57 protein-coding genes (1 of these 57 running past the window's edge) are annotated in these 54,413 nt (G+C 61.1%); 24 read left to right on the top strand and 33 right to left on the bottom strand.

The window, feature by feature from the left end:
* Window positions 1-128, bottom strand: partial view of a GAF domain-containing protein gene (locus QMX97_RS11355; RefSeq protein WP_201143812.1) — the 5' end (the start) only. 355 nt of this gene lie to the left of the window's left edge; 128 of the gene's 483 nt are visible here — the first part of the coding sequence; it begins with the start codon at window positions 126-128; the stop codon falls past the left edge of the window.
* Window positions 125-1,015, bottom strand: coding sequence for an ATP-binding protein (locus QMX97_RS11350; protein ID WP_065901679.1), 891 nt, complete (start codon window positions 1,013-1,015; stop codon window positions 125-127). The genes QMX97_RS11355 and QMX97_RS11350 overlap by 4 nt, the downstream gene beginning before the upstream one ends.
* 162 nt (window positions 1,016-1,177) lie before the next feature.
* Between QMX97_RS11350 and QMX97_RS11345 the strand changes: the two genes are divergently transcribed.
* Entirely contained in the window at window positions 1,178-3,487 is a 2,310-nt protein-coding gene (locus tag QMX97_RS11345; protein WP_065901680.1) for a response regulator, read from the top strand.
* Here the strand turns inward: QMX97_RS11345 and QMX97_RS11340 are convergent.
* From QMX97_RS11340 to msrB, 3 genes are all read right to left on the bottom strand, one after another.
* Window positions 3,441-3,932, bottom strand: coding sequence for a MarR family transcriptional regulator (locus QMX97_RS11340; RefSeq protein ID WP_106804731.1), 492 nt, complete (start codon window positions 3,930-3,932; stop codon window positions 3,441-3,443). The genes QMX97_RS11345 and QMX97_RS11340 overlap by 47 nt on opposite strands.
* Window positions 3,929-4,414 (bottom strand): glutathione peroxidase, encoded by a 486-nt coding sequence (locus QMX97_RS11335; protein WP_282396943.1) that lies wholly within the window; start codon window positions 4,412-4,414, stop codon window positions 3,929-3,931. Before QMX97_RS11335 ends, QMX97_RS11340 begins: the two co-directional genes overlap by 4 nt.
* Window positions 4,415-4,605: 191 nt before the next feature.
* Window positions 4,606-4,998, bottom strand: a complete 393-nt coding sequence (gene msrB / locus QMX97_RS11330) for a peptide-methionine (R)-S-oxide reductase MsrB (protein ID WP_065901686.1) — start codon at window positions 4,996-4,998, stop codon at window positions 4,606-4,608.
* A 202-nt stretch (window positions 4,999-5,200) separates the two neighbouring features.
* Between msrB and QMX97_RS11325 the strand changes: the two genes are divergently transcribed.
* Entirely contained in the window at window positions 5,201-6,412 is a 1,212-nt protein-coding gene (locus QMX97_RS11325; protein ID WP_025857865.1) for a pyridoxal phosphate-dependent aminotransferase, read from the top strand.
* 304 nt (window positions 6,413-6,716) lie between these two features.
* Complete coding sequence (htpX, locus tag QMX97_RS11320; protein WP_034102803.1) at window positions 6,717-7,604, top strand: protease HtpX; 888 nt, start codon at window positions 6,717-6,719, stop codon at window positions 7,602-7,604.
* Window positions 7,605-7,794: 190 nt separating this feature from the next.
* Here the strand turns inward: htpX and QMX97_RS11315 are convergent, their stop codons facing one another.
* Window positions 7,795-8,451, bottom strand: a complete 657-nt coding sequence (locus QMX97_RS11315; RefSeq protein WP_282396942.1) for a thiopurine S-methyltransferase — start codon at window positions 8,449-8,451, stop codon at window positions 7,795-7,797.
* 103 nt (window positions 8,452-8,554) lie between these two features.
* On the opposite strand from QMX97_RS11315, the gene QMX97_RS11310 reads away from it, so the two are divergent.
* Window positions 8,555-9,322, top strand: coding sequence for a class III extradiol ring-cleavage dioxygenase (locus QMX97_RS11310; protein ID WP_106804735.1), 768 nt, complete (start codon window positions 8,555-8,557; stop codon window positions 9,320-9,322).
* Between the two features lie 10 nt (window positions 9,323-9,332).
* Here the strand turns inward: QMX97_RS11310 and QMX97_RS11305 are convergent, their stop codons facing one another.
* Window positions 9,333-10,223, bottom strand: coding sequence for a hypothetical protein (locus tag QMX97_RS11305; protein WP_240435287.1), 891 nt, complete (start codon window positions 10,221-10,223; stop codon window positions 9,333-9,335).
* Window positions 10,224-10,652: 429 nt separating this feature from the next.
* Window positions 10,653-12,326 (bottom strand): DEAD/DEAH box helicase, encoded by a 1,674-nt coding sequence (locus QMX97_RS11300; protein WP_065901692.1) that lies wholly within the window; start codon window positions 12,324-12,326, stop codon window positions 10,653-10,655.
* Between the two features lie 422 nt (window positions 12,327-12,748).
* Here QMX97_RS11300 and QMX97_RS11295 point away from each other — a divergent pair, with 422 nt between their 5' ends.
* Window positions 12,749-13,540 carry a crotonase/enoyl-CoA hydratase family protein gene (locus tag QMX97_RS11295; protein ID WP_065901693.1) on the top strand — a complete coding sequence of 264 codons (792 nt, stop codon included), beginning with the start codon at window positions 12,749-12,751 and terminating at the stop codon, window positions 13,538-13,540.
* A 99-nt stretch (window positions 13,541-13,639) separates the two neighbouring features.
* On the opposite strand, the gene QMX97_RS11290 is transcribed toward QMX97_RS11295, so the two are convergent.
* Complete coding sequence (locus tag QMX97_RS11290) at window positions 13,640-14,395, bottom strand: spermidine synthase (RefSeq protein WP_065901696.1); 756 nt, start codon at window positions 14,393-14,395, stop codon at window positions 13,640-13,642.
* A gap of 124 nt (window positions 14,396-14,519) precedes the next feature.
* On the opposite strand from QMX97_RS11290, the gene QMX97_RS11285 reads away from it, so the two are divergent.
* A complete protein-coding gene (locus QMX97_RS11285) occupies window positions 14,520-15,866 on the top strand; it encodes a 3-deoxy-7-phosphoheptulonate synthase class II (RefSeq protein WP_106804736.1) in 1,347 nt (448 codons plus the stop codon).
* A 69-nt stretch (window positions 15,867-15,935) separates the two neighbouring features.
* Here the strand turns inward: QMX97_RS11285 and QMX97_RS11280 are convergent, their stop codons facing one another.
* The gene (locus tag QMX97_RS11280; protein ID WP_282396941.1) at window positions 15,936-17,165 is read right to left on the bottom strand and encodes a winged helix-turn-helix domain-containing protein; all 1,230 of its coding nucleotides are present in this window, start codon (window positions 17,163-17,165) and stop codon (window positions 15,936-15,938) included.
* 45 nt (window positions 17,166-17,210) lie between these two features.
* A complete protein-coding gene (locus QMX97_RS11275; RefSeq protein WP_065901701.1) occupies window positions 17,211-17,417 on the bottom strand; it encodes a DUF1127 domain-containing protein in 207 nt (68 codons plus the stop codon).
* A gap of 70 nt (window positions 17,418-17,487) precedes the next feature.
* Here QMX97_RS11275 and QMX97_RS11270 point away from each other — a divergent pair, with 70 nt between their 5' ends.
* The gene (locus QMX97_RS11270; RefSeq protein WP_120447963.1) at window positions 17,488-18,369 is read left to right on the top strand and encodes a LysR family transcriptional regulator; all 882 of its coding nucleotides are present in this window, start codon (window positions 17,488-17,490) and stop codon (window positions 18,367-18,369) included.
* On the opposite strand, the gene QMX97_RS11265 is transcribed toward QMX97_RS11270, so the two are convergent.
* Window positions 18,359-19,108, bottom strand: a complete 750-nt coding sequence (locus QMX97_RS11265; RefSeq protein ID WP_065901703.1) for a sulfite exporter TauE/SafE family protein — start codon at window positions 19,106-19,108, stop codon at window positions 18,359-18,361. The genes QMX97_RS11270 and QMX97_RS11265 overlap by 11 nt on opposite strands.
* A gap of 108 nt (window positions 19,109-19,216) precedes the next feature.
* Between QMX97_RS11265 and QMX97_RS11260 the strand changes: the two genes are divergently transcribed.
* The 3 genes from QMX97_RS11260 (at window position 19,217) to QMX97_RS11250 (ending at window position 21,294) form a co-directional block, all read left to right on the top strand.
* Window positions 19,217-20,167, top strand: a complete 951-nt coding sequence (locus tag QMX97_RS11260; RefSeq protein ID WP_106804740.1) for a LysR family transcriptional regulator — start codon at window positions 19,217-19,219, stop codon at window positions 20,165-20,167.
* Between the two features lie 80 nt (window positions 20,168-20,247).
* Complete coding sequence (locus QMX97_RS11255) at window positions 20,248-20,700, top strand: MarR family transcriptional regulator (RefSeq protein WP_213550980.1); 453 nt, start codon at window positions 20,248-20,250, stop codon at window positions 20,698-20,700.
* A 174-nt stretch (window positions 20,701-20,874) separates the two neighbouring features.
* Window positions 20,875-21,294, top strand: a complete 420-nt coding sequence (locus tag QMX97_RS11250; protein WP_106804741.1) for an organic hydroperoxide resistance protein — start codon at window positions 20,875-20,877, stop codon at window positions 21,292-21,294.
* Between the two features lie 60 nt (window positions 21,295-21,354).
* Here QMX97_RS11250 and QMX97_RS11245 read toward each other — a convergent pair whose 3' ends face one another.
* Both QMX97_RS11245 and earP read right to left on the bottom strand, forming a co-directional pair.
* A complete protein-coding gene (locus QMX97_RS11245) occupies window positions 21,355-21,927 on the bottom strand; it encodes an elongation factor P (RefSeq protein WP_003172723.1) in 573 nt (190 codons plus the stop codon).
* Between the two features lie 49 nt (window positions 21,928-21,976).
* Window positions 21,977-23,110: an elongation factor P maturation arginine rhamnosyltransferase EarP gene (earP, locus tag QMX97_RS11240; RefSeq protein WP_282396940.1), complete on the bottom strand. Its 1,134-nt coding sequence runs from the start codon at window positions 23,108-23,110 to the stop codon at window positions 21,977-21,979.
* Window positions 23,111-23,242: 132 nt separating this feature from the next.
* Between earP and QMX97_RS11235 the strand changes: the two genes are divergently transcribed.
* Entirely contained in the window at window positions 23,243-23,611 is a 369-nt protein-coding gene (locus tag QMX97_RS11235; protein ID WP_282396939.1) for a hypothetical protein, read from the top strand.
* 12 nt (window positions 23,612-23,623) lie between these two features.
* Window positions 23,624-24,106 carry a GreA/GreB family elongation factor gene (locus QMX97_RS11230; RefSeq protein WP_065901715.1) on the top strand — a complete coding sequence of 161 codons (483 nt, stop codon included), beginning with the start codon at window positions 23,624-23,626 and terminating at the stop codon, window positions 24,104-24,106.
* A gap of 71 nt (window positions 24,107-24,177) precedes the next feature.
* Here QMX97_RS11230 and cysB read toward each other — a convergent pair whose 3' ends face one another.
* The 5 genes from cysB to QMX97_RS11205 form a co-directional block, all read right to left on the bottom strand.
* On the bottom strand, window positions 24,178-25,152 hold the full coding sequence (gene cysB / locus QMX97_RS11225; protein ID WP_003189876.1) for an HTH-type transcriptional regulator CysB: 975 nt from the start codon (window positions 25,150-25,152) through the stop codon (window positions 24,178-24,180).
* Between the two features lie 104 nt (window positions 25,153-25,256).
* Complete coding sequence (locus QMX97_RS11220; RefSeq protein WP_065901717.1) at window positions 25,257-25,757, bottom strand: universal stress protein; 501 nt, start codon at window positions 25,755-25,757, stop codon at window positions 25,257-25,259.
* A 70-nt stretch (window positions 25,758-25,827) separates the two neighbouring features.
* Entirely contained in the window at window positions 25,828-26,733 is a 906-nt protein-coding gene (locus QMX97_RS11215) for a 5'-nucleotidase (RefSeq protein ID WP_201143802.1), read from the bottom strand.
* A gap of 15 nt (window positions 26,734-26,748) precedes the next feature.
* Window positions 26,749-27,702, bottom strand: coding sequence for a putative 2-dehydropantoate 2-reductase (locus QMX97_RS11210; RefSeq protein WP_120447959.1), 954 nt, complete (start codon window positions 27,700-27,702; stop codon window positions 26,749-26,751).
* Window positions 27,699-28,085, bottom strand: a complete 387-nt coding sequence (locus QMX97_RS11205) for a thioredoxin (protein WP_065901722.1) — start codon at window positions 28,083-28,085, stop codon at window positions 27,699-27,701. The genes QMX97_RS11210 and QMX97_RS11205 overlap by 4 nt, the downstream gene beginning before the upstream one ends.
* Here QMX97_RS11205 and QMX97_RS11200 point away from each other — a divergent pair.
* Both QMX97_RS11200 and QMX97_RS11195 read left to right on the top strand, forming a co-directional pair.
* Window positions 28,084-28,518, top strand: coding sequence for a PilZ domain-containing protein (locus tag QMX97_RS11200; protein ID WP_106804747.1), 435 nt, complete (start codon window positions 28,084-28,086; stop codon window positions 28,516-28,518). The two genes, QMX97_RS11205 and QMX97_RS11200, sit on opposite strands and share 2 nt — an antisense overlap.
* Window positions 28,519-28,649: 131 nt before the next feature.
* Window positions 28,650-29,726, top strand: coding sequence for a 3-deoxy-7-phosphoheptulonate synthase (locus tag QMX97_RS11195; RefSeq protein ID WP_016975370.1), 1,077 nt, complete (start codon window positions 28,650-28,652; stop codon window positions 29,724-29,726).
* 72 nt (window positions 29,727-29,798) lie between these two features.
* Here QMX97_RS11195 and QMX97_RS11190 read toward each other — a convergent pair whose 3' ends face one another.
* Window positions 29,799-30,080, bottom strand: a complete 282-nt coding sequence (locus QMX97_RS11190; RefSeq protein ID WP_003189869.1) for a GNAT family N-acetyltransferase — start codon at window positions 30,078-30,080, stop codon at window positions 29,799-29,801.
* Window positions 30,081-30,691: 611 nt separating this feature from the next.
* Between QMX97_RS11190 and oprI the strand changes: the two genes are divergently transcribed.
* Entirely contained in the window at window positions 30,692-30,943 is a 252-nt protein-coding gene (oprI, locus tag QMX97_RS11185) for an outer membrane lipoprotei OprI (protein ID WP_003172710.1), read from the top strand.
* 136 nt (window positions 30,944-31,079) lie between these two features.
* Here the strand turns inward: oprI and QMX97_RS11180 are convergent, their stop codons facing one another.
* The 3 genes from QMX97_RS11180 to QMX97_RS11170 all read right to left on the bottom strand — a co-directional run bounded on the left by QMX97_RS11180 (window position 31,080) and on the right by QMX97_RS11170 (window position 33,117).
* A complete protein-coding gene (locus QMX97_RS11180; RefSeq protein WP_065901724.1) occupies window positions 31,080-32,048 on the bottom strand; it encodes a L,D-transpeptidase family protein in 969 nt (322 codons plus the stop codon).
* 111 nt (window positions 32,049-32,159) lie between these two features.
* Window positions 32,160-32,453, bottom strand: coding sequence for a hypothetical protein (locus tag QMX97_RS11175; protein WP_003172705.1), 294 nt, complete (start codon window positions 32,451-32,453; stop codon window positions 32,160-32,162).
* Window positions 32,454-32,511: 58 nt separating this feature from the next.
* On the bottom strand, window positions 32,512-33,117 hold the full coding sequence (locus tag QMX97_RS11170) for an arylesterase (protein ID WP_065901725.1): 606 nt from the start codon (window positions 33,115-33,117) through the stop codon (window positions 32,512-32,514).
* Window positions 33,118-33,127: 10 nt separating this feature from the next.
* Between QMX97_RS11170 and QMX97_RS11165 the strand changes: the two genes are divergently transcribed.
* Both QMX97_RS11165 and QMX97_RS11160 read left to right on the top strand, forming a co-directional pair.
* Window positions 33,128-33,811, top strand: a complete 684-nt coding sequence (locus QMX97_RS11165; protein ID WP_065901727.1) for an ABC transporter ATP-binding protein — start codon at window positions 33,128-33,130, stop codon at window positions 33,809-33,811.
* Window positions 33,811-36,321, top strand: coding sequence for an ABC transporter permease (locus tag QMX97_RS11160; protein WP_282396938.1), 2,511 nt, complete (start codon window positions 33,811-33,813; stop codon window positions 36,319-36,321). The genes QMX97_RS11165 and QMX97_RS11160 overlap by 1 nt, the downstream gene beginning before the upstream one ends.
* A 45-nt stretch (window positions 36,322-36,366) precedes the next feature.
* On the opposite strand, the gene greB is transcribed toward QMX97_RS11160, so the two are convergent.
* On the bottom strand, window positions 36,367-36,840 hold the full coding sequence (greB, locus tag QMX97_RS11155) for a transcription elongation factor GreB (RefSeq protein WP_016972352.1): 474 nt from the start codon (window positions 36,838-36,840) through the stop codon (window positions 36,367-36,369).
* A 113-nt stretch (window positions 36,841-36,953) separates the two neighbouring features.
* Complete coding sequence (locus tag QMX97_RS11150) at window positions 36,954-37,940, bottom strand: hypothetical protein (protein WP_282396937.1); 987 nt, start codon at window positions 37,938-37,940, stop codon at window positions 36,954-36,956.
* Between the two features lie 222 nt (window positions 37,941-38,162).
* On the opposite strand from QMX97_RS11150, the gene QMX97_RS11145 reads away from it, so the two are divergent.
* From QMX97_RS11145 to QMX97_RS11135, 3 genes are read left to right on the top strand one after another with little or no spacing between them, the layout of a single operon-like run.
* Window positions 38,163-39,083, top strand: coding sequence for an ABC transporter ATP-binding protein (locus QMX97_RS11145; RefSeq protein WP_282396936.1), 921 nt, complete (start codon window positions 38,163-38,165; stop codon window positions 39,081-39,083).
* Complete coding sequence (locus QMX97_RS11140; RefSeq protein WP_201143796.1) at window positions 39,080-39,805, top strand: ABC transporter permease; 726 nt, start codon at window positions 39,080-39,082, stop codon at window positions 39,803-39,805. Before QMX97_RS11145 ends, QMX97_RS11140 begins: the two co-directional genes overlap by 4 nt.
* Before the next feature lie 13 nt (window positions 39,806-39,818).
* Window positions 39,819-41,564 (top strand): Gldg family protein, encoded by a 1,746-nt coding sequence (locus QMX97_RS11135; protein ID WP_282396935.1) that lies wholly within the window; start codon window positions 39,819-39,821, stop codon window positions 41,562-41,564.
* A gap of 3 nt (window positions 41,565-41,567) precedes the next feature.
* Here QMX97_RS11135 and QMX97_RS11130 read toward each other — a convergent pair whose 3' ends face one another.
* The 3 genes from QMX97_RS11130 to QMX97_RS11120 all read right to left on the bottom strand — a co-directional run bounded on the left by QMX97_RS11130 (window position 41,568) and on the right by QMX97_RS11120 (window position 44,097).
* On the bottom strand, window positions 41,568-41,876 hold the full coding sequence (locus QMX97_RS11130) for a hypothetical protein (RefSeq protein WP_065901740.1): 309 nt from the start codon (window positions 41,874-41,876) through the stop codon (window positions 41,568-41,570).
* Window positions 41,877-42,137: 261 nt separating this feature from the next.
* Complete coding sequence (locus tag QMX97_RS11125) at window positions 42,138-42,572, bottom strand: DoxX family protein (protein ID WP_065901747.1); 435 nt, start codon at window positions 42,570-42,572, stop codon at window positions 42,138-42,140.
* A gap of 103 nt (window positions 42,573-42,675) precedes the next feature.
* Window positions 42,676-44,097: a transglycosylase SLT domain-containing protein gene (locus QMX97_RS11120; RefSeq protein WP_065901750.1), complete on the bottom strand. Its 1,422-nt coding sequence runs from the start codon at window positions 44,095-44,097 to the stop codon at window positions 42,676-42,678.
* Window positions 44,098-44,333: 236 nt separating this feature from the next.
* On the opposite strand from QMX97_RS11120, the gene QMX97_RS11115 reads away from it, so the two are divergent.
* The 3 genes from QMX97_RS11115 (at window position 44,334) to QMX97_RS11105 (ending at window position 47,352) form a co-directional block, all read left to right on the top strand.
* Window positions 44,334-45,140: a TatD family hydrolase gene (locus tag QMX97_RS11115; RefSeq protein ID WP_282396934.1), complete on the top strand. Its 807-nt coding sequence runs from the start codon at window positions 44,334-44,336 to the stop codon at window positions 45,138-45,140.
* Between the two features lie 96 nt (window positions 45,141-45,236).
* Window positions 45,237-46,718: a methyl-accepting chemotaxis protein gene (locus QMX97_RS11110; protein WP_120447952.1), complete on the top strand. Its 1,482-nt coding sequence runs from the start codon at window positions 45,237-45,239 to the stop codon at window positions 46,716-46,718.
* A gap of 271 nt (window positions 46,719-46,989) precedes the next feature.
* On the top strand, window positions 46,990-47,352 hold the full coding sequence (locus tag QMX97_RS11105) for an Mpo1-like protein (RefSeq protein WP_065901754.1): 363 nt from the start codon (window positions 46,990-46,992) through the stop codon (window positions 47,350-47,352).
* A gap of 2 nt (window positions 47,353-47,354) precedes the next feature.
* On the opposite strand, the gene QMX97_RS11100 is transcribed toward QMX97_RS11105, so the two are convergent.
* The 3 genes from QMX97_RS11100 to QMX97_RS11090 form a co-directional block, all read right to left on the bottom strand.
* On the bottom strand, window positions 47,355-48,152 hold the full coding sequence (locus QMX97_RS11100; RefSeq protein ID WP_106804757.1) for a thioesterase family protein: 798 nt from the start codon (window positions 48,150-48,152) through the stop codon (window positions 47,355-47,357).
* Between the two features lie 90 nt (window positions 48,153-48,242).
* The gene (locus QMX97_RS11095) at window positions 48,243-49,004 is read right to left on the bottom strand and encodes a CHAD domain-containing protein (RefSeq protein WP_282396933.1); all 762 of its coding nucleotides are present in this window, start codon (window positions 49,002-49,004) and stop codon (window positions 48,243-48,245) included.
* A gap of 53 nt (window positions 49,005-49,057) precedes the next feature.
* Window positions 49,058-49,336 (bottom strand): hypothetical protein, encoded by a 279-nt coding sequence (locus tag QMX97_RS11090; protein WP_010176194.1) that lies wholly within the window; start codon window positions 49,334-49,336, stop codon window positions 49,058-49,060.
* 217 nt (window positions 49,337-49,553) lie between these two features.
* On the opposite strand from QMX97_RS11090, the gene QMX97_RS11085 reads away from it, so the two are divergent.
* On the top strand, window positions 49,554-50,591 hold the full coding sequence (locus QMX97_RS11085; RefSeq protein WP_065901760.1) for a patatin-like phospholipase family protein: 1,038 nt from the start codon (window positions 49,554-49,556) through the stop codon (window positions 50,589-50,591).
* Window positions 50,592-50,923: 332 nt separating this feature from the next.
* Here QMX97_RS11085 and QMX97_RS11080 read toward each other — a convergent pair whose 3' ends face one another.
* Entirely contained in the window at window positions 50,924-51,613 is a 690-nt protein-coding gene (locus QMX97_RS11080) for a response regulator (RefSeq protein ID WP_106805704.1), read from the bottom strand.
* Window positions 51,614-51,650: 37 nt separating this feature from the next.
* Window positions 51,651-54,302, bottom strand: coding sequence for a sensor histidine kinase KdpD (locus QMX97_RS11075; protein WP_065901761.1), 2,652 nt, complete (start codon window positions 54,300-54,302; stop codon window positions 51,651-51,653).
* Window positions 54,303-54,413: the final 111 nt, after the last annotated feature.

Genomic DNA, 54,413 nt, shown 5'->3' with positions numbered 1-54,413 from the left:
AACAGAAACGCCGAAAACTGCGCACTGTTGGCGATGAAATCGCGCTCATCGGCCAGCAGCGATTCCAGCTGCGCACACAGCATCGCGTAGCCGTCGAGGCCGGTGCCGGCGTGTTGTAGATCGATCATGGCTGACGCTCCAGCAGTTTGAGGCCTACCCAGTAACGGGCAAATTGGTACGCGCAGCGGCCATTGCGGTTGCCGCGCCCGGTCGCCCAGCGAACGGCGAGTATGTCGAGCGCCTCATCGCGCTGCCACTGCAAACCGGCTTTATTCGCCAGCTCGCCGATCCAGTGCTCGACCACGTCCAGGAAATGCTCTTGCGTGAACGGGTAGAACGACAGCCACAGGCCAAAACGGTCGGACAAGGCAATCTTGTCTTCCACCGCCTCGCTCGGATGCAGCTCACCGTCCACGCGTTTCCAGTTGTCGTTGTCACTCTGGTTTTCCGGTACCAGGTGGCGACGGTTGGACGTGGCGTACAGCAGCACGTTTTCCGGAGCCTGTTCCAGCGAACCATCCAGCACACTCTTGAGTACGCGATAATCGCCCTCGCCGGCCTCGAACGACAGGTCGTCGCAGAACAGGATAAAGCGCTGCGGCAGCTTGACCAGTTGCTCGACCACCCGTGGCAGGTCGGCCAGGTGATCGCGCTCGATTTCGATCAGGCGCAGGCCGGCCTTGGCATGCTGGGCCAGCAAGGCACGCACCATCGACGATTTGCCGGTGCCGCGCGAACCCCACAGCAGCGCGTGGTTGGCTGGCAGGCCGTCGATGAATTGCTGGGTGTTGCGGGCCAGTTGTTCGCGTTGCTTGTCCACGCCGATCAGGTCGGACAGGCGCATGTCCAGGCTCACCTCCAGTGGCAACAGGAAGCCGGTGCGACCTTCGCGCTGCCAACGGGCGGCAAGGCACTGGTTCCAGTCGATGGCTTGGCGTGGCGCGGGCAACAAGGGTTCAAGGCGGGCGAGTACTGCGTCGGCCCGCTCAAGAAAAGCATTCAGTCGAGAATCCACGATTATTCCTCTGGCAAGTTCTTGCAAAAGATGGCGTATTGGCAACCCTGCGGCGGATCGCACGAGGCCGCGTAAAAAACGATTCATGCCGGCAAGCCAGAGCCTGTGGATGTTCAGCTATGCTTGCCGGGCGAAGGGAAACGTGAAGTGGTTCAACACTCGATGGATATCAAGTTCGCCCACCGCTTGTCTTATAAACAAGCCAGATTGACTGTGCTGGTCGGTTTCGTCTTGGGAACCTTGCTCAGCCTGATCCAAATCGGCATTGATTATGCCAGCGAAGACGCATCCATCAACCGTGAAATACGCTCGCTGATCGAAATCAGCCATAATCCTACGTCGCGTATTGCCTATAACATTGACGCCGAATTGGCCCAGGAATTGACCCTGGGCCTGCTGCACTCCCCCGCGATCATTCACGCGCAGTTGATCGACAACAACGGCGTGGTACTGGCCGATGTCGAGCGGCCGCGCATGGAAAGCCCCTACCGCCCCATCAGCGATTTCCTGTTTGGCGCCAACCGTCAGTTCGAAGACCGGCTGTACCTGAGCCATATGCCCAACGAATCCCTCGGCGTGCTGCGTCTGGACGTGGACACCTACGCTTTCGGCAGCCGTTTCCTGCACCGTGCCGAGATCACCCTGCTCAACGGGTTTGCCCGTAGCCTGCTGCTGACCGGCATTCTCCTGGCCCTCTTCTACGTGATGCTGACCCAGCCACTGGTACGCGTCATTCGCGAGCTGAGCAACCGCCGGCACGCCCGCCTGGACTGCCCAGCCGGGCATGAACACGACGAGATCGGTGTGCTGGTCAGCGTGGCCAACCAGCAATTTGAAAACATGGAGACGGAGATCCAGCAACGCCGGCATGCCGAAGACCGACTGACCGAATACTTGGGGCAACTGGAAAACATCGTCTCCGCGCGCACCCTTGAACTCAAGGCGAGCAACCAGCGCCTGAGCCAGTCCAACGAAGAATTGGAAGCGGCGAAGATGACCGCCCTGGGCATGGCCCAGGCCCGCGCGGCGTTTCTGGCGAACATGAGCCATGAAATCCGCACCCCGCTCAATGGGCTGCTGGGAATGATCGCGCTGTCACTGGACAGCTCGCTGAACGCCGAGCAGCGCCAGCAACTGTCGATCGCCCATGACTCGGGCAAGGTGCTGGTGGAGTTGCTCAACGATATCCTCGACCTGTCCAAGTTCGACGCCGGCCAGTTGGAGCTGGAGGTGATCCCGTTCGACCTGGGCTCGCTGGTCGAAGACACCGCCAACCTGCTGTCGCAGAATGCGGCGCCCAGCGTCGAGCTGACCTGTCTGATCGACCCGCAGTTTCCCGCCCAGGTGCTGGGCGACCCGACGCGCGTGCGGCAGATCGTCAGCAACTTGCTGTCGAATGCGTTGAAGTTCACCCGTTTCGGTCGCGTGGATGTGCGCCTCAGCGCCCTGAATGGCCGGGTGCGCATCGAAGTGTGTGATACCGGTATCGGCATTGCGCAGGAAGCCCAGGTGAAAATCTTCCAGCCCTTCACCCAAGCCGGCGCGGGCATCACCCGCCAGTTTGGCGGCACGGGGCTGGGCCTGGCGTTGACGCACAACCTGTGCGAAGCCATGAAAGGCCGTCTGAGCATCAGTTCGGAGGTCGGCTTTGGTAGCCAGTTCTGCGCCGAGCTGCCCCTGCCCCTGCATTTGCCCGCCGTGCAACAGGCGCCGCTGGCGGGTGAGGTCATCGCCATAACCAGCGCCGGCAGTGGCCTGACGGAACTGCTCAGCACCTTGCTGCCGCATTGGGGGCTGACACCCCGCTGCTACTCGCAGGACGAGGATTTGAGTGGCCTGGCCCCGGACCTGCTGATCACCGATTGTCCGGAATGCCTGTTCCGCCTGCGGCCTGCCATTACCGCACCGATCCTGCTGGTGACCGCCTATGGCAATTTCATGCCCAGCGAAGAAGTGGCGGCGCTGGCGCCCTTGCAGCAACAGGCGCGCCCCTTGAGCCGCAATGCGTTGTACCAGATCCTGCAGCGCAATTTACGCAGCGACCCGCAACTGATCCTCGACCCCCTCCAGTTGGAGGCCGCGCCCCTGGCACACCGGGCGCGCATCCTGCTGGTGGAGGACAATCCGGTCAACCAATTGGTCGCCAAGGGCATGTTGAGCAAGCTGGGGTGCGAAGTGGTCGTGGCCGCCCATGGTGGCGAAGCGCTCAAGTTCCTCGAGGACCAACGCTTTGACCTGGTGCTGATGGACTGCAACATGCCGGTGATGGATGGCTATGAGGCCAGCCGGCAGATCCGCCAAAGCGGACGCTGGCCGGACCTGCCGATTGTCGCGCTGACCGCCAACGCCCTCTCCGAAGAGCGCGAGCGTTGCCGGGCAGCGGGCATGAATGACTACCTGGCCAAGCCGTTTCGCCGCGAAGAACTCAAGGGCCTGCTGGACCTGTGGGTGCCGACGACGACAAGTCTCTGATCTGCCCAAGCAACTGGTCCAGGCCGTGGCGCAAGGCGTCGGCCTGGTTCAGGTCGATGCCGCTGTCACATAACAATCGGGTCTTGAGGCCATGGGCCTGGTCGCGCAGGTGCACACCGGCATCACTGAGACTGAGGTGCACTTCGCGCTCGTCCCTGGCGCTGCGCTGGCGCCTGACCCACTTGAGCTGCTCAAGGCGCTTGAGCAGCGGCGTCAGCGTGCCCGAGTCGAGCATCAGGCGCTCACCCAGGGCCTTGACCGTCGGTTGTGCCGGAGCCACTTCGTACCACTCCCACAGCACCAGCATCACCACATATTGCGGGTAGGTCAGGCCAAGCTGATCCAGCATCGGCTTATAAGCGCGGGTCACGGCCCGGGAGGCGGCATACAGTTTGAAACACAACTGATCGTCCAGGGCCAGGGACACGGTAGGCAGGTCGGTCATTTGATCAGGGCTTCAATCTCTTGGGTGAGGTCCTGGGGCTTGGTCGTCGGGGCAAAGCGCTTGACCACCTGGCCGTCGCGGCCAATCAGGAACTTGGTGAAGTTCCACTTGATCCCCTTGGACCCCAGCAGGCCCGGCGCCTGTTTTTTCAGTTGCACGAACAGGGGATGGGCCTCAGTACCGTTCACGTCGATTTTCTTGAACAGCGGGAAACTGACGCCGTAGTTCAGCTCGCAGAATTCGGAAATCGCGCCATCGTTGCCCGGCTCCTGCTTGCCGAACTGGTTGCAGGGAAAGCCCAGTACCACCAGACCCTGGTCCTTGTACTGCTGCCAGAGCTGCTCCAGGCCCTTGTACTGCGGGGTGAAGCCACACTTGCTGGCGGTGTTGACCACCAGGATGGCCTTGCCGGCGAAATCGGCCAAGGTCTTTTGCTCACCCTTGATGGTGGTGCACGGGATGCTCAGCAGGTTGTCGCTCATGGCAGTGCCTCGATAGGGAGAAAAGAAGGTAAACATAGTAGGCAATTAAATTGCGTGCAATCTAATTGGCGGCACTGATACCCCACTATCACCTTTTCCCTGTAGCAGCCCGGCTTGCGGCGATAGCGATCTGACGGACGCCATCGCCGGCAAGCCGGGCTGCTACAGGGGTTTACGTTGGCCTATATCGCTCAGCGCGGGACCAGGTCCAGGCACACCGAGTTGATGCAGTAACGCAAGCCGGTCGGCGGCGGGCCGTCCGGGAACACGTGGCCCAGGTGCGCATCGCACTTGGCGCAGGTGACTTCCGTGCGGATCATGCCGTGGCTGACATCGCGAATCTCGACCATCGCGCTCTCGGCGATCGGCGCGTAGAAGCTCGGCCAGCCGCAGCCGGAATCGAACTTGGTAGTGGAATCGAACAGGGGCTCGTTGCAGCAGATACAGTGGTACACGCCATCTGTCTTGGTTTCGTTGTACTTGCCGCTGAAAGGACGCTCGGTACCCTTGAGACGGCAAACCTGGTACTGCGCGGGATCGAGCATGTCCCGCCACTCTTCAAGGGTTTTCTGCAACTTATCCATCGGTACACCTCGGCAACTGAAAAAGCCTGATCTGTGTCTTTTCCATGGATCAGGCGGCACGTATGATTGCGCCTCTTCAAAACGCCAGTCTGGCACCCGCGCAACCGGCATTCAAACGTATTTATGGGTGCGGGCCCCGCAGGATTCGCAGTACGGTAGTGTCCACACCGTCTGGATCGTTCATTTTCAGGATCACATCGCCATGCAGGTCAGCAAATCGAACAAGCTCGCCAACGTCTGCTACGACATTCGCGGCCCAGTGCTCAAGCACGCCAAACGCCTGGAAGAGGAAGGCCATCGCATCCTCAAGCTAAACATTGGCAACCCGGCGCCGTTTGGTTTCGAAGCGCCGGACGAAATCCTCCAGGACGTGATCCGCAATCTGCCCACCGCCCAGGGCTACAGCGACTCCAAGGGCTTGTTCAGCGCGCGCAAGGCGGTGATGCAGTACTACCAGCAGAAGCAGGTCGAAGGCGTCGGTATTGAAGACATCTACCTGGGCAATGGCGTGTCCGAGCTGATCGTGATGTCCATGCAGGCGCTGCTCAACAACGGTGACGAAGTGCTGGTGCCGGCACCCGACTACCCGCTGTGGACGGCAGCGGTGACCCTGGCCGGCGGCCACCCGGTGCATTACCTGTGCGATGAGGGCGCCGACTGGTTCCCGGACCTGGCCGACATCAAGGCCAAGATCACCCCCAACACCAAGGCCCTGGTGATCATCAACCCGAACAACCCCACCGGCGCCGTGTACTCCAGGGAAGTGCTGCTGGGCATGCTCGAGTTGGCGCGCCAGCACAACCTGGTGGTGTTCTCCGACGAGATCTACGACAAGATCCTCTACGATGACGCCGTCCATGTGTGCACCGCGTCGCTGGCACCTGACCTGCTGTGCCTGACCTTCAACGGCCTGTCCAAGTCGTATCGCGTGGCGGGCTTCCGTTCTGGCTGGATCGCCATTTCCGGGCCCAAGCACAACGCCCAGAGCTATATCGAAGGCATCGACATGCTGGCCAACATGCGCCTGTGTGCCAACGTGCCGAGCCAGCACGCCATCCAGACCGCCCTCGGCGGCTACCAGAGCATCAACGACCTGGTACTGCCCCAGGGCCGCCTGCTGGAACAGCGCAACCGCACCTGGGAACTGCTCAACGCGATCCCGGGCGTGAGCTGCGTGAAGCCCATGGGGGCGCTGTACGCTTTCCCACGCATCGACCCGAAGGTCTGCCCGATCCTCAACGACGAGAAATTCGTACTCGACCTGCTGTTGTCGGAAAAGCTGCTGGTGGTGCAAGGCACGGCGTTCAATTGGCCGTGGCCGGATCACTTCCGTGTGGTGACCCTGCCGCGTGTGGATGACCTGGACATGGCCATTGGTCGCATCGGCAACTTCCTCAAGTCCTATCGCCAGTAGGGTAGATGTCGCCGTACGACCGACATGCGGTCGTACGGCGAGTATCTGGCAACACTTCTCCACCCGCGCCCTAAGCCTTGGCACCTGTGGCGCCCGTTCTCGCACTTGCACCCTATAATTACAGGGCTGCAAGGCAACGGCGAAGTGATCCAACCGCGGCTAGCGAGCCGGAAAATCCCTTCAAGACTCTACATTCAGGCTGTAGGACACAGTTTGAAATAGTCGCTCGGTTGAATCACCCCATGCCGCACCTTATATACCCCGCAGTACGCGACATATTAAGCATGAGGAGAACTCTACAACCATGATGCGCATCCTGCTGTTCTTGGCCACTAACCTGGCGGTCGTGCTGATTGCCAGCATCACCCTGAGCCTTTTCGGCTTCAACGGGTTCATGGCGGCCAACGGGGTTGACCTGAACCTCAATCAGCTGCTGGTTTTCTGTGCCGTCTTTGGTTTTGCCGGCTCGCTGTTCTCGCTGTTCATCTCCAAGTGGATGGCGAAAATGAGCACCAGCACCCAGGTCATCACCCAGCCACGCACCCGGCATGAGCAATGGTTGCTGCAAACCGTGGAGCAGCTGTCCCGCGAGGCGGGGATCAAGATGCCCGAGGTCGGGATTTTCCCGGCATATGAAGCCAACGCCTTTGCCACCGGCTGGAACAAGAACGACGCACTCGTTGCGGTGAGCCAGGGCATGCTTGAACGCTTCTCCTACGATGAAGTGAAAGCCGTGCTGGCCCACGAGATCGGCCACGTCGCCAACGGTGACATGGTCACCCTGGCGCTGGTTCAGGGCGTGGTGAACACCTTCGTGATGTTCTTCGCGCGGATCATCGGCAACTTTGTCGACAAGGTGATCTTCAAGAACGAAGAAGGCCGCGGTATTGCCTACTTCGTGGCGACGATCTTCGCTGAAGTGGTGCTGGGCTTCCTGGCCAGCGCGATCACCATGTGGTTCTCGCGCAAACGCGAGTTCCGTGCAGACGAAGCCGGTGCACGCCTGGCCGGTACCGGGGCGATGATTGCAGCACTGCAACACCTGCGCTCCGAACAAGGCCTGCCGGTGCATATGCCGGACAGCCTGACTGCCTTCGGCATCAACGGTGGCATCAAACAGGGCATGGCCCGCCTGTTCATGAGCCACCCACCGCTGGAAGAGCGTATCGACGCACTGCGTCGTCGCGGCTGACCGCCGGCGCAAGACAAGAAGGGGCGATCTGATCGCCCCTTTTTTGTGGGCGCTTATATCGTCATCGCGGGCAAGCCCGGCTCCCACATTTGGATCGCGTAGCGGCCAGATGCCAGGCCGCCTGCGGGAGCAATCTCCCCCGCCACAGGTCTGGCAGCGTACCCGAAGCGGTGTAAATACCCAGGCCTGGTCAACGCATCGTCATCTGATAGACACGCTCATCCAGCTGCGTAACGCCGTCCTGAACGAACTTCCAGCTCTCGCCGAGGATGTCCTGCTCTTCCAGCACGCGCAGCGTCCATTGCGAGCCGAACAGCACCTTGACCTCGTCATCCGTCACCGCAAACGGCGGGCCGGCCTTTTGCGTCTGATCGTAATCGAGGGTGATCAGCAGCCCCTGGCAACCTGGACACAGCAACTGGTGCAGATGCTCGGCATACTGCGCGCGCATCAACGGCGGCAAGGCGATCAGTGCGGCGCGGTCATAAAGCGCGGTGCAATCGGCCACGGCCTCGGCGTCCAGGGCGAAGAAATCGCCGCACCACACCTCGATCAGATCAGCCTGGTACACGCTGAAGACGCCGCGCCGTGTGATGCGCGGCACCAGGTTCTGCTCGCTGAAAAACGCCTTCACCGCCTGTTCCGACAGCTCCACGCCGAGTACCCGCAGCCCATGGCTGGCCAGCCACATCAAGTCCAGGCTCTTGCCACACAAGGGGACCAGCACCTGGGCGCCCTGCGCGAGGGCCAACTGCGGCCAGTGCCGTTGCAGGTAAGGGTTGACCTCAGGCAAGTGAAAACCGATCTGATTGCGCGCCCAGCGCTCCTGCCAAAACTTAGGCTCCATGGATCACCCCGAAAATTCGATCAAATGGTGCTAAAACTTATATTAGATTTAGATCAATGATCTGATTGAAGATGGGCCCATGTTAACGCTCAGGACCCTCCCCATGCTCCCCAGCCTGTTTATTTCCCACGGTTCGCCCATGCTCGCCCTGCAACCCGGTGCCAGCGGCCCAGCCCTCCAGCGTCTGGCTGCCGAACTGCCACGACCGCGGGCGATTGTGGTGGTGTCGGCGCACTGGGAAAGCCAGGAGCTGCTGGTCACCGGCAGCCCCGCACCCGAAACCTGGCACGACTTTGGCGGCTTTCCCCCCGAGCTGTTTGCCGTGCAGTACCCGGCGCCGGGCAACCCGCAATTGGCCGGCGAAATTGTCGAACTGCTGCATGCCGACGGCCTGAACGCACGCATTGATGAGCGCCGGCCCTTTGACCACGGCACCTGGGTGCCGTTGTCGCTGATGTACCCGGCGGCAGATATCCCGGTGGTGCAGGTGTCCCTGCCCAGCCGCATGGGCCCTGCCCTGCAGACCCGCGTCGGGCACGCCCTCGCCAGCTTGCGCGAGCAAGGCGTGTTATTGATCGGCTCGGGCAGCATCACCCATAACCTCGGTGAGCTTGACTGGCGCGCCGGGCCCGAGACCATCACGCCATGGGCGTTGGAGTTTCGCGACTGGGTCGTCGACAAGCTGGCAGCCAACGATGAAAACGCCTTGCACGACTATCGCCGCCAGGCACCGAATGCCGTGCGCAGCCATCCCAGCGATGAGCATCTGCTACCGCTGTATTTTGCGCGCGGCGCCGGTGGCGCTTTCAGCGTGGCGCATCAGGGTTTCACCCTGGGGGCGCTGGGCATGGACATCTACCGCTTCGGCTGACGCGGTTTTGTCAGCCTTTCTTCTCATAACCAACGCCGTGAAAAGAGAACTTCAACTCCTTCCTTTGGCCAGCCTCTTTGGTAACTTGTTGATTACCTGTCATCGAGTTCTTATACCTACCATATAACCCTATGCTATTGATTTCACCCACTTTGACACTGCCTTTTTCGTCTCGAGTAAAGGGCGCAAAAAAACTGCCGCCAGTCGTAGCAATTTGCGAGCTTCGATTTATTCTTGCGCCGTACTGCTCGACAAACCCTGTATCTCTACCGGATAACGCAACCGCCTGATCGACATAAATATCTTTGACATGTTGCTTGGGCCTGGGCCTATGAGGATCCGTGACATCCTGAATAAACCCTTTCAACTTTCGAGGGTTTTCAGGATCCACTTCCACTGTAAGGTTATATTTATTCCCAAATTTGAAATCCACCAGGGTGCTATTACTGGCGCCCTTCATCCCATCAAACTCGGGGCGGCCTTGCGGCGCCTTGAAATGCGAGCCATATCCAGAAAATACAATCAGAGCCTTGCCATCCTCGCGTGGCTGCATTCCGATATAGCCGCGCCCCAGAGCTTTACCTTCCGCGGAATTAACACCAAACATCATCGCGTAATAAATCCCCGCATCCTTGCCACTTTTTCTTTGAAGACCTTCGTCGATACTCATCGGAAACGTGATGTTGCTCAAACCAGGTCCTGGCGCGGAAAGTGAGTAACTCACGCCATACAGGCCGTTGGGCGAGGTAGCTTCTTTCTTGATTTCGAGCCTTGGATCGCTGACTTTATCAAGCCTCGAAGTTTCGATAATCTTCATAGTCGAAACAGGCCCTGCAGGAAGACTTCTTCCTGAGCGCATTACCTCGACCTTCGAAGCAATATCGCGCTCCGTCAGTTGCAAGCTACTTTCATCACGCCGGCCGCCTCCTCGCTCAACCATCGAATTGACTGACGGTAACGTAGAAGAATAGACATTAGACGCAGGTATTATGTGTGGAAAACCCAGGGAATAATTAGTACTCATAGCAGCCACGGACTCTTTCTGAAGAGCAATCAATAGATGTCACATCATTCAAGGGTAGATGCTGTACAGCGAGGCGAGCAGTCAGAAAGGCCGCCTGGACGCGCGGACTTTTCCCAAAGTCGATAAGTTCTGCAGCTTGGCAGCTACAGCTGATAGCGAGCCACCGCGCCCATCTCGTTCGATGGTTTTGCGCTCTGGACCCGCGCATGCACTGGCGCGGCGCGTTTCATACCTAAGCGCACGACAAAAAAAATCCCCGAACCAGTCGGGGATTTTTTATGTGCGATCAATCAGCCCAAGGGCGGATCAATCTTCGCGGTAGCGACGCAGCTTCAGCTGCTTACCGGCAACGCGTGTGTCTTTCAGCTTGGCCAGCAGTTTCTCCAGACCATCTTCCGGCAGCTCCACCAGGGAGAAGCTGTCACGGACCTGGATGCGACCGATAGCTTCACGTGCCAGGCCACCCTCGTTGAGGATAGCGCCCAGCAGGTTCTTGGCCGCGATACCATCACGCGCGCCCAGCGCGGTACGGCAACGGGCACGACCTTCAGCCAATGGAACCGGAGCACGACGCTCACGATCACCACGCTCTGGACGGTCGCCGGAACGCTCTGGACGATCACCGCGTGGTGCGCTGTTCGGCACCAGTGGACGTTCTTTCTCGATCGCTGCCAGGGTCAGGGCCTGACCGTTGGTAGCCTTGCGCAGCAGCGCTGCAGCCAGGGCACGCGGGGTGCAACCGATATCGGCGGTCAGGCGGTCCAGCAGGTCGCCGTGGGTCGATTCAGCATCAGCCACCAGCGGCGACAGGCTGTTGGTCAGTTTCTTGATGCGGGCATCGAGAACGGCCTGGGCATCCGGCAGGCGGACTTCGGCGACTTTCTGACCGGTTACACGCTCGATCACTTGCAGCATGCGGCGCTCACGTGGAGTCACCAGCAGCAGTGCACGGCCTTCGCGACCAGCACGGCCGGTACGGCCGATACGGTGAACGTAGGACTCTGGATCGTATGGCATGTCCACGTTGAACACGTGGGTGATACGTGGAACGTCGAGACCACGAGCGGCTACGTCGGTTGCCACAACGATGTCCAGGCGGCCATCCTTGAGGGAGTCGATTACGCGCTCACGCTGGTTCTGGGCGATGTCACCGTTCAGCGCAGCGGCCTTGTAGCCTTTGGCTTCCAGGGCACTGGCCAGGTCCAGGGTCGCTTGCTTGGTGCGCACGAACATGATCAGGGCGTCGAAGTCTTCGACTTCCAGCAGGCTCAATACAGCCGAGGTCTTCTGGTCAGCGTGAACCAACAGGTGAGCCTGTTCGATCGCGGTAACGGTCTGAGTCTTGGTCTGGATCTTCACGTGTTGCGGATCGCGCAGATGGCGCTCGGCAATGGCGCGGATCGACTGTGGCAGGGTGGCCGAGAACAGTACGGTTTGACGGGTCGGTGGCAGTGCCTTGAAGATGACTTCCAGGTCATCCATGAAGCCCAGCTTCAACATTTCGTCGGCTTCGTCCAGAACCAGGTGGTTCACGGTCGACAGGACTTTCTCGTCACGACGCAAGTGGTCGCACAGACGGCCCGGGGTGGCAACGACGATCTGTGCGCCGTTACGGATAGCTTTCAGTTGCGGGCCCATCGGCGCGCCGCCGTAGACAGCCACAACGGTAACGCCTGGCATTTGCTTGGCGTAGGTTTCAAAAGCGGTTGCTACTTGCAGCGCCAACTCACGAGTTGGCGCGAGGATCAGGGCTTGCGGTTCGCGCTTGGCAGGATCGATGCAGTGCAGGATAGGCAGGGCGAACGCGGCGGTTTTACCGGTACCGGTTTGCGCCTGGCCAATCATGTCCTGGCCGGCCATGATGATCGGGATCGATTGCTGCTGAATCGCCGAAGGCTCTTCGTAGCCGGTCGCTGCGACGGCTGCAAGAATATTCGGGTTAAGATTAAAAGCGGCGAAGCCGCCGGTTTCCTGGGTCATGGGTCTGCCTCTAAGTGCATCCGCAAAGACCCATGCTCCAAAGCTGCGCATGCCGTGTTGAGACTCAAGAGTCGCCCTGGCTGCTTTGTCGGCGGGGATTTGCGAAAACGAATGAATGAAAAAGATTCGTCAAGGGAGAGTCCGCTGTGCGGACGTGCAGCCGAAGCTGACTTCGGGGAATTGCGCTACCTAAACGCGGCCCGGTTAAAGGCCGGCGCGCACTATACCGGAAATAGCTGAAAAAGGGAGCTTTTTTTATCGCAAAGTGCCGATAAACCGCGCTGCGTCACAGTCTTTGCGCGGCGGCCCGCAAGGGTCTATTTTTCAAAGGCCCGGCCCCGTTGGTCGTAACGCTTAAACGGTTCACCTGGCGATCAACACCTTTGGTCCGAAACCTTCCATTGCGCCCGAGGGCACCCCCGATGAATCAACCCAGCAGCAGCCGCGTCAGCCGTGAACTCCAGGGTCATGTCCTGCTGTTGGGCCTGGATCGAGTCGCCAAGCGCAACGCGTTCGACCTGGATCTGCTCAATGAGCTGAGCCTGGCGTATGGCGAATTTGATCGAAATGCAGACGCGCGCGTGGCGGTGGTATTCGCCCACGGCGACCACTTCACCGCCGGGCTGGACCTGGCCAACGTCAGCGGCGTGATGGCGGGAGGCTGGCAACCGCCGCTGGGCGGCTGCGATCCGTGGGGCGTGTTCGCCGGTCCCAGGGTGAGCAAACCGGTGATCGTGGCGGCCCAGGGTTACTGCCTGACCATCGGCATCGAGTTGATGCTGGCGGCGGATATCAACCTGTGCGCGAGCAATACCCGCTTCGCGCAGATGGAAGTGCAACGTGGGATCTTTCCTTTTGGCGGTGCGACATTGCGCTTTCATCAGGTCGCCGGCTGGGGCAACGCCATGCGCTGGTTGCTCACCGGCGATGAGTTCGACGCCCATGACGCCCTGCGCCTGGGCCTGGTGCAGGAGGTGATGGCGAGTGAAGACCTGCTGCCGCGCGCCATCGAACTCGCCAGCCGCATCGCCCGCCAGGCACCGCTTGGGGTGCAGGCGACCTTGATGTCGGCACGCCTGGCACGCATCGAAGGCGAAACCGTCGCGGCCGCCGCCTTGCCGCCGATGGTGGATAAGTTGCTCAACAGCGAGGATGCCAAGGAAGGCGTGCGGGCAATGATCGAGAAGCGTCCCGGGGTGTTCAAGGGTATCTGAACCGGCTGATGGCGCTATCGCGGGCAAGCCCGCTTCCGCAGGGTGCGCATTTCAGCCTGTGGGAGCCGGGCTTGCCCGCGATAGCGTCGACACTGGCGACTAAGTTGCCGGCCGAATCGCCTTGATCAACGGCTGCAACGAATAACCCAATCGCGGTGCCAGCGCCTCGGCACGCGCCGACAGCGCATCCAGGTCCAGCGCCTGATCGAGTTCCGAAGGCACCAGCAGAATCACATTGCCCTCCTTCACCGGCAGTTCCCAGTAATGCCGGTGGTACAACCCGCGCAACAACGCCGCCCCCAGGGGTTTGCCGTCGTCGGTGGCCCACTGGTTGATCACCAGCCAGCCGCCGGGGTTGAGTTTTTTCTGGCAGTTTTCCAGGAAGGTCCAGGCCAGGTGCCCGACGCCTGGGCCGACATCGGTATAAAGGTCGACGAAAATCAGGTCGGCCGACTCGGCTGTATCGAGCAATTGCAGGGCGTCGCCGATGCGGATGTACAGGCGCGGATCGTCGTCCAGCCCCAGGTACTCGATGGCGAGACGCGGCACATCGGGGCGCAGTTCGATGGCTTCGACGTCTTCCAGCGGCAAAAACTTGAGGCACGCCTGGGTCAGTGTGCCAGCGCCCAGGCCGAGGAACAGCGCGCTCTCCGGCAGCTCATGGCACAACGCGCCGATCAGCATCGCGCGGGTGTAATCGTACTCCAGCCAGCTGGGGTCGGCGGTGAACACGCAGCTTTGCTCGATGGCGTCGCCAAATTCGAGAAAGCGGTAATCGGCCACTTCGAGCACACGGATCATGCCGAAATCATCATGGACTTCGGCCAGCAGGCGCTCGACACGCTCCTCGGTCATCACTACTCCTAAAGGGTATACCGCACGGCAAAGGCGCGATTGTCGGCCAACCGGCGGCAACAGGTCACGCACTAATTGCTGATAACATTGACGCCCGACCGTCAACCACCCTATCGAGTTCATGATGAGCCAACCCTGGAGCCCCGACAGCTGGCGCGCCCTGCCGATCCAGCAACAACCCCAGTACCCGGACGCTGCGCACTTGCTGCAAGTGGAGCAGAACCTGGCCAGCTACCCGCCGCTGGTATTTGCCGGGGAAGCCCGTGAGTTGCGCCGTCAGTTTGCCGAAGTGACCCAGGGTCGGGCGTTCCTGCTGCAAGGCGGTGACTGCGCCGAGAGCTTTGCCGAGTTCTCCGCCGCGAAGATCCGCGACACCTTCAAGGTGCTCTTGCAGATGGCCATTGTGATGACCTTCGCCGCCGGCTGCCCGGTGGTCAAAGTCGGACGCATGGCCGGTCAGTTCGCCAAGCCACGCTCGGCCAATGACGAGACCATCGACGGCATCACCCTGCCCGCCTACCGCGGCGATATCGTCAACGGGATCGGCTTCGACGAAAAAAGCCGGGTGCCGGACCCGGAGCGCCTGCTGCAGTCCTATCACCAGTCCACCGCGACCCTCAATCTGCTGCGCGCCTTTGCCCAGGGTGGCTTTGCCGACCTGCACCAGGTTCACAAGTGGAACCTGGACTTCATCGCCAACTCCGCGCTGGCGGAAAAATACAGCCAACTGGCCGACCGCATCGATGAAACCCTGGCGTTCATGCGCGCCTGCGGCATGGACAGCTCACCGCAACTGCGCGAAACCAGCTTCTTCACCGCCCACGAAGCGCTGCTGCTCAACTACGAGCAAGCCTTCGTGCGCCGGGACAGCCTGACCAACGACTACTACGACTGCTCGGCGCACATGCTCTGGATCGGCGACCGCACCCGCCAACTGGACGGCGCCCACGTCGAGTTCCTGCGTGGGGTGAACAACCCGATCGGGGTCAAGGTCGGCCCGAGCATGAACCCCGACGACCTGATCCGCCTGATCGACATCCTCAACCCGGACAACGACCCCGGCCGCCTGAACCTTATCGCGCGCATGGGCGCAGGCAAGGTCGGCGAGCATCTGCCCAAGCTGATTCGCGCCGTGCAGCGCGAAGGCAAGCAGGTGCTGTGGAGCTCGGACCCGATGCACGGCAACACCATCAAGGCCAGCAGCGGCTACAAGACCCGCGACTTCGCGCAGATCCTCGGCGAAGTGAAGGAGTTCTTCCAGGTGCACCAGGCCGAGGGCAGCTATGCCGGCGGGATTCATATCGAGATGACCGGGCAGAACGTCACCGAGTGCATCGGCGGCGCGCGACCGATCACCGAGGATGGCTTGTCGGATCGTTACCACACCCACTGCGACCCACGGATGAATGCCGATCAGTCGCTGGAACTGGCGTTCCTGATTGCGGAGACGCTCAAACAGGTCAAGCGTTGAGAGGTTGAATCGCCGGGGCTGACGCCATCGCGCGCAAGCCCGGCTCCCACAAGTGCCCGCGATGGGGCTCTAAACAAGCCTGTCCCGACTGATCATCGCCGCCCGCAACCTGTCGGCACTTGGCCGCTGGCAATTGAGCTGGATCTGTTCCAGCCCCAGCCAGTCGGCCATCTGTCGAAGGTTCACGGCCAGCGCCAGCATCCCCTCTTCATCCAGCCCCGGTTCTTCTTCGTGCACCGCATGTACAGCCAGCCGCCCGTTGGCACGTTCGGCGCGCAAGTCGATGCGCGCGGCGATGCGTTCGTTGTGCAGGAACGGCAGCACGTAGTAGCCATAGACCCGCTTGTCTTGCGGGGTATAGATCTCCAGCCGATAGCGAAAATCGAACAGGCGCTCGGTACGCGCGCGCTCCCAGACCAGCGAATCAAACGGCGACAGCAATGCGCTGGCCGGCACCTTGCGTGGCACTTTCGGCGCGGGCAGACAGTACGCCGGTTGCTTCCAACCTTGCACCTGGCACACCTGCAACTGCCCGTCCTCCACGAGTTCGGCCAGGCGATTGCGACTGTCGGCAGGGTCGAGGCGGAAGTAATCGCGCAGGTCTTTTTCGGTAGCGACGCCAAGTGCAGTCGCGCTGTGCAACAACAAGCCGCGCTGGGCCTCGGCTTCGCCCACCGTTGTCAGCAGGATCTCGCCGGGGATCACCCGTTCCGGCAAATCGTAGAGCCGCTCGAACCCACGTCGCCCGGCCACGGTGACCAGCCCCGCAGCAAACAGCCATTCGAGCGCGTGTTTTTCCTCGCTCCAGTCCCACCAGGGGCCGGCGCGCTCCTCGCGAGTCGACAGACTCCCCGCGCCCAGCGCACCCTGCTGCTCCACGGTCTTCAGTACGCGTTGAATGACCGCCTGCTGCTCACGGCCAAAACGCGCCATTTGCGAATAAATGCCCTGCCCTTGCTGCGCCCGCTGCATGCGCCAGCGCATCAACGGGTACAACGCCATCGGCAGCAGCGAGGCCTCATGCCCCCAATATTCGAACAGCGAACGCCGGCGCCCCTGGCTCCAGGCCGCCTGTTCGAGGATCAACGGGGAGTAAGTGCCCAAGCGGGAAAACAGTGGCAGGTAGTGAGAACGCACCACGGCATTCACCGAATCGATCTGCAACACACCCAGGCGTTCGACCAGGCGGTTGATGTGAGCGGCCTTGATCAGTGCAGGCGCCTGGCGCCCGGAAAAACCTTGGGCGGCCAGCGCCAGGCGTCGAGCTTGCTTGAGTGAAAAAGACAGGTCGGCGGGCATGCGAATCTCCATATGGGCGCGCCGACTACCCTACTGCATCCCGCATCATTTTCGCAGCGGGTCTTGCCAGAAATGCAGGTGGCGATCCTGCTCGACGTCGCCGCGGTTAAGCCCGATATCCTTGAGCGCATCATCACTCAAGGCTGCCAGTGTCTGGCGCTCCGCATGCAGCGCCTGCCACCGCACAACCTTATGGAACAGCCCGGAAAACGGACGTTTCGCCAGTAACACAAAGCCTCTTTGACCTTTCATCTTCTCGCCCTCCAGTGGGGATGACGCGAGTGTGTGCTTGGCCTTATGATCAATCCAACGAATGTTTCTTATGCAATACATCTCAGAGATTGATCAATTGTCCGGCTACCCGAGCATCGACACCGAAGTGCTGCGTACCTTCGTCGCCATTGCCGACCAGGGCGGTTTTACCCGCGCCGGCGAATTGGTCAACCGCACCCAATCAGCGGTGAGCATGCAGATGAAACGCCTGGAAGAAGACGTACTGCAACGCAAGCTGTTCGAGCGCGACGGGCGTCAGGTCCGGCTGACGCCCGAGGGTCAGGTACTGTTGGGCTACGCGCGACGCATCCTCAAGCTGCACAGCGAGGTGTTCAATACCTTGCGCGAGCCCCACATGGTCGGCTTGGTGCGCATCGGCACGCCGGATGACTACGTGATGCGCTTCCTGCCGGGCATTCTCAAACAGTTTTCCAAGGCCTACCCGCTGATCCAGATCGAGATGCACTGCGAGGGATCAAGCGTGTTGATGCAGCGACGGGACCTGGCGCTGACCGTTATCAGCCGCGAGCCGGGCAATGATGTCGGTGAGCTGTTGCGCACTGAACGCATGGTGTGGGCGGCGGCGCCGTGCTTTTGCGTGGACGAGCACGATGCCCTGCCCCTGGCGATTCCCGGTGGCGACTGCCTCTACACGCAATGGGCCCTGGCGGCACTCGATTCGGCCGAGCGCAATTATCGCCTGGCCTACCACAGCTCCAACGGGGCGGCGATCCAGGCCGTTGTCAGCGCGGGCCTGGCGGCCATGGTCAGCATGGAAAGCCTGGTGACCCCGGACCTGTGCATACTCGGCAGCGAGGACGGCTTCCCCCCATTGCCCTCGATGAATCTGCGCCTGCTGCGCAACCCATTGCTGGCCTCGCCGATTACCGATTGCCTGGCCGACTACATCATCGAAGGTTTCAAACTTTAAACGTCAGCATCACCGCGCAGACCACCAGGAAGCCGCAAAACAGGCCGCGCAGTACACGCTCCGGCAGCGCATGGGCCACTTTCACGCCCCAACTGATACTGAGCATTCCGCCAACGGCCAGCGGCACGCCGATCATCCAGTCCACTTCGTGGTGCCAGGCGTAGGTGACCAGCGTCACGCTGGTGCTGGGCAGCGCCAGGGCCAGGGACAGGCCTTGGGCGACCACTTGGGTAGTGCCGAACAGGCTGGTCAGCACCGGGGTAGCAACCACCGCGCCCCCGACGCCAAACAGCCCGCCCATGGAGCCGGAAGCTGCGCCCAAGACGCCAAGCCACGGCCAGGAATAACGCATTTGCGCGGTGGGCGGCGCGTTGCGTGTGAACATGCGCAGCAGGTTGTAGGCCGACAGCGTCAGCAGGAATGCGATAAAGCCGATGCGCATGGCGCCTGCGTCCAGCCCCACCGCCCAGATCGAGCCGAGCCAGGCGAAGCTGAAGCCCATCACGCCCAAGGGCAGCGCATGCCTCAATTCGATACGGTTGCGCTGGTGATAACGCCACAGCGCCAGCATCACGTTGGGCACCACCATCACCAGCGCCGTGCCCTGGGCAAGTTGCTGATCGAGGCCGAACAACACGCCAAGTACCGGGATAGCGATCAAGCCACCCCCAATCCCGAACAGGCCGCCCACCGTGCCGAGGGCCGCGCCCAATATCAGGTACATCGCTAGATCCAACACCGTTCGCTACTCCCCCATTCCAAGCCGTGCATGCTACGCAGTCGCCCCTGGCACGGAAACGCACAGCAACGCACAATGGCTGTGCCAATTTCGCATAAGCGTACGCCTATGAACCCCAACACTCTTACCGATCAGCTCGGCCTGTTTCTGGATGTCCTGGAAACCGGCAGCTTCTCCGCCGCCGCCCGCCGTCATCCGCTGACACCCTCGGCGGTGGCTCGGCGCATCGACAGCCTGGAAAGCTCGGTGGGCAGTCGCCTGTTCCAGCGCAGCACCCACGCCGTGGTGCCGACGCCCGCCGGCCTGGCGTTTGCCGAGCGGGCGCGGCGGATTGTCAGCGAGTTGCAACTGGCGCGCGCCGAGGCGGTGTCCCTGAGCCATGCGCCAGAAGGCCTGATTCGCGTGGATGCGCCCGCAGCATTTGGCCGACGGCACCTGGCGCCGGTGATTGCGGATTTCCTCAACGTGTACCCGGGGCTCGATGTGCACCTGCATTTGATCGACAGCTTTGTCGACATGCAGGGTGCCCACTTGGGCAAGGTCGACCTGGTATTGCGCGCCGGGCATATCGTCGATACCCGCCTGATCGCCACGCCGCTGGCCAGCATCGTGCGCATTGCCTGTGCCAGCCCGGCCTACCTGAAGAGCCGTGGCACGCCCACTCATCCGCGCGAACTGAGCGAGCATGACGGCCTGGATTGGGACGGCCTGGCCCCCATGTTCGCATGGCGCTTCGAGCTGGATGGGCGCCGCGCCACCTATCGTCCGCAGCGCATCCGCATGAGCGCCAACAACGCCGAAGCGCTGCTGTCCGGCGCCCTCGCCGGGCTGGGGATCGCTCACTTGCCGACCTGGCTGGCCAGTGAATACCTGGTACGCGGCGAACTGTTGCCACTGTTTTGCGAGGATGGCCTGCCCAGCCCGGAAACCACCGGGATTTACGCCTTGCGCCTGGAACAGCAGGCGAATGCCCGCAGCCGGTTGTTGCTGGAATACCTGAAATCGCGCTTCAGCCCGGTGCCGCCCTGGGATCTGGCGCTGCAGAGCGGGCTTGTCTGACCACCCGGACAGAATTATCTGGCGCATTAAAGATTTGCCCGCTAGATTCCAGGCCAGATACGCTTTTTTGAGGCACCGCCATGAGCAAAAACCCTGATCCCTGCGAGTCCCTGATGCTGGATAACCAGCTGTGCTTCGCCCTGCACTCGACCTCGCTGCTGATGACCAAGGTCTACAAACCCCTGCTGCAAGCCCTCGGCCTGACCTACCCGCAGTACCTGGCCATGATGGTGCTGTGGGAAGAAGATGGCTTGACCGTCGGCGAAATCAGCAGCCGCCTGCTGACTGATCCAGGCTCGCTCACGCCCCTGCTCAAGCGCCTGGAGGCTGAAGGCCTGCTCAGCCGGACCCGTAGCCGCGAAGATGAACGGGTCGTCGTCGTCGAGTTGACCCCCGCCGGCCGCGCCCTGCAGGACAAGGCCATGGGCATTCCGCAGTGCATCCTGGGCGCCAGCGGACTGGAGCTGGAACAGTTGCTCAAGCTGCAGGCTGACCTGATTGCCTTGCGCAGTCATTTGCAAGCCAGCGTCTAACCCCACTTCCCCCTTGTAGGAGCCGGCTTGCCGGCAAGCCGGCTCCTACCGTTTGTGCATCGAGGCGAAAATTTTTAAAATTTATCTTGCGCGCTAAACATTAGCGCTATACATTCGCTTCACCAACTACTTAGCGCGCAAACATTTAGCGCTAAAAACCAAGAGGACGACACCATGCAAACGCTCTATACCGCAGTAGCCACCGCCACCGGCGGCCGTGATGGTCGCGCTGTCTCCAGCGACAACATCCTCGACGTCAAACTCTCCACCCCCAAGGAATTGGGCGGTGCCGGTGGCCAGGCCACCAACCCTGAGCAACTGTTCGCCGCCGGCTATTCGGCCTGCTTCATCGGCGCACTGAAATTCGTCGCCAGCCAGACTAAACGCAAAATCCCGGATGACGCCTCGATCACTGCCCACGTCGGCATCGGCCAGATCCCCGGTGGTTTCGGCCTGGATATCGACCTGCATATCAGCCTGCCGGGCCTGGCCCAGGACGAGGCGCAAAGCCTGGTCGATGCCGCCCACCAGGTGTGCCCGTACTCCAACGCCACCCGTGGCAATGTCGAAGTACGCCTGCACGTTGCCGTCTGATAAACAGCCGCGCATAAAAAAACCCGACGCTAAGTCGGGTTTTTTGTTGGCGAGCCAGAATTACTTCTTGGCGCGGCCTTTGTACGAACCACCTTCGCGGGTGTCGATCTCGATCAGGTCGTCGATTTCGATGAAATCGGCTACTTGCAGTTCGGTACCGTTGCTCAGCTTGGCTGGCTTCATTACCTTGCCCGAAGTGTCGCCGCGAGCAGAACCTTCGGTGTAGGCAACCTTACGCACGATAGTGGTCGGCAGCTCTACGGAAACCAGGCGCTCTTCGAAGAAAATAGCTTCGCAGACGTCTTCCATGCCTTCTTCGATGAACGGCAGAACGGCTTCGATATCTTCAGCGTTCAGCTCGTACATGGTGTAGTCGGTGGTGTCCATGAACGTGTAGGTGTCGCCGCTGATGAAGGACAGGGTCGCTTCTTTGCGGTCGAGGATCACGTCGTCCAGTTTGTCATCGGCGCTGTAGACGATCTCGGTCTTGTAACCGGTCAGCAGGTTCTTCAGCTTGGTCTTCATGATTGCGCTGTTACGACCAGACTTGGTGAACTCAGCTTTCTGAACCAGCCAAGGGTCGTTTTCGAGACGGATCACTGTACCGGGTTTCAGTTCTTTACCAGTTTTCATTGCGTATATCCGAAATTTGGATGGGATTTACAAAAATCAAGGTCGCGTATCATATCCAACTTTCATAAAACTGTACCAGCGCCGTCGCAAGATCGGCCTGCAAGCCTTGTTCCAGACACCACGTCTGCGCATGCTGGTTCACCTCCGGCCAGTGCTCCAGCAGCATTTTCCACGCTTGTGCCATATCGCCATCAGTGTTCCAGGCCTGCCAGAGGGCGATCAATGCAGCGCTGGCAGCCGGTGATAAAGCCGCGGTGTACAGCGCGAGGAAGGCATCGAGCTTGTCGAGGTGGATGTCTTCGTCCTGCCGATAGATGTGCCACAACAGCGGCCGCCCGGCCCACTGGGCACGCACGAACGAGTCTTCGCCGCGCACCGCATTGAAGTCGCAGCACCAGAGCAGGCGGTCATATTGCTCCTGGCGCACGAACGGCAGCACCTGCACGGTCAGGGCGTCGCGCTGATGCACGTCCCCCGCCACCAGGCCCTCCACGCCAAGCCAGCGCTGCACATCACCGAGGATGCGCCCTTCCGGGACCAACAGGTGCGTGGGCCGCACGTCGCTCGACAACACATCCAGCCAACGGCCCAGCCCGGCATTTTCGTAGGCGAACAATGAAATCAGGCGTGCTCCCTCTGTCGCAAATACGCCCAGGGCCTGCAGGAACTGGCGCTGTGCAGCTGCGTCCTGCTGAAACGCCTGGCGCTGCTCCAGCAATCCAGCCTCGCGCAGCAGCCCACCGGTGCCCGGTCGGAAGCCCGGGAAAAAGAAGTACTTCTGCACCCCCTTGAACTTCACTGACGGCAGGCGATGACAACCCACCACCCACTCTTCGGCGCTGAGGTAGTCCAGGTTCATCCACAAGGGCGCACGCGCGCTTGCGGCCATGGCTTCCATGTACTCGGGCGGCAACTGGCAGGCGAACGCGGCGATGACTACATCGGCGGAGGCCGTGTCCCGCCATTCGGTCGGCCAGAAGCGCACTTCCACGCCCTCTTGCCATTGCTCGTCCAGGTGCACATCGATTTCCGGGCACATGCGCTCGAAGGCCCGCAGGTCGTCGACCCACAAACGCACGTTACAGGCGTGCTCCACCACCAATTGCCGGGCCAGGCGCCAGGTCACGCCGATGTCGCCGTAATTGTCGACGACGCTGCAAAAAATATCCCAGCGGGCTTTCATTCCGGGCTCCTACGATCAAAGGCCCGATTGTCCGCATAAATGCCCTGATGCAGAAGGCTTGATCGCGATTATTCTGCACAGCGGCTGTGCGACAATCGCCGCCACGCCGCAATTGCCTGCCAGGAGGCCATCATGTCGGATCAATCGTTGTCGCTGCCCAAGCTTACGTTCGCCATCGCCCTGGGGGTGTGGCTGGGGTTTATCGCCATTGTGCTGACCAGTTGGCTGGCATCGCGCTACCTCTTCCCGCAAACCCTGGCGCCCGTGGCCCAAGCCGTCCAGCAACTGGGTAAACCGGCAGTGGCTGCGCCGGAGCCGCCGAACCGAATGTTCGAGCAGTATCAACAGAACCTGCAGAAGCAAGAGCAACAGCAAAGCCTGGATCAGGCCCGCACCAACGCGCGCAACCTGTCCAACCCCAAGTGCCAGTTCTGGCTGCAACAGGACCAGAACGCGCCCAATGAAAAGAGCCGGGCAAATGTCCTGCAGTTTTGCGAATGATCAAGCACAGCCATGAATAAACACGCCGTCCACCAGCTTGTGCTGGAGAAGCTCAGCGTCGATCTCGACATTGCCCAACGCGCCGCGCAGACCGCCTACGAAACCGCGACCCACGAAGAAAACATCGCCGAAAACAAATACGACACCCTGGGCCTCGAGGCGTCCTACCTCGCGGCGGGCCAAGCCAAACGGGTCGAGGAAATCAAGCAGGCGCTGGCGCTGTGCCAGAGCATGCCGTTGCGTGCTTATGATGATCAGCGCGGTATAGAAATCGGCGCGCTACTCGGGTTGGAAGACGAGCACGGTCGCCAGCAGTGGCTGTTCCTGGCGCCGGACGCGGCGGGTTTGAAAGTGGATGTGGTCGGGCAACCGGTGACCGTCATCACCCCGCGCTCGCCGCTGGGCAAGAGCCTGCTGCACAAATTCGAAGGGGATGAGGTGGAGATTCTGGTGGCGGGCGCCCGGCAGCACTTTACGGTGACCGAGGCCAAATAAACGCCTGCAGGAGCGAGCTGATAGTGGCGAAGGAGCACGCTCCCTCACCACGGCAAGCCAGCCCTGCAATGTCAGTGAACCGGCAATTCGACGCCGTCGAACAGTTCTTCCAGTTCCTGCTTGTTGTGGCACTGGATCGCCTTGGCCATGACTTCACGGGTCAGGTGTGGCGCGAATTTTTCGATGAAGTCGCACATGAAGCCGCGCAGGAACGTGCCGCGACGGAAGCCGATCTTGGTCACGCTGGACTCGAACAACTCGCTGGCATCGAGCACCACCAGGTCTTTGTCGAGGTTGGTATCGACGGCCATCTTGGCCACGATGCCCACGCCCAGGCCCAGGCGCACGTAAGTCTTGATCACGTCGGCGTCGGCGGCGGTGAACACCACTTTCGGCGTGAGGCCGCGATGGCTGAAAGCCTCGTCGAGCTTGGAACGGCCGGTGAAACCAAACACGTAGGTCACGATCGGGTATTCGGCCAGGGCTTCCAGCGTCAGCTTCGGCAGCTTGGCCAACGGGTGACCTTGAGGCACGACCACGCAACGGTTCCAGCGGTAGCACGGCATCATCACCAGGTCACCGAACAGCTCCAGGGCTTCAGTGGCGATGGCGAAATCGACGGTGCCGTCAGCTGCCATTTCGGCGATCTGCATCGGCGAGCCCTGGTGCATGTGCAGCGCGACGTCAGGGTATTGCTTGATGAAATCGCGGATCACCGGCGGCAAGGCATAACGCGCCTGGGTGTGGGTGGTAGCGATGGACAGGGTGCCCTTCTTCTCGTTGGAGAATTCCTGGGCGATCTGCTTGATGCTTTCGACTTTGCGCAGGATCTCGCCGGCGGTGGTGATGATGCGCTCACCCGCCGGGGTGACACGGGTCAGGTGCTTGCCGCTGCGCGCGAACACTTCGACGCCCAGCTCGTCTTCGAGCAGGCGGATCTGCTTGCTGATACCGGGTTGCGAGGTGTAGAGGCTTTGAGCGGTAGCGGAAACGTTGAGGTCGTGGTGCGCCACTTCCCAGATGTAGCGCAGTTGTTGAAGCTTCATATGTGTCCCTCAAAGCAAATAGACGCCACGGGTATCAGCGACGGTATATAACTATATTAAAGGTTTGACGGATAAATCTAGAACTTTTTATCGTTATTTACCCATCACACGTCATCACTGCGTCGACGTTGTAACGAAGGCACCAGGTAAACCGGCACGGTAGACAGCTGCAACACCCGAGCTGCGGTACGCCCCAGCGGAGTGGCAGCCGAAGTCGCGTGGCTGTGGCTGCCGACGATCAGCAGGTCTACGGAGAGTTTGCGCAATTGATCGAGTATGACCTCGCACGGATCCCCCTGGATCACCCGTACCGAGCGAATCACTTTCAGGTCCTGCTCCCCTTCCCCCAACTCCTCGCGAAAACTGTCCAGCACCCGCTGCTCGATCGTCGCCATCACCGTGGTCAGCCCCTGGCTCTGCCATTCACTCAGGGCCTTCTCATCAAGGTAGCTCTGCAACACCGATTCGGCGAACAACCCGATCGGCTCGACCACGTGGATCACGTACAGATCTGCCTTGAACGTCCGCGCCAGCGCCAACGCATGCTGCATCACATAAGGCGCGTACAGACCAAGGTCCGTGGCAAAGAGCATCGAGCGAATCATAGAACCTCCTGGACTGCCAGGACGGCGGAGATTGAATCAGCTTAGCAGCGCCCGGACGACTTGGATTGACTTAGCTCTTCACTTCATTACTGATGCCATGGGGCACATGCCCGGTGGCCACCACCTCCCTCGCTTTCTCGCAATGACCGGCCTGGTCATCGAAAAAAACATCGGCGGCGAACGCTTCCAGGAACGCGGATTTCTCCAGCCCACCCAGGAACAGCGACTCGTCCAGGCGAATATCCCACTCGCGCAAGGTACGGATCACCCGCTCATGGGACGGCGCCGAACGCGCAGTGACCAACGCCGTGCGAATCGGGCAGTCCTCGTCCGCAAACTCGCGCTGCAACAGGTTCAGCGCGGCCAGGAACCCCTTGAACGGACCGCCATGTAACGGCTGGCGCGCCGACTCGCGTTCGCTGGCCTGGAACGCTTCCAACCCGCCGGACTGGTACACGCGCTCCGACTCATCGGAGAACAACACCGCGTCGCCGTCAAAGGCAATCCGCAATTCCTCACTGGAGGCACGGCGTGGACCGCCGGACAAAATCGTCGCTGCCGCAAACCCCGCATCGAGGGCACTGCGCACATCCTCAGCATGGGTGGAAAGAAACAGATGGCAACCGAACGCTGCCAAATAAGGATAAGGACTACGCCCTCCGACGAAAGCGGCGCGGGAAATATCCAGGCCGTAATGCTGGATGGAGTTGAACACACGCAAGCCGGTGTCGGCACTGTTGCGCGACACCAGCACCACCTCGACCCGGGCACGGCCAAGGCTGGCATTCAGGCTCAGCAGCTTCTTGACCAGCGGGAAGGCATCGCCGGGCTCGAGGATTTCTTCCTCGTGTTCGATCTGGTACTGACGGTAGGTCTCGACCCCCTCGGCCAGATAGACCTTGTGGCTTTCACTCAAGTCGAAGAGTGCCCGCGAGGAAATCGCCAGCACCAACTTGTCACCCAAACCCTTGGCCATGGTGTGTTTCCTCACTCAGCGGTTATGCCGATCAATAAAACTCAAGGCCTGATACAGCGCCTGCATCCGTGGCAATTCGCAACCAGCGGCTTTGGCCGCGGCGAGTGGCCGCGCATAGATCGCCGCCAGTTCCAGCGGGCGTTTATGCACGTGGTCGTGATACATGCTCGGCAGGTAGTCGTCCATGGTTTCAGTCATGGCGAACATCTGCTCGGCGTAACTGGCGGGGATTTCATGCCCGCAAGCGTGGGCGCCCTGCACCACTTCGGCCATCAATGCCTGGATCAACTCGCGGCTGGATTCGTCCGCCATCATCGCCGTGGTGCCGGTCCCCAGAAGGACGGACAGGCCGTTGTAAGGCACGTTCCACACCAACTTGTGCCAGCGCGCCTGATGCACATTGGCCATGGCCTGGGAGTCGATGCCGGCCTGGTGGAACAACGCGGCGCCGGCTTCGACAATCGCCTGCCGACGGGCATCGTCGTTGGCCGCGGTGCCACTGTGATACCCGAGGTTGACCCGCCCCAGCGCCTGATGCTCGACCACGCCAGGCGCGGAGCGGTGTACGCCGATGTAGCAGAGCCCACCCAGCAGATGCAGCGACGCCGGCAAGTGTTCACGCAGGCTATCTTCCACATCCAGGCCGTTCTGCAGCAACACCACCTTGGCATCCGGCGCCGCGACCTGGGCGATAGTCGGGGCCAGCTCAACGTTACCCGTGGACTTGGTGCCCACCAGCAGCCAGTCGCACGGCGGCATGTCGGCGGCCCGTGCGTAGGCCTGCACCGGATGCAGGTGCAAGTGGCCATGCACGCTGCTGTTCAGGCGCAAGCCATGCTCACTGACCGCCGCGTATTCGCTGCGCAACAGGAAGTGCACATCGAAACCGGCGCGCGCCAGCATCAGGCCATAGAAACCACCGATGGCGCCGGTGCCGATAATGCCAATGCGGGGCGACTGTGCTGTCATGGCAGATCCTCTGGAGTACGGGTAAGCGCTTGATTGATCGCGTCGGTAAGGTCAGTGAGTGTAAGACGTGTCTGTAACTGCCCGAGGAATTGACCCTCGCACACCACGAACAACGCGGGCAAATGAAAGATCTGGTAGCGTTCGACCGCGCCGCCGTTGTGGCCGGCATCCACCCAGCACACGCGGTCAATCGGCAGGGACCAGCCCGGTAGCTGCTGGCGCGCCCAACGGCAACTGGAACACCCGACGCTGGTGAACACCACCAGCGAAATACCTGGCAATCCCAGCAATTGCTGGTCAATATCCAGGTCGGTCAATTCCAGTTCCTTCACTATACTGCTGCCACCGCCGTCAACTGGACGGTGCTCGGAGTCCGTGTACATGGGTCGTTTTTTACCTCACCCTGATGATGTCGCTGTCGAGTTAATCCAACGTCCCTCTCCTGCCCTCCCCCGCCAGCGCCTGCACACGGTCGGCCTGGGCGGCATCGCCTGCCATTGGCCACGCGCCTGGCGCCAGGGCACAGCCGTTGACCTGCACATCCCGTCCCTGGGCGCCAACGCCCGGTATCCGGGGTATGTAGCCTGGTGCCGCAAGGTCGAAAACGGCTATCGCATCGGCATCTCGTTTACCGATGAGCATGCGTTGTTTGGCGCGCGCATGGGCGAACAAGCATGCCGGATGGAACGCTACTGCCGCCAGCACGAAGATGCCGAACCGACACCTGCACAACTCGAAGCCCTGGCCCGCGAGTGGGTGGCGCGCCATGCCAGCGAGTTCTCCCATGAAGCATTTGTGCGGCCTGCACGGGATTAAAGCGGGCTTTGCCCATTGTCGCGGGCCCGTGTTACGCGCTAAGGTTCCTCCCCCCTGTATTCAAAATCATGCTGTGCCCGCCGCACGGGGATGGCTGGCGGCCGGCACCCGTGACCCTGGCGAGTAACACGATGGCTGATTTACCGATCAATGACCTTAACGTCGAATCCAACGAGACGCTGATCACTCCCGATCAGCTCAAGCGCGAAATCCCCCTGAGCGACGCTGCCCTGCAGACCGTCACCAAGGGCCGCGAAGTCATCCGTGACATTCTCGACGGCACCGACCACCGCCTCTTCGTGGTGATCGGGCCCTGCTCGATCCACGACCTCAAGGCTGCCCATGAGTACGCCGAGCGCCTCAAGGTGTTGGCAGCGGAAGTGTCCGACACCTTGTACCTGGTGATGCGCGTCTATTTCGAGAAACCACGGACCACCGTGGGCTGGAAAGGCTTGATCAACGACCCGTACCTGGACGACTCGTTCAAGATCCAGGACGGCTTGCACATCGGTCGCCAGTTGCTGCTGGACCTGGCGGAAATGGGCCTGCCCACCGCCACCGAAGCCCTCGACCCGATCTCCCCGCAGTACCTGCAGGATCTGATCAGCTGGTCGGCCATCGGCGCCCGCACCACCGAATCCCAGACCCACCGCGAAATGGCGTCCGGCCTGTCGTCGGCCGTCGGCTTCAAGAACGGCACCGACGGCGGCCTGACCGTGGCGATCAATGCGCTGCAGTCGGTCTCCAGCCCTCACCGCTTCCTGGGCATCAACCAGGAAGGCGGCGTCTCCATCGTCACCACCAAGGGCAACGCCTACGGTCACGTGGTGCTGCGCGGTGGCAACGGCAAGCCCAACTATGACTCGGTCAGCGTCGCGCTGTGCGAGCAGGCCCTGAACAAGGCCAAGATCAAGCCGAACATCATGGTCGACTGCAGCCACGCCAACTCCAACAAGGATCCGGCCCTGCAGCCACTGGTCATGGAAAACGTCGCCAACCAGATCCTCGAAGGCAACCAGTCGATTATCGGCCTGATGGTCGAGAGTCACCTGAACTGGGGCTGCCAGGCGATTCCAAAGGACCTCGCCGACTTGCAGTACGGCGTGTCGATCACCGATGCCTGCATCGACTGGGCTGCTACCGAGAACACCCTGCGCAGCATGCACGCCAAGCTCAAGGACGTCTTGCCCAAGCGCAAACGCACCTGACAGCGCGGTTGAATCGAGCGCACACAAAAACGCCGGGCTAAGCCCGGCGTTTTTCATGCTGCAGCGTGTGGCTTACAGCTTCGCGGCATGGCGCTGGTGGCGCTCCATGTAGCGTTCGACATAGGAGCAGGACGGGATCACCGTGTAGCCGGCCTCTTCGGCGAACTTCAGCGCTTCTTCGGTCAATGCCGCCGCAATACCACGGCCGCGCAGCGCGTTGGGCACGAAGGTCCGATAGATGTCCAGGGTCTGCTTCCCGAGGTCCATATAGGTCAGATAGGCACGATGACCGTCCACATTGGTCTCGAACTGATGACCAGCCTGGTCATGGTGGATGGACAACGCCTCGCTCATCACTACTCCTCGCGGGTCTAAGATTGCGACCCCTACCTTACCGATGTTTTTCCGGCGAAGGAACATCTACGCCACCCCGTGCCGGTTTCGACAACGAGAAAACCTTTAGCGCTCACAACCAGCACGTAGAGAATAGTAGGCACCAATCCTGCCATTGCTCAAGCCGCACTCGTCATCCTTGCCATGGGTGGATATAGAAAGGGCCTCGATCAACCGGTGACCGATAGCCTGAACATTTGCCGGCCGTTGAACCTTGAGACGAACTGCCGCTCTTAAAGTCACTCTACATGCGTAAAAGATGCCAGGCGCGGTAAAGGCAAGCAGCGCGAAAGTGTCGGCCTCGATATATAAATTTTCATCTGTTTACAAGGCTTAACACATGCGGGCCGGCCCTTTCAGCCTGGATCCAATTTTCGCCCGACTGCAAAAAATTGGACGGTTTTTATACAAACCTCCAAAAGATTAGCCAAAATAGATTCGGCACAAGAATTTTTTTTGCTTCTTGCGCTACGTCAGTTTACTTACTACAAGTAATGAGTAGTATGTACGCCGGCTATGAACTCACTCTGAGGAAATAGCCATTTAATAGAAAGTCCTTGAAGGGGAACACGATGAACAACGTTCTGAAATTCTCTGCTCTGGCTCTGGCCGCAGTTCTGGCTACCGGTTGCAGCAGCGTCTCCAAAGAAACCGAAGCTCGTCTGACTGCAACTGAAGACGCAGCAGCTCGCTCCCAGGCTCGTGCAGACGAAGCCTACCGTAAAGCTGATGAAGCTCTGGCTGCTGCTCAAAAAGCACAACAGACTGCTGACGAAGCTAACGAGCGCGCTCTGCGCATGCTTGAAAAAGCAAGCCGCAAGTAATAATCCCTCGGGGTTGTTATCAAGCCGATCCATTCTTGGGTCGGCTTTTTTATTGCCCGCGATTCGTGCCTCGATTGCCGCGCAATAAAAAGCCCGCCGCAGCGCAAGGCCGTGGCGGGCTCAGGGTCGAGCAGGCTTATTGCTGCAGGTCGATCGGCGCGCTGGACGCTACCGGCGCTGCACCCGGCACCCCGATTTCGGTGGGCAGGCCGTCTTCGGCCGCGACCACATCACGCACCTGATCCCAGTTGACCCGCAGGTTATTAGCCAGGTCTTCACGCTTGAGCAGGGCGTTGATCACCGCCGTGTGCTTGTCGACCACCGAAGGCGTGCCGTCGTCGTTCAGCGGCGTATGTGCCTCGAGGTAGACCTTGCCGCCGCTGCTGCCGAATTTGTAGGCATCGTTGATGATGCGCACCGAGGTACCCACCGGCACCATACTGGCCATCTCCAGCACGTTGTTGTTGAACATGCGGAAGCAACCGTGGCTCGTACGCGTGCCGATACCAAATTTCATGTTCGAACCGTGGATCAGGTAGCCCGGGGTGCCCAGGGTGAACTTGAACGGCCCCAAAGGATTGTCCGGACCGGCCGGCACCACGTTGGGCAGCGGATCGCCATTGGCGGCGTGCTCAGCCTTGATCGAGGCGGGCGGGGTCCAGGTCGGGTTGGGGATCTTGCCGGTAATCGTGGTGTGGGCGACCGGCGAGCCCCAGCCCTCACGACCGATCCCCAGCGGGAAGGTGTAGACCACGTCCTGGCCCTTGGGGAAGTAATAGAGCCGGTACTCCGCCAGGTTGATCACGATGCCTTCCCGAGGACCGGGCGGCAGGATGAAACGCGTCGGCAGCACGATGTCAGTGCCCGCCCCCGGCAACCAGGCATCCACGCCCGGGTTGGCCGCGACCATCTCCGAATAGCCCAGGTCATAGGTCGTGCCCAGGTCGGCAAAGGTGTCTTCGTACTTGGCCTTGATCACCTGGACCTGACCGACGATGTCCTCGCCTGGCGGAGGCAGGGGCAACTGCAAGGCTGACGCAGAACCGGCCGCACAAAGTGCAGCAAGAGACAGGCAGCAGGTGACGACGGAAAGGCGCGACAACATCCGGAAAATCCTTCGCAGAACGACGGGTAGGTTAAAAACAAGCTGCAAGCTGCAAGCTACAAGCTTTCAGCCGCTAGCTTACAGCTTATAGCGTGAAGCTTGCAGCTGCATCTAGAGCTCGAAACGCAGCTCCGGCCAGATTGGCGGCGTGCCGCGCTTCTGGGACTCCAGAATCGCCCGGCACAACGGGCACAGGCGCTGGTCCTGGAAGATCGAGCGATCGACCAGCGACCACCGCGGTTGCGCCGGCAGTAACGTACCGCACAGGGTACGATCGATGGAGCCGCCCAGTTCCAATTGCCGCGTGACCAGATGCACCCGCACTTCCTGGCAGGCGAACAGATCCAGCTGCTCGTCCGGCTCGATCAGTTGGTAGTTAAACAGGGACCAGGCAGGACGCGACATCAAGGGCTCCAAATCGGGGGGGCGCCACCTTAGCCGAAAGCCTGCCGGTAGAAAAGCGTCAAAGCAGCGGTTTTAGCGTCGGCCAGACATTTTCCAGCAACTTGCCCTGGGCGCCGACCGCCGGGTGCAGTTGATCCGCCTGCATCAGCTCGGGATGACCACCGACGCCCTCGAGGAAAAACGGTACCAGCGGGACGTTTTTTTCCTTAGCCAGTGCCCCATACACTTCAGCGAATGCCGTGGTGTAGCGCGGGCCGTAGTTGGGCGGCAACTGCATGCCCAGCAACAGCACCTTCGCGCCGCCGGCCTTGGACTGATCGATCATCGACGCAAGATTTTGTTTCAATTGCGCAGGCGGTTGGCCGCGCAGGCCGTCATTGCCGCCAAGCTCGATCACCACGACATCCGGCTTATGCTCTGCAAGCGCCGCCGGCAGGCGCGCCAAGCCTCCGGCACTGGTGTCGCCGCTGATGGAAGCGTTGACCACTTTATCGTCGAAACCTTCCTTCTTGAGCCGTTGTCCCAGCAACGCTACCCACCCTTTGCTGGTATCCAGGCCGAAACCGGCACTGATACTATCGCCAACGATCAGGACTGTACCCGCCGCTGCGTTCTGGGCCATGCACATCAAGGCCAGGCCAGCACTCAAAAACCACATTCGCATCGGATTCTCCATGGGCGCAAGCATTCTCACCGCGCGGAACCTTAGCAAAGTGGTTCCCAGCGCGGAAGGTGAACTGACTATCCTGCACGAACTGAGCCTGGAACTGAACAAGGGCGATAGCCTGGCTATCGTCGGTGCTTCCGGCTCCGGTAAATCCACCCTCCTGGGCCTGCTGGCCGGCCTCGACCTGCCCAGCAGCGGCGAAGTCACGCTCGCCGGGCAAGCCCTCAGCACCCTCGACGAAGACCAGCGTGCGCGCATCCGCGCCGAGCACGTGGGCTTCGTGTTCCAGTCCTTCCAGTTGCTCGACAGCCTCAACGCCCTGGAAAACGTCATGCTGCCGCTGGAGCTGGACGGCCGCAAAGACGCCCGCGAGCGCGCCACCCATTTGCTGGAGCGAGTCGGCCTGGGCCAACGCCTGACCCACTCGCCGCGCCAGTTGTCCGGCGGTGAACAGCAACGAGTGGCGATCGCCCGCGCGTTCGCTGCCGAACCGGACGTGCTGTTTGCCGATGAACCCACCGGGAACCTCGACAGCCACACCGGCGAGCGCATCAGCGATCTGCTGTTCGAGCTCAACAAAGAAAGCGGCACGACCCTGGTGCTGGTCACCCACGACGAGCGTCTGGCCCACCGTTGCCGACGCCTGATCCGCCTTGAAGCCGGCCTGATGGTCGCGCCCCTGGAGCCTTGATGGCACGTTTGCCGCTGTTGCGCCTGTTCAGCCTTGCCATGCGCCAATTGCTGCGCGATGCCCGCGCCGGCGAATTGCGCGTGTTGTTCTTCGCCCTGCTGGTGGCGGTAGCTGCCAGCACTGCCATTGGCTACTTCGGTGCCCGCCTTAATGGCGCCATGATGCTGCGCGCCACCGAGTTCCTCGGCGCCGACCTCGTGCTTGAAGGCAGCTCGCCGGCGCGGCCCGAACAAATCCGGTCGGGGACCGAGCTGGGCCTGGATCACGCCCGGGTGGTCGAATTCTCCAGCGTGATTGCCACCGACAACGGCATCCAGCTCTCCAGCATCAAGGCGGTCAACGAGCGGTACCCGCTGCGCGGTGAGCTGAAAAGCGCGGCTGCGCCGTTTGGCGATGAAACCCCGGGAGGTGGCCCGAAGCCCGGTGAAGCCTGGGTGGAGGCGCGGCTGCTGACTGCACTCGACCTCAAGGTCGGCGACAGTATCGATGTCGGCATGAAGACCCTGCGCCTGGCCCGCATCCTCACCTACGAACCCGACCGCGCCGGTAACTTCTACAGCCTCACGCCCCGGGTGATGATCAACCTGGCGGACCTGGATGCCACCGGTGTGGTCCAGCCCGGCAGCCGCGTCAGCTACCGCGAACTGTGGCGCGGGCCACAGGGCAGCACAGCGCTGCAAACCTATCGCGACCTGGTCAAGCCCGGCCTCGCCGCCAACCAGCGCCTGCAGGACTCGCGAGACGGCAACCAGCAGATTGGCGGCGCCCTGGGCAAGGCCGAGCGCTACCTGAACATGGCAAGCCTGGTGGCAGTGCTGCTGGCCGGCGTCGCCGTGGCCTTGTCGGCCAACCGTTTCGCCACCCGCCGCTTCGACGCCAGTGCATTGTTACGCTGCCTGGGGTTATCGCGCCGTGAAGCGATGTTGCTGTTCAGCCTGCAGTTGAGTGTACTGGGCCTGCTGGCGAGCCTGACCGGCGCCCTGCTCGGCTGGCTCGCGCAGTTTGGCCTGTTCTACTTCCTGCACGATCTGCTGCCGGCGGACGTACCGCCTGGCGGCCTGCTGCCGGCCATCGCCGGGATCGGCACCGGGCTGGTCGCCCTCGCCGGCTTCGCCCTGCCGCCACTGGCGGCATTGGGTCGGGTGCCGCCGCTGCGGGTACTGCGTCGCGACTTGCTGCCGATTCCTTCCAGCACTTGGATGGTCTACGGCGCAGCCCTGTTCGCCCTGGGCCTGATCATGTGGCGCTTGAGCCTCGACCTGGTGCTGACCTTCGCCCTGCTCGGCGGTGGCGTGGTGGCAGCGCTGGTACTCGGTGGCCTGCTCCTGTTGCTGCTGCAAAGCCTGCGACGCCTGCTGGCTCGCGCCTCCCTGCCCTGGCGCCTGGGCCTGGGACAATTGCTGCGTCACCCGCTGGCGGCGGCTGGCCAGTCCCTGGCCTTTGGCCTGATCCTGCTGTCGATGGGTTTGATTGCCCTGCTGCGCGGCGAGTTGCTCGACACCTGGCAAAACCAGTTGCCCAAGGATGCGCCCAACTATTTCGCCCTCAACATCCTTCCGGCCGACAAAGACGCGTTCGGCGCTCGCCTGCTGGAGCTGCAGGCGCAGTCCGCACCGCTGTATCCCGTGGTGCCGGGCCGGCTGATCAGCATCAACGGCGAACCGGTGCAGGAGATTGTCAGCAAGGACTCCAGCGGCGACCGCGCGGTGCAACGTGACTTGAGCCTCACCTGGGCCGCCGACCTGCCACCGGGCAACGCCCTGACAGCGGGCACCTGGTGGTCGCAGCAACCCACTGATGAAATCCCCGGGGTCTCGGTAGAAGCCAAGGTCGCAGAAAGCCTCAAGCTCAAACTCAACGACCACCTGGTGTTTACCGTGGGCGGGGAAAACCGTGAAGCGCGGGTCACCAGCCTGCGCACCATCAACTGGGACAACTTCCAGCCGAACTTCTTCATGATTTTCCAGCCAGGCACGCTGAAGGATCTGCCCGCGACCTACTTGACCAGCTTTTACCTGGCGCCTGGGCACGACCAGCAGATTGTCGATCTGTCACGTGCCTTCCCGGCCGTGACCATCCTGCAGGTCGAGGCACTGCTGGAGCAGTTGCGCAGCATCCTGGCGCAGGTGACCCTGGCGGTGGAGTACGTGCTGCTGTTTGTGCTGGCGGCCGGAATGGCGGTGTTGTTCTCCGGCCTGCAGGCCACCCTTGATGAGCGGATCCGCCAAGGTGCACTGCTGCGCGCCCTGGGCGCCGAGCGCAAGCTGCTGGTCAAGGCCAGGCGCATCGAGTTCGGCTTGCTGGGTGCCGTCAGCGGGTTGCTGGCGGCGCTGGGAACCGAGCTGGTGACCTGGGTGCTGTACCGCTATGCCTTTGACCTGGCCTGGCACCCGCACCCGTGGTTGTTGGTGCTGCCGGTGATCGGTGCGGTATTGATCGGCGGGGCCGGGGTCTTCGGTACGCGCCGCGCACTGAATGCCAGCCCTCTGACCGTATTGCGCGAAGGCTGAAAACACAATGGCCCGCGTCCTTCAAGGGACGCGGGCCAACGCCGCTCACTTCACATACTCGATCCCGGTGATCCACCAGCACACTTCGCCGCCGGGCGTCTGCACGATGGCCTCATCATCGACCTCCTTGCGCAACAACGCGCGGGCCATCGGTGAGTCGATGGAGATATAGTCCATCCGGTCATAAATCTCGTCATAGCCGACAATCCGAAAACGCTTGGTCTCGCCCTGCTCGTTTTCGATATCGACCCAGGCGCCGAAAAACACCTTCCCTTCCTGCTCGGGCATGTACTCCACCACGCGCATGTCTTCCAGGCGCTTGCGCAGGTACCGGACCCGGCGATCGATCTCGCGCAGCAATTTCTTGTTGTACTGGTAGTCGGCGTTTTCGCTGCGGTCGCCCAGCGATGCAGCCCATGTCACTTTGCGCGTGGTGTCCGGGCGCTTTTCGCGCCACAGGTAGTCCAGCTCTTTCTTCAGCGCTTCATGACCTTCTTTGGTAATCAGCTTGGTACTCAAACGCATGCATCCCCAGGCAATGTCCATAGGTGCCGATCGGCCAGGCAATCATGCCCTGGCGTCGGCTGGCTGGCGTTGATGATAAATGAACCCGGGAAAGTAGCCAGGCCGGTCTAGCCATCCAGGACCTGGTCCAGGTCCAGCAGCATCGCGCGCAAGCTTTGCCGCAGGTTCGACACCTGCGACGTCATGACCTTCAGTGTTTCGGTTCTCTGGCTGACCGCCAGCGACTGGTCATGCAACTGGGCAATGCGCTGCTCCAGCTCTCGAGACCTCTCATCGGACTGGCTTTGTTCCTGCTGCAATCGAGCCTGCCATTGATCAAGCGCCGCCTGCTGTTCGATGACGGCGAGCTTTTGTTGGGTCAACTCCTGTGCGACACGCGCCAGGTTGGTCAGTGTACTGTCCACCTCGAACATGGCGTTCTGGTCCATGGGCGCGGGCAATCCAGGTTGCCCCCGCGGCTCCGGCGCGGGCGGCATCACAGGTTCAGCCTGTACGCGGTTTACCGGCATTTCGATCGCCACCGGGCGCGCCTCTTCGACAGGCTGTTCGTGCTCAGGTACACGGGCAGGGTCGGCCGCTATTGCTGCCCTGGGGGACGAGCTTAATTTCGATGAAAAACGAATGGACGGCACGATCAATGAAGCGTTTTCGATTGCCGGCAACGCAGGCGCGGAAATGCCCAGGGTAATCACCTTCATCACCAGCGCTTTCTTGATGATCACCGAGTGGTGATCCTCGGGCCTGGCAGGCGGCAGTTTGCAGCCTTTCAAATCGACAAAATGATAGGGCAACTGGGTTTCCGTGACGCCAGCGGCTTTTGCACCCGACGCCGCCAACGTCAGAATTTGCTTGAACACATGCATGGCAACTTGCAAGTCGTCCCTGGACTCGACACCACCGAGAAAATACCGTTCGGCTTTTTTACGCAATGCCGCGATGTAAACCCTGGAACTCCCCGGTTCAACTTCTTCATCGAGGCTGTAAACGAGGAAGTTGGAGGCAATCTGACCAACAGCAAACCCACAGAGCAGTGCGCCGTTGACCGGTGCATCCTGACCATCGCGTTCAAGAACTAGGGTACGTAGCAGCATCATGATTATCAGGCCTCGTTACACAGCGCAGAACGTCTATACAAACATCAAATAAACATTCGAAATTTAAAAGTCAACACACACTCCAATTGTTTCAGCGATGTACCGGGCACACACGTAGGACTTCTCTTATTAATGCTGATCGTCGTTCCCAAAAGCGATGATTATCCGTACCCTTTTTAAAATCTCTCCCTTAACGTCATACCAAACTTATTCGGTAAACACATGATCGAAATAAGCAACGTGACAAAATATCTGGACAAGAAAAACATTATCAGTGATCTCTCATTCAGCGCCAATCAACACGAATGCCTGGGGCTTTTTGGAGAAGACCCTGCTGTTAAAACGCTACTGTTGAATATACTTTCCGGTACAACTTCGCCTTCCAGTGGCCACGTCACTGTCCAGGGTCTCAACCCGCAAGTTCTCAAGATAAAGAAAGCGATCGGCTATCAACTGGACCGGGATCTCGGTCATCCGACGATGTCGGCGAACGCGTTCCTGCATTTCATTGCCAGCATTCGTGGGTTCCACGGCGCAGAAAAACGCGCGCGCGTGGAACATGCCGCCATGCGACTGGAGTTATGGCCCATTCTCAACGCGCCCCTCGACACACTCTGCACTGGATGGAAACGTAAAGTCGCGATTGCCCAAGCCATCCTGCATGGGCCAGCCTTGTTGTTACTGGATGAGCCGACCGAAGGGCTGGCACCCGATCAAAAACACACCTTCAGGGCGCTTATCAGGTCGTTGACGCAGGAGATGACGGTGATCATCGCGTCCCGGCACTGCGATCAACTGTCCGAACTCTGCACACGGGCGCTGGTGCTTGCGGGCGGGCGTCTGGTGGCCGATACGCCACTGCCTGATCTGCAACGCGATTCCCGCCATTTCCAGGCAGTTACCCTGACCGCGCAAACGCCTCTGGACCTGCTGGCGCTCGCCGTCCTGCCAGGCGTGGCGGGCATCGAAGAGCATCGCCATGCCCCCGGCACCGTGACCGTGCTGGCCATGCCGGGCCATAACATCTCCTCACACATTCATACACTCATCGCCAGTCGTCGGTGGCAAATCAGCTCGCTGCACCAGGAGTCAGGCCGCCTGAACGATGTTGTACACCACCTGAGCCGAGAGGCCACTCTTTGAAATTGCTGCCCGTCATTTTCAAGCGCCAACTCGCCAGTTATGCCTGCACACCAGGCACCTACCTGAGCGTGGCGATTTTTTTAGTACTGTCCGTGGCCTTGGGTTTTCACCTCAGCCCGTGGCTGGAGCAAGACAGCAGCACCTTGCAGGTTTTTTTCCAACTGCATCCCTGGCTTTACTTACTCTTGATCCCCGCCCTGGCGGCGCAACTCTGGTCGGATGAGGCGAATGCCGGTTTTCTCGAACTGATGAAAACATTGCCCGTCACCCCCTTTGAGTGGGTGATCGGCAAGTTCCTGGCTGCCTGGGTTGTAGTCGGCGTGGCTCTGCTGTTGACGTTTCCGCTGGTCATCATCGCCAATTATCTGGGCAGGGCGGACAACGCCGTTATAGCCTCGCAATTTTTGGCAAGTTGGCTGCTGGCGGGCAGTTATCTATCTGCCGGTTGTTTCATCTTCACTTGCGTCCGTCAGCGTACCGTCGTCGTCATACTGACGATGGGCTTACTGCTCACCGTCAGTGGACTTTCATCTTTACTCGATGCACTGGAACATCAAGCGCCCATTTGGGTTATCGACAGTTTGAGTTCCCTCAATCCGCTTTCAAGATTCAGCAGCCTGGACGATGGAAAATTTGCACTTCGCGACATTCTTTACTTCATTAGCATGATCCTGGCCTTCCTCACTGCGGCGACCATCACCCTTAATTACAAGCATCGCTGAGAAGGAAAGCCCCATGCGATCCACTCTGCGTACCGGCATGACACTTATTGTCTTGCTTTTACTATTTCTCGCGTTCAACCTGGTCTGGATAGTTAAACTTCCCGACATTCGCTGGGACTATTCCCGTTCACAGATCCACACTTTATCCCACACCGTACGGCACTTCCTGAATGCCCTGGAAAGCCCGGTAGACTTGTATTACTTCAACGCCAACAACGCCCCAGCAAGAAGTCCCGCGATGAAACGCTATGGCAAGCGTATCGAGGACCGGCTCAAGGAATATGAAAAAGCCGCCCGAGGCATGCTCAACCTGCACCTTATCGAACCTGCACGTTTTTCAGAGGATGCCTACAAAGCGGAGCTATTTGGCCTCGACGATGAGGCCGGTTTTCTGGGCCTTATCGGTACCCGCGCCGGTCACGGTGCGCAACGCATCGAATCATTCAGCCTTGATCGTGAGCCCTTGCTCGATTACGAAATCAGCCACTTGATCTATAAGTTGCAACACCCTGAGCGCCCCATTGTCGGTCTGATCTCAGGGCAAGCGATGGAGGAATCCGCAGGGCGGCTGCTCAAGACCGTGCAGCAGCACTTTAATCTCGCGCTGCTGGAGTCGACGACCGTGCGCATCCCGGAATATGTCCAGGCACTGATGGTGGTGCAGCCCGCCGCGTTGTCCGAACAGACCCTGTATGGCATTGAACAATTTGTATTGAAGGGCGGCAGGTTGATGATGTTTATCGACCCCCTGGGCGAGCAACGCTCAGGCCGTGCGCCAGCCAATACTCGATTGCACGAACTGCTGGCCGCCTGGGGGATCCAGATGCCAGCGGATAGGCTGCTGGTCGACGGCCTCTATTCGTCTTGGACTGAGCCGGGCCCCGGAAGAAACGCGGAGCGGTACCCGGCCCGGTTAAACCTGCCACGGCAGGCGATGAACACGCAGGATGTGAGCACCTGGAAATTGAACACCGTGATCGTATCCAGCAGCGGCGCTGTCTCTCGCCTGGCTAAAAGCCGCACGACATTTACCCCCCTGCTGTACAGCTCCGAGCACGCCGAGCTGATGGATACCGAGCGTTTCGTGGACGTCACCGCGCGCGACGCGTTGGCTGACGTGCTGCCCAAGCAAGGCAAACGCCATGTAATTGCGGCCCGTATCGAGGGGCCGGCTTATTCGGCATTTCCGGAAGGCATCAAGGGTCAACCGCCGGGCGTGCAAAAAGCGACACAGATCCATGTCGTGGTGGTCGCCGACACCGACATGCTCACCGATCAGCTCAGCCCCGCGACGCCTGACAGTAACGCACTGTTTATCTTGAATACACTGGATAACCTGTCCGCCCTTGAAGCACTGGCCAACGTTCGGCCGCGTACGCCAGCGAGCAACTCACCGACCCTGCTGGAGGCCATGCGCAACGCCGCCGAACAGGCCTATCGCGGCAAGGCCTATGAGGTGGAACGACGCCTGCAGCGAACGGAACAGGAATGGCGGCAGTTGACGCCACAAGTGATCAACCTGGGCACCCAGGCAGTGGACACCAGGACGCAATTGCAGGCCCTCAATAAGGAGCGCCTGCGTTTGCCCATGGAGTTGCACGCCTTGAAGGCCGAGGCATACGCGCAGATCAATCGCCTGGAGCTGGCGATAAAACTGGGCGTGACCTTCGCGATCCCGCTGATGTTGTGCCTGGTTGCCTGGCTGGTGTTTCTCGGCCATCGTCGACGACGCTTGAACGGCGAGGCCACACGTCGCTGAACCTCAACGCCTGGCAATCAGCCCTTGCCGGGCAATGCGGGTCAGATGGCCGATCACTTCAGCTGCATTGACGGCGCTTGGAGCCTGGATGACCGCGAGGTCAAAGCTGTTGTTGGCAAAACGGGCGAGAGAGTCGCCGTCTTCCACAAACTGGATCAGGAACGCCGATGGCCGCCCGGTACGACGCGGCCAGCCATCCAGGTAACGCAACAGCGTCGGCTGGTGCTTGCCGCCCAGGAGAATTTTCGGATTGCGTTGAGTCAGGTCCGCGGTGATCGGGGCCAGGCGTATCAGGGGGCGTAGTGCATTCATCGTGTCGTGTCTCTGCCTCAAAAGTCTGCGGGCAGGTGAGAGGCAACACCGAACCAGCGCTTTAGCGGAATTTCAAAGCTGTCTCGGCATGGGAGTACAAGCTTCTGTCGGGCTGCATAGAGTCCCGGTGGCGCCCCGCAATTAGCTGTTTAAATCGGCGCATGAGCGGCATCCTAGAGAAGCCGCAGGGGCGGTGTCAAGAATGGCGGGCAACGAAAAGGCCCGCACAGGGGCGGGCCTTGTCGGTTTTCCAGACGTGGATCAGCGAGCGATGGCGCGGTCTGCAGACAATTTGCCGGCACCTTCCAGCAGCACTGCCAGTGCGCCACCGAGCAGCGCCAATGCGAACTCATACCCGTTATTGGCCATGAACAGACCGTTATGGATATGCACCGAGAAGATCGCCACCAGCGACAGGATGGTCAAGCCCAGTGCCGCCGGGCGAGCGAGCAAACCGATGATCAGTGCCAGGCCGGCGAAGAACTCGGTCCCGCCCGACAACAGTGCCATCAGGGTACCCGGTGCGAGGCCGATGCTTTCCATCCACTGCGCCGTGCCGGCCAGGCCGTAGCCACCGAACCAGCCAAAGAGTTTTTGCGAGCCGTGGGCCGCGAAGATAATGCCGACAACAATGCGCAGGACAGTCAGGCCATAACCGGCACGGGTGGTCAGGAGGCTTTTGATCAGTGGGCTCATGCGTGTAATCCTTTTCGAAACAGGGGTTGGTTGGCCGCCATATTAATCAGTTTAAGCAATGTTAAAAGCGCAAAAAATGCCTTATCAATATCGAATTAATCGATTACTTCCGTGAGGCAATTTTCGGCGCTGGCGGCTCCAGGGACTCCCGCTCCCGATCGAACGCCAAGTAATACTTGTTAACGCTATTAACATAGCTGACGCCGCTCATGCCCACCTGCTCCATGGCAATGCGTTCAACCTGGAAGAACCACTGGTTGGGGTTGAGCCCCCGGCGCTTGGCCTCGGTGCGCATGCCCTGGACGCGCTCCGGGCCCATGTTGTAGGCCGCCAGTACAAAGGCCATGCGCTCGCGCTCATTGAGCTTGGGGCTGGCGAAAAACTTGCGGCGGATCATCGCCAGATAGCGCGCACCGGCCTGCACATTGCTGTCGAGGTTCTCGATATTGTTGACCCCCACCCGCTGCGCCGCCGACGGCGTGATCTGCATCAGGCCGGTGGGCCCGCCGCTGTTGCGCGCGCCGGGGTCGAGTGCCGACTCCTTGAAGGCCAATGCCGCAAGGTTCAGCCAGTCCATGCCTTGCTCGCGCGCATGTTTTTGCAGGACCGGGCGCAGCTTCTCCAGGCGCTGGCGGTCGACCCGGGCCAGCGGATTGCGCACTTGGTAGAGGCGCCGATAGATACGCTGGAACGCGACATCCTGGTCGGAGGGCGTGCGATAGGTCTTGAGAAATCGATCGATGCTGGCCCGCAGCATCGACGCGTCCTGGCGCACGAACCAGTACTCGTCACCCGGTTCGCTGATCGCCACCTGCTTATCGAAGCGCAATTTGGGCAGGATCTTCGACCAGCGCTCGGCAATCGGCTTCTCGACAATGGTCAGGTGAAAAATCCCCGCCTGGACCATCTCCAGCACGTCCTCCACCGCGAGCGTCGGGTCGACCCATTCCACCTTGATCGACGGCTGCTTGTGCAGCGCCAGCTTCTGATTGACCTGGCTGATGGCATCCGCCGCCGCGCTGCCAGTGGTCAGCGCCACGGTCCGGCCAGACAGTTGCTCCAACTTGGTAAACCGCCGCTCGCCCTTGACCCCCACCAGCCACAACGGCACACCGCTGGCGATCGGGTCACTGGTGCTGATCTTGTGTGCGGCCTTCACATCCAGCAGCTCACCAGGGGCCACCAGGTCGCCTTCGCCACGGGCCAACGCGCCAAGGAGTTGGTCCTTGGCTTTGGGAATGATCTTGAGGTTGATTTCCTGGCCATCACGGGCGTGGCCATTGAGGTACTGCTCGAAGGCGCGCAGACGGTGATATTCCACCCCAATAGCCTGGCCCTGTACTTCACCAGAGCTGTTGCGGCTTTGGTTGACCAATACGCGCAAGGTGCGGCTGGAGCGGATCTCCGCCAGGTCGCGCACCTTGCTGGGCTTGGTCACTTCCAGCGGCCCGTCCAGACGCGCAACCGCCGCCATGGGCAGCAATAACGTCAGGCACAACATAAGCAACGCCGAGGGTCGGATCATCCGCTCTCCGGAAAGAATACTGGCCAACGCTCTCGCGAAAAACGAGGCGGTGGGCGTCAGAAACAGAGCGCTTTATGCGCTGGCAAGGTACGCAACGGCGACACTGGGTCAGGCGGTCGGCCGACCACAATGTCACTTGCGACGTTCAAAGACAGCTATAACTCGTTGTAGTTCTTCGATTTTCTTATAAATCTACAGCTCTGATATGCTTTCCGGCCGCAGGCGGAGATAGCACCATGCAACTCATTGATATCGGCGTCAACCTGACCAACCCCAGTTTCGACGAGAAGCACCTGGCCGTTCTCGAGCGAGCCTATGCCGCTGGCGTACAGCAATTGGTACTCACCGGCACCAGCGTCGACGGCAGTGAGCAGGCCCTGGAACTGTGTTTGAAACTCGATGAAAGCGGCCAGCGCCTGTTCAGTACGGCCGGCATCCACCCGCATTCTGCCAGTGACTGGAACGGCGACAGCGCCCAGCGTTTGCGCGGCCTGCTCAGTGAAAGCCGCGTGCGTGCCGTGGGCGAATGCGGGCTGGACTTCAATCGCGACTTTTCCCCACGCCCGCAGCAGGAGAAAGTCCTGGAAGAGCACTTGGCCCTGGCCGTCGAGTTGAAACTCCCGGTATTTCTGCATGAACGCGACGCCAACCAACGCCTGCTGGAAATCCTCAAGGACTACCGCTACCACCTCACCGCCGCCGTGGTGCACTGCTTCACCGGCGAACAGTCGGCATTGTTCAGCTACCTCGACCTCGACTTGCACATCGGCATCACCGGTTGGATCTGCGACGAACGCCGTGGGACACACTTGCACCCGCTTGTGAGGGAAATTCCCCGTGGCCGTCTGATGCTGGAAAGCGACGCCCCCTACCTGCTGCCGCGCACCCTGCGGCCCAAACCAAAAAACGGCCGCAACGAACCGGCCTACTTGCCGGAAGTACTGCGCGAAGTCGCGTTGCACCGCAACGAAAGCGTGGAAGACCTGGCCGCGCACAGCACCGCCAGCGCGCGCGCGTTTTTTGGCTTGCCTGCCGTGGATTGATGCGGCGCATTGACCCATGTCAAAACCGGCTTCCTGAGTAGCGGCACAATAATGGCACCTTGCCAATGCTGTTTCCGCTATCAGAGAAAACCTTCCATGGGTGCCTGGCTTAGCAATATCTCGCTGAAGTACAAATTCTGGGCCGTCAACGCGGTCGCGTTCATCACCACCCTGCTGCTGGTGCTGTACGCCGTGCAGCTTGAACAACAGGCGCGCAGCGATGCGTCCCAGGCCTCGGCGCAGGCCCAGGCGCGATTGCTCAGTGCCTGGCCGGCGGAAAAGGCCCTGCCCACAGATGAGCACTGGCTGACATATGCACAAGGCCAGATCCCACAACGAGCTGACCAGGATCTTTCAGCCCTGAGCGGCGCCAACGGCTGGGTCGACCTCAACCGTATGCCGCTGTTTGGCGAGAACCCGCTGATGGGCGCCGAAGTGATCGCGCGCCCCGACGGCCAACAGGTCGCCGTGCTGGCCTATGCCCCCAGCCTGAGCCAGGTGTTCGGCGAACGCTTCGCCAACTATGCGGTGGCCGTATTGATTCTGATGCTGGCGATGCTCGGCGCTTCGCAGCTATTGATCCGCTTCCTGCTCAGCCAGCTCAATACCCTCAAGGACGTGATGCTGCACGTGGAGAAAACCGGCGACCTGTCGGCCCGTGTGCCCTTGGCCTGCAAGGACGAGGTCGGCCAGATGGCCAGCGCCTTCAACGCCATGCAAGCCGGCTACCAACGGGTGGTCAATACGGTGGCACGCACTGCCCGGCAACTCGACGAGGGTGCCGCACGGCTGGCCAGCAGCATGAACGAAGTGCAGCACGGCATGCTCGGCCAGCAAAGCGAGACCGACCAGGCCGCCACTGCTATCAACGAGATGACCGCCACCGTCTACCACATTGCTCAACATGCCGGTGCCACGCGCGACCTGTCCCAGACCGCCGACACCCTCGCCGGCAGCGGCCAGGAAGTGGTCACCCGCGTGCAACGCTCAATCGCCGGGCTGTCCACCGGCGTGCAACAGACCGCCGAAATGATCCAGAAACTGGCCGAGGACAGCCAGAAAATCAACGGTGTGGTCGGCGTGATCCACAGCATCGCCGAACAGACCAACCTGCTCGCGCTCAACGCCGCCATCGAAGCCGCGCGCGCCGGCGAAATGGGCCGGGGGTTCGCCGTGGTTGCCGACGAAGTGCGCAACCTGGCCAAGCGCGTGCAGAGCTCCACCGACGAAATCACCCGCATGGTCTCGGCGCTGCAAGCCGGCACGCGCGACGCAGTGGACTTCATGCAGGAAAGCTCGTTCAAGGCTGACGACTGCGTGCAACAAGCCCAGGAGGCCGGCGCCGCACTCGCCGAAATCACCGGCGCCGTGGCGCAAATGCGCGAAAGCAACACCCAGATCGCCGTCGCCGCCGAACAGCAAAGCCACGTCGCCGAAGAGATGAACCGCGCAGTGGTAAGCATCCGTGACGTGACCGAGAACACCGTGCAACAGACCGTGGACTCCGCGACGACCAGCAATGAACTGGCGACGCTGGCTGGGGAACTGAGTAAGGCGATCGGGCAGTTGAAACTGTAGGGCTGTTCAACCTGTAGTCCCCCTCCTACAACAAGGCCTCGGTGAACCTGAGGTTTTGCACGATGCAAAGGTATTGCAGCGGTCCTACGACCGCATACCTATTCTTACGTATCCGATGCACAGGGACGACCCTGACTGCGTTATTTGGACATGAGGGTAACCTGTCAAAAATGGCCCTCTATGACCCCCATAGCCAGCCCCAATTCGCCCCCTTACCCAACCCCACCTAGACTCTCTGCATGTTGTTTCAACGGACAGAGGATTCACCACCATGGGCAAACGTCATCCCAATCTCCCCGCCTGGCAATGGCGTAACTACCCGCAGAACCATCAACACCCGACCAACCTGGCGTTGCACCTGATTGCGGTGCCGCTGTTCATCATCGGGTTTCTGTTGATTGTGTCGGGGGTGTTCAGCCTGAGCCTGGCCAGTTTCGCCATTGGCGTTGTCGGCATTCTCGCCGGCCTGGCGCTGCAGCGTCATGGGCATAGCCTGGAAGCCCAGGCCAGTGAGCCATTCAGTGATCGTAAAGACGCAGTGCAACGCCTGGTGGTCGAGCAGTTCGTGACCTTCCCGCGCTTTGTGCTGAGCGGCGGCTGGTGGCGTGCCTGGCGCCAGCGCCACCGGCATTGAGGTCAGGCGAAGACCACCACGGTCTGGCGGCTCAAGGCGATCAGCTCGCCGGTCGGGCTCCACAGCGCAGCAGCGGCATGGCCATAGCCGTCACGGGCGTGTTCGATGTTGACGTGGTATTGGCACCAGTCCAGGGTCGTCAGGTCCTGCAGCGGCTGGATAAATTCGATGGTCCACGTCAAGGTGCTGCCTGGCGCTGGCTTCTTGAGGTGCGGCAGCAAGGCCGGGGGCCAGGCATCGACCAGGGCGAGAATATGCGCCTCGGTCAGCGGTTCTTCTTTGACATCCCCACGCAATCGCACCCAACCGCCCATGTCGCGGGACTTATTACCGGTGAACGGCAAGCCGCCGACACTCCAGCGCATCGCCAGGTGGCGCATGAATTCAGGGGTGACCCCTTTGATATAGGGCAACTCCTGGCACTCATCCCAGTGTTTGAACACCGGCGGTGGCTCGCTCGCCACATCGATTTCCGACGCGCGAGACCCGCCGAAACTGGCCTGGACCAATGTCGCCACTTCACCGTTCTGCACCACACGGCCAAGCAATTGGCTGACCGCCTTGCCTTCGCGCAAGACTTCGACTTCATAACTGGCCGCTACGTCAGGCGCTACCGGGCCGACGAAAGTGATTGCCAGCGAGCGTAATGGGCGATCCGCCGGCACCTTGGCGCGTAACGCTTCGTACTGCAAGGCGGCGACCAGACCACCAAACGTGGCGCGGCCCTGGGCCCACTCGGCGGGAATGGTGACGTCCAGCGGGTGGTTTCGGGCGGCGTCGAGCAAATCACTAAAGCGCATGGCGACCTCACATCAAAAGAAACAGATGAAGGATCTTAACCATCGAGCCAGCAACGTACAGCGCTTATTCCAGCCAAAACCCGGACCGTTTTAGAAACAATCGGCGCTGAGCTTGTCCAGCACGCGATCCGCCTGCCCTTGCGCCTTGGCCATGGTGCGATGCCACACGGCAACACACGGCTGCAAATCCGCCTGGTGTTCAGCCTGGGCCAGCCACTGCCAGCAGTCATGCCAGTCGCCCAGGGCGCCTTGGGCCTTTTTCAGGCGCGACATGGCGTTGGCGGGCAGCTTGTCCAACTCGGGATAGGCCTCGGCGGCGTAACGCACGCGCTTGATCAACAAACGCAGGCGGTGGCGATCGTGCTCAGGATCCTTCAGGGCTTGATCAAGTTGGTGCCATTGCTTGGCCAGTCGTTTCTGGATTCGCGGACGCAGGCCCTTGAGCAATTTCTGATGTTCGCTGGCGCGGATAAACCGTGGGAATGCATCGAGGATCAGCAGCAAATGCGCAAGTTCTGCGCCTTGCGCCACGTGGCGATACGCATCGGGTTGCAGGCGCATGCGCCGATCAGCGGCCTCGTGGTGGCCATGCGCGCGCAAATACGCCGCCAGCACCTCACGGTCACGCAGCGGCGTAGTCAATTGGCCGACCGCGCGGGCGGCCGCCTCAACCTGCTCCACCCCAGGCAGCCCGCGCAAGGGGCGCAACAGGCTGCGCAGGCGGCGCACAGTAGTGCGCAGATCATGCAGGGCTTCATCGTCGGTGACGGCAGCGAGGCGAGCCTGGCAGCTCAGTAACCCTACTTCCAGGCCAATGACCTGAGCGACTAACTGATCGACCAAAGCTGACATCCCTTCCCCCTTGACGATGAAAATCCCGGCTGGCTCACGCCAGCGTAGACGGCTTAGCGGCCGGCGCGCGACTCACGAATATAGAACCGCGCTTTCTCGGCCTTGTTGGAGCAGCCTTCAAACGCTTCGAATTGCTGTTGGGTCTTGGCGCCGGTCAACAAAGACAGGGCCTTGGAGTAGCTCACGGTGCCGGCAAAACCTTCAGCCTTGGCCAAGTCCAGTTCGTGCCACGCTGCATCCAGTTGCGTGCCGCAGCTGTCGCGGTACGCGGTTTTCCCGGCACAACCGGCCAGGGCCAACACGATCACAGGCACACACATCCAGGCTTTCATTGATGACACCTCAAATAAAGAAAAACAGTCGTACGCTGTAGACGTTTCCTACAAGGAAAAGTGCCTTATCAGTCAACCTGAAATCGAACTCGCCTATTGCCAGAGCATACCCGAGCTGCATGGCTTTCCTGGAAAAATACTGCATGCCCGCACGAAGATTGAAGCCACCCCCTCAAAAGGTGCATTGTGGGTGCTTGCCTAGGGGAGGACATCGACCATGAAAAAGCGTGTTGCCTTGGTGCTGGGCTCCGGTGGGGCGCGGGGCTACGCCCATATCGGGGTGATCGAGGAAATCGAACGGCGCGGCTACGACATTGCCTGTATCGCCGGCTGCTCCATGGGCGCCGTGGTCGGCGGGATCTACGCCGCCGGCAAGCTGGATGAATATCGCAACTGGATTGAGAGCCTCGACTACCTCGATGTATTGCGCCTGGTGGACGTGAGCTTTCGCCTCGGCGCGATTCGCGGCGAGAAAGTCTTCGGGCAGATCCGCAAGATCGTCGGCGAGATCAATATCGAAGCGCTGCGCATCCCTTACACCGCCGTGGCCACTGACCTGACCAACCAGCAGGAGATCTGGTTCCAGGAGGGCTGCCTGCACCAGGCCATGCGCGCCTCGGCGGCGATTCCGAGCCTGTTCACCCCGGTGATGCAAGGCAACCGCATGCTGGTGGACGGCGGCCTGCTCAACCCGCTGCCTATCGTGCCGGTGGTGTCGAGCCATTGCGACTTGATCATTGCGGTCAACCTCAACGCCACCAATCAGAAGCACTACCAGTTGCCGGTGATCCAGCGTCCGCCGGCGTTCAAGAGCCGTTTCGACAGCCTGGTGAAGTCCCTCGGCTCGCACTTGCCGTTTCGCCGCAAACAGGCCGAGCAGTTGTTGAAGCTGGAACAGGAAGCCCTGCAGGCCCAGGCGGCCGAGATCAACCCGTGGCTGGAGTCGGCCGAGCCGGAATCCCAGCAACCTGCCGCCGCGCCGGAAAAGGCCGGGGCACCGAAGTCGGCGACTGGCTCGTTCATCATCGACAACGTCGGCCCGGCGTCATTGCTGGACCTGATCAACCAAAGCTTCGAGGTGATGCAGACGTCGCTGGCGCAGTACAAGATCGCGGGCTACCCGCCGGATATCCTGATCAACGTGCCGAAGCGGGTGTGCCGGTTTTTCGAGTTCTACAAGGCGCCGGAGTTGATCGCGCTGGGGCGGGAAATTGCCAGTGACACGCTGGATCGGTATGAGAGTGAGCAGCGCTGACAGGTGGGTGGTTGCTGAGGGCCTCATCGCGGGCAAGCCCGGCTCCCACATTCGATCGAGTTCACCCTCTGGAATGCGGACGAATGCAGGAGCTGGACTGTAAAAATGTCGTCTACCCGTCACAAAAACCAGGCCAACCTAGCCCCCTCATTCAATCGAGCTTGCCCTCTGGAATGCGGACGAATGCAGGAACTGGCCTGCAAAAATGTCGTCCCCCGTCACAAAAACCAGACAAGCCCAGGCCCCACATTCAATCGAGTTCGCCCTCTGGAATGCGGACGAATGCAGGCGCTGGCTTGCCTGCGATGACGCCCGTCCAGGCGCCGATAAACTCAAGCATTCAACAACCGGTAACCCACCCCCGCCTCGGTCACGATAAATCGCGGCTGGGTCGGGTCATCCGCCAGTTTCTGGCGCAGATGGCCCACCACGATGCGCAGGTAGTGGCTGTCATCGGTGTGGGTCGGGCCCCAGATATCCTTGAGCAGTTGCTGCTGGGTAATCACCCGCCCCGGATGCCGCGCCAGTTGTGCGAGCACCGCGTATTCCTTGCGGGTCAGCGCCACTTCGACGCCGTCCAGCAGCACGCGGCGGTAGGCCAGGTCGACGGTCAAGGGGCCAAACCGCAACGCCGCTTCCTGGGCTTCCCCCGCCGGGGCCTGGCGCAGTAGCGCGCGCACGCGGGCGAGGAATTCCTGGATGCCGAAAGGTTTGGTCACGTAGTCATTGGCGCCACCGTCGAGGGCCTCGACCTTTTGCCCTTCGCTGGCCCGCACCGACAACACCAGCACCGGCACCATCGACCATTCGCGAAACTCGCGCAGCACCTGCTGGCCGTCCATGTCAGGCAGGCCGAGGTCGAGCACCAGCAAGTCCGGCTTGCTCAACGCCGCCTGGGCCAAGCCCTCGTTGCCGGTGCCGGCCTCGATCACTTTGTAGCCTTGGGAGGCCAGGCTGATGCGCAAGAACTTGCGGATCTGCGGTTCGTCATCAATGACCAAAATCGTCGCGGTCTGGCTCATGGTGTCCAATCAAATTCCGTGGAGAAAAGAGGGTAGCTCACGGCTCGCCTTCCAGGCCAGGCTGGGTCGGCAACGGCAGGAATAAAGTGATGCAGGTGCCGCGCCCGTCGATGCCATCGGCCACGCTGATATGGCCACCATGGGCACCGACCATGCCCTGGCAGATCGCCAGGCCAAGCCCCGTGCCCTGCCCGCCGCGATCGCCTCGGGCGGCGGTGTAGAACATATCGAAAATCTTCGCACGCTCCTCCTCGGGAATCCCCGGGCCCTCATCGGCCACCGCAAAAAACAGCTGGTTGTCAGAGACACCGGCGCTGAGCTGCAAACGGCCCTGGGGCGGCGAAAAGCGCGCGGCGTTTTCCAGCACATTGACCAGCGCCTGCTCGATCAACGCGGCATGCACATACAGCAACGGCAACTCCGCCGGCACCTGGGTGCTGACCTGCAGCGGCGCCAATACGGCACGCAAACGCCCGAGTGCGCTGCCGACGATGTCGCCTGGCGACACCCAATCGCGCGCCAGCTTCAGGGCGCCGTGGCCGAGGCGCGTCATGTCGAGCAGGTTCTGGATGTAACGGTCGAGGCGCTCGGCCTCATCGCGGGTACCTTCGAGCAATTCGCGGCGATCCTCCAGCGGGATCGCCTCACCGAGCGCCAGCAGGCTGTCGATACTGCCGCGCATGGACGTCAACGGCGTGCGTAAATCATGCGACACCGAGGCCAGCAACGCGCTGCGCAATTGCTCGGTTTCGCCGTGCAGGCGCGCCGATTCCAGCTCCTGCGCCAATTGCGCCCGCGCCAGCGCCTGGGCCAGCGGCTGGCTCAGCGCAGTGAGCAAGCGGCGGCGTTGGCCACTCAATTCCCGGCCGGGCTTGGCACTCACCCCGAGCAAGCCCAAGGGCCCCTCCTCACTCGACAGCGGCCACCACCACCAACGACCGAACGGCAAGGTGCCGGTGCCCATGCCTGCTGGCTGGTCATGCTGCCAGGCCCAATCCGCGGCAGCGCGTTCGGCTTCGGTGAGGGTCAATGGGCCACCGGTCTCGACCTTCCAGCCGCCCTGGCCATCGCGATTGACCAGGCACAAGTCCAGGTCGCTCCAACCTTCCAGATGATGCGCCGCCGCACTGATCACCGCCTGCCGATCGGTGGCAGCCGTGAGTTTGCGCGACAGGTCGAGCAATTCGCTGGTTTCTTCCTGGGTATCGCGCAACGCTTGTAACTGCCGGCGCTGGCGGGCAGCCAGGTTACCGGTGAGCGCGGCCATGAGCAGGAAGAACAGCAGGGTCAGCACGTCCTCTTCGCGCTGGATGGCGAAGGAAAAATTCGGTGGGATAAACAGAAAGTCGTACGTCAGGAACGACAGCGCGGCACACACCAGCGACGGCCCCAGACTGCTGCGCACCGCCACCAGCAACACGGCGGCGAGAAACACCAGGGAAATATTCGGCAGCGGCAACACACTGGACACCGCCCAGGCCACAGCTGCAGCCACCACGGTGGCGAGCACCGCCAAGGCGTAGTCGAACCACACCAAGCCGCGCACATCCGGCAGACGCGGCGGTGCGGGGATGTCGTCGCTGTCGAGCACGTTGATTTCCAGGCCCCGCGCATTGCGCAACAGCCGTGCGGCCAGGCCACCACCGAACACGCGGCGGCGCCAGCGCATCCGCGATTGCCCAACCAATACCAGGCTGGCACGGCGTTCGGCGGCATGCTGGATCAAGGTCTTGGCCACCTCCCCCGCACGCAGCAGCACCACTTCCCCGCCCAGGCGCTCGGCCAGTTGCTGGGCGTTTTGCAGACGCAGGCGCGATTGCTCATCGCGCGCGCGGCCGTTATCGATATGCACCAGGCTCCACGGCAAATGCCGGCGCTGGGCCACGCGACTGGCATGACGCACCAGGCGCTCGGCCTGCGCATCGCCATCCACGCCGACCAGCAAACGACCGCGCACCGCTGGCGCAGCCTGGCCCAGTTGGCGATAGCCCTGGGCCAAATCGTCATCGACGTGGGCGGCGGCGGTCTGCATCGCCAGCTCGCGCAGCGCCATCAGGTTGGTCTGGGTAAAAAACGCATCGATGGCCGCGCGAGCCTGCTCCGGCACATAGACTTTGCCGTCGCGCAGGCGCTCCAGCAGTTCGCGCGATGGCAGGTCGATGAGCAGCAGTTCATCCGCCTCTTGCAGCACCCAGTCCGGCAGGGTTTCGCGCACCTGCACGCCGGTGATGCCACGCACCTGATCGTTCAGGCTTTCCAGGTGCTGGACGTTGACCGTGGTAAACACGTTGATGCCCGCGGCGAGCAGTTCCTGGATGTCCTGCCAGCGTTTTTCATGCCGGCTGCCGGGGGCATTGCTGTGGGCCAGTTCGTCGACCAGCACCAGCTTGGGCTTGGCGGCGAGCAGGCCATCGAGATCCATTTCCTCGAGCATCACGCCGCGGTATTCCGTGCGCAACAATGGCTGCTGCGGCAGGCCGCTGAGCAAGGCTTCAGTCTCGGCGCGCCCGTGGGTCTCGACCACGCCGGCGATCAGCCGCACCCCCTGGCGCAACTGCGTGTGCGCCGCCTGGAGCATGGCGTAGGTCTTGCCCACTCCCGGCGCGGCGCCGAGGAAGACTTTGAGCCGGCCACGGCCATCCCGGGGCAGATCGGCTAAGAGGGCGTCGGCGCGGCCGGAGTCGCTCATGCGCGAGGGTTCCTTCAGGTATTCATAGGGAGTCTGTCACGCCGTCATCGCGGGCAAGCCCGCTCCCACATTAGGCATGCATCCCCCTGTGGGCGCGGGCTTGTCCGCGAT

It is taken from the genome of Pseudomonas sp. PS01298 (assembly GCF_029959745.1).
Taxonomy (GTDB): Bacteria; Pseudomonadota; Gammaproteobacteria; order Pseudomonadales; family Pseudomonadaceae; genus Aquipseudomonas; species Aquipseudomonas aylmerensis.
Note: the sequence above shows the minus strand (reverse complement) of the source record. Positions and strands in the feature narration are given on the sequence as shown.

What these genes read in the sequence shown, in the direction of transcription:
- QMX97_RS11345 (WP_065901680.1), top strand. Translation starts at nt 1,178, where the DNA reads ATGGATATCAAGTTCGCCCACCGCTTGTCTTATAAACAAGCCAGATTG.
- QMX97_RS11340 (WP_106804731.1), bottom strand. Translation starts at nt 3,932, where the DNA reads ATGACCGACCTGCCTACCGTGTCCCTGGCCCTGGACGATCAGTTGTGT.
- QMX97_RS11335 (WP_282396943.1), bottom strand. Translation starts at nt 4,414, where the DNA reads ATGAGCGACAACCTGCTGAGCATCCCGTGCACCACCATCAAGGGTGAG.
- msrB (WP_065901686.1), bottom strand. Translation starts at nt 4,998, where the DNA reads ATGGATAAGTTGCAGAAAACCCTTGAAGAGTGGCGGGACATGCTCGAT.
- QMX97_RS11325 (WP_025857865.1), top strand. Translation starts at nt 5,201, where the DNA reads ATGCAGGTCAGCAAATCGAACAAGCTCGCCAACGTCTGCTACGACATT.
- htpX (WP_034102803.1), top strand. Translation starts at nt 6,717, where the DNA reads ATGATGCGCATCCTGCTGTTCTTGGCCACTAACCTGGCGGTCGTGCTG.
- QMX97_RS11315 (WP_282396942.1), bottom strand. Translation starts at nt 8,451, where the DNA reads ATGGAGCCTAAGTTTTGGCAGGAGCGCTGGGCGCGCAATCAGATCGGT.
- QMX97_RS11310 (WP_106804735.1), top strand. Translation starts at nt 8,555, where the DNA reads ATGCTCCCCAGCCTGTTTATTTCCCACGGTTCGCCCATGCTCGCCCTG.
- QMX97_RS11300 (WP_065901692.1), bottom strand. Translation starts at nt 12,326, where the DNA reads ATGACCCAGGAAACCGGCGGCTTCGCCGCTTTTAATCTTAACCCGAAT.
- QMX97_RS11295 (WP_065901693.1), top strand. Translation starts at nt 12,749, where the DNA reads ATGAATCAACCCAGCAGCAGCCGCGTCAGCCGTGAACTCCAGGGTCAT.
- QMX97_RS11290 (WP_065901696.1), bottom strand. Translation starts at nt 14,395, where the DNA reads ATGACCGAGGAGCGTGTCGAGCGCCTGCTGGCCGAAGTCCATGATGAT.
- QMX97_RS11285 (WP_106804736.1), top strand. Translation starts at nt 14,520, where the DNA reads ATGAGCCAACCCTGGAGCCCCGACAGCTGGCGCGCCCTGCCGATCCAG.
- QMX97_RS11280 (WP_282396941.1), bottom strand. Translation starts at nt 17,165, where the DNA reads ATGCCCGCCGACCTGTCTTTTTCACTCAAGCAAGCTCGACGCCTGGCG.
- QMX97_RS11275 (WP_065901701.1), bottom strand. Translation starts at nt 17,417, where the DNA reads ATGAAAGGTCAAAGAGGCTTTGTGTTACTGGCGAAACGTCCGTTTTCC.
- QMX97_RS11270 (WP_120447963.1), top strand. Translation starts at nt 17,488, where the DNA reads ATGCAATACATCTCAGAGATTGATCAATTGTCCGGCTACCCGAGCATC.
- QMX97_RS11260 (WP_106804740.1), top strand. Translation starts at nt 19,217, where the DNA reads ATGAACCCCAACACTCTTACCGATCAGCTCGGCCTGTTTCTGGATGTC.
- QMX97_RS11255 (WP_213550980.1), top strand. Translation starts at nt 20,248, where the DNA reads ATGAGCAAAAACCCTGATCCCTGCGAGTCCCTGATGCTGGATAACCAG.
- QMX97_RS11250 (WP_106804741.1), top strand. Translation starts at nt 20,875, where the DNA reads ATGCAAACGCTCTATACCGCAGTAGCCACCGCCACCGGCGGCCGTGAT.
- QMX97_RS11245 (WP_003172723.1), bottom strand. Translation starts at nt 21,927, where the DNA reads ATGAAAACTGGTAAAGAACTGAAACCCGGTACAGTGATCCGTCTCGAA.
- earP (WP_282396940.1), bottom strand. Translation starts at nt 23,110, where the DNA reads ATGAAAGCCCGCTGGGATATTTTTTGCAGCGTCGTCGACAATTACGGC.
- QMX97_RS11235 (WP_282396939.1), top strand. Translation starts at nt 23,243, where the DNA reads ATGTCGGATCAATCGTTGTCGCTGCCCAAGCTTACGTTCGCCATCGCC.
- QMX97_RS11230 (WP_065901715.1), top strand. Translation starts at nt 23,624, where the DNA reads ATGAATAAACACGCCGTCCACCAGCTTGTGCTGGAGAAGCTCAGCGTC.
- cysB (WP_003189876.1), bottom strand. Translation starts at nt 25,152, where the DNA reads ATGAAGCTTCAACAACTGCGCTACATCTGGGAAGTGGCGCACCACGAC.
- QMX97_RS11220 (WP_065901717.1), bottom strand. Translation starts at nt 25,757, where the DNA reads ATGATTCGCTCGATGCTCTTTGCCACGGACCTTGGTCTGTACGCGCCT.
- QMX97_RS11215 (WP_201143802.1), bottom strand. Translation starts at nt 26,733, where the DNA reads ATGGCCAAGGGTTTGGGTGACAAGTTGGTGCTGGCGATTTCCTCGCGG.
- QMX97_RS11210 (WP_120447959.1), bottom strand. Translation starts at nt 27,702, where the DNA reads ATGACAGCACAGTCGCCCCGCATTGGCATTATCGGCACCGGCGCCATC.
- QMX97_RS11200 (WP_106804747.1), top strand. Translation starts at nt 28,084, where the DNA reads ATGGGTCGTTTTTTACCTCACCCTGATGATGTCGCTGTCGAGTTAATC.
- QMX97_RS11205 (WP_065901722.1), bottom strand. Translation starts at nt 28,085, where the DNA reads ATGTACACGGACTCCGAGCACCGTCCAGTTGACGGCGGTGGCAGCAGT.
- QMX97_RS11195 (WP_016975370.1), top strand. Translation starts at nt 28,650, where the DNA reads ATGGCTGATTTACCGATCAATGACCTTAACGTCGAATCCAACGAGACG.
- QMX97_RS11190 (WP_003189869.1), bottom strand. Translation starts at nt 30,080, where the DNA reads ATGAGCGAGGCGTTGTCCATCCACCATGACCAGGCTGGTCATCAGTTC.
- oprI (WP_003172710.1), top strand. Translation starts at nt 30,692, where the DNA reads ATGAACAACGTTCTGAAATTCTCTGCTCTGGCTCTGGCCGCAGTTCTG.
- QMX97_RS11180 (WP_065901724.1), bottom strand. Translation starts at nt 32,048, where the DNA reads ATGTTGTCGCGCCTTTCCGTCGTCACCTGCTGCCTGTCTCTTGCTGCA.
- QMX97_RS11175 (WP_003172705.1), bottom strand. Translation starts at nt 32,453, where the DNA reads ATGTCGCGTCCTGCCTGGTCCCTGTTTAACTACCAACTGATCGAGCCG.
- QMX97_RS11170 (WP_065901725.1), bottom strand. Translation starts at nt 33,117, where the DNA reads ATGCGAATGTGGTTTTTGAGTGCTGGCCTGGCCTTGATGTGCATGGCC.
- QMX97_RS11165 (WP_065901727.1), top strand. Translation starts at nt 33,128, where the DNA reads ATGGGCGCAAGCATTCTCACCGCGCGGAACCTTAGCAAAGTGGTTCCC.
- QMX97_RS11160 (WP_282396938.1), top strand. Translation starts at nt 33,811, where the DNA reads ATGGCACGTTTGCCGCTGTTGCGCCTGTTCAGCCTTGCCATGCGCCAA.
- QMX97_RS11150 (WP_282396937.1), bottom strand. Translation starts at nt 37,940, where the DNA reads ATGATGCTGCTACGTACCCTAGTTCTTGAACGCGATGGTCAGGATGCA.
- QMX97_RS11145 (WP_282396936.1), top strand. Translation starts at nt 38,163, where the DNA reads ATGATCGAAATAAGCAACGTGACAAAATATCTGGACAAGAAAAACATT.
- QMX97_RS11135 (WP_282396935.1), top strand. Translation starts at nt 39,819, where the DNA reads ATGCGATCCACTCTGCGTACCGGCATGACACTTATTGTCTTGCTTTTA.
- QMX97_RS11130 (WP_065901740.1), bottom strand. Translation starts at nt 41,876, where the DNA reads ATGAATGCACTACGCCCCCTGATACGCCTGGCCCCGATCACCGCGGAC.
- QMX97_RS11125 (WP_065901747.1), bottom strand. Translation starts at nt 42,572, where the DNA reads ATGAGCCCACTGATCAAAAGCCTCCTGACCACCCGTGCCGGTTATGGC.
- QMX97_RS11120 (WP_065901750.1), bottom strand. Translation starts at nt 44,097, where the DNA reads ATGATCCGACCCTCGGCGTTGCTTATGTTGTGCCTGACGTTATTGCTG.
- QMX97_RS11115 (WP_282396934.1), top strand. Translation starts at nt 44,334, where the DNA reads ATGCAACTCATTGATATCGGCGTCAACCTGACCAACCCCAGTTTCGAC.
- QMX97_RS11110 (WP_120447952.1), top strand. Translation starts at nt 45,237, where the DNA reads ATGGGTGCCTGGCTTAGCAATATCTCGCTGAAGTACAAATTCTGGGCC.
- QMX97_RS11105 (WP_065901754.1), top strand. Translation starts at nt 46,990, where the DNA reads ATGGGCAAACGTCATCCCAATCTCCCCGCCTGGCAATGGCGTAACTAC.
- QMX97_RS11100 (WP_106804757.1), bottom strand. Translation starts at nt 48,152, where the DNA reads ATGCGCTTTAGTGATTTGCTCGACGCCGCCCGAAACCACCCGCTGGAC.
- QMX97_RS11095 (WP_282396933.1), bottom strand. Translation starts at nt 49,004, where the DNA reads ATGTCAGCTTTGGTCGATCAGTTAGTCGCTCAGGTCATTGGCCTGGAA.
- QMX97_RS11090 (WP_010176194.1), bottom strand. Translation starts at nt 49,336, where the DNA reads ATGAAAGCCTGGATGTGTGTGCCTGTGATCGTGTTGGCCCTGGCCGGT.
- QMX97_RS11085 (WP_065901760.1), top strand. Translation starts at nt 49,554, where the DNA reads ATGAAAAAGCGTGTTGCCTTGGTGCTGGGCTCCGGTGGGGCGCGGGGC.
- QMX97_RS11080 (WP_106805704.1), bottom strand. Translation starts at nt 51,613, where the DNA reads ATGAGCCAGACCGCGACGATTTTGGTCATTGATGACGAACCGCAGATC.
- QMX97_RS11075 (WP_065901761.1), bottom strand. Translation starts at nt 54,302, where the DNA reads ATGAGCGACTCCGGCCGCGCCGACGCCCTCTTAGCCGATCTGCCCCGG.